Here is a 43,055-nt window from a genome sequence, read left to right on the forward strand (position 1 = left end):
AAATCGTACATTTGCGGACCGAATATAACAAGCACTCTAAACCAAAGATAACAAACACTCTTATGAAAATGGAAGTTCCACAAGTAGATTTGCCTCTGGAGGTGTTGGCATGGACTAAAGTAACCGAAGATATTCTGAACATCTACAAACAATCGTGCCGGCTGCAGGCGTGTATTTTCGCCATCTGTACGGAAGGAACCATGAAAGTCTCCATCAATCTGTTGGAATACGAGGTTCACCCGAATGATCTGATTACATTACTTCCCGGAACAATCATACAGTTCCGTGAGAAAGCGGAAAAGGTTAGTCTTTGTTTTGCCGGATTCTCTGCGAAATGTATCGGACATATCAACTTGCTGACCACTATCGGGAACGCTTATCCCAAGCTGATAGAACAGCCGATCATCCCTCTTTCCGAGAATATCGCTGACTATCTGAAGGAATATTTTGCCTTGTTGTCTCATGCCAGTTGTGACGAGTCTTTCAAGATGGACTCCAAATTGGCGGACTTATCACTCCAGACTATTCTGACAAGCATCCAGCTGATGTACCGGAATTATTCGGGAAACAATCATTCGAACCGTAAGAAGGAGATTTGCCGGAAGTTGATTCAACTGATCACTGAACACTACAAAGACCAGCGTTGTGCACAGTTCTATGCCGATCAACTGGGAATCTCTCTGCAACATCTGAGCACCACCGTAAAACAAGTGACGGGGAAAAGTGTATTGGATACTATTGCTTATATTGTCATTATCGATGCCAAAGCGCAGCTAAAGGGTACGGATATGACTATTCAGGAGATAGCTTATTCGCTGAATTTCCCGAATCCCTCTTTCTTCTGCAAGTTCTTCAGACGGCATGTAGGGATGTCACCGCTGGAATTTAGAAATAGTTGAGTCCGTTACTTCTAAAATCAATGGATCAGTCCGAAATACCGTATTGGCTCCAAATGTACAGATTTGAGCCAACTATCCGCATGGATTCCCCTCCTTCTCGAAGGAGGGGTGCCCGTAGGGCGGGGTGGTAGGTAAAACAAGGTTATCTCTAATCCATTGTGAATGAAAAAATTGCGTATTCACCTACCACCTCCCCCTACGGGTACTCCTCCTTCCCGAAGGAGGAGATTTAAGATACTACCGACTTTTTAGTCGGCCCCATAAATCCATAAAAGAACGTTAAGCAGGCTCTCTTCTTAAATCTTCCTTCTTCCCAAACTCAACGAATTGAGCACTACACTCACACTAGAGAATGCCATGGCGGCACTTGCCAGCATCGGATTCAGCAACAATCCGTTTATAGGGAACAATACTCCGGCAGCGATAGGAATACCGATCAAGTTGTAGATAAATGCCCAGAAAAGGTTCTGATGAATCAGTCGTACAGTCTGCCTGGACAGTTCGAAGGCTTTAGGGAGTAACAGCAAGTCGGACGTCATCAGCGTCACCATAGCGACATCCATAGCAATATCCGTACCCTTTCCCATAGCAATGCTGACGTCAGCCAACGCCAGTGCCTGTGAGTCATTGATACCATCGCCCACCATTGCCACTTTCTTTCCCTGCATTTGCAGCTCACGCACAAATTCGGCTTTATCGTCCGGCAAGGCATCTGCCACAAATCGCTCGATACCCAGACGGGAAGAGACTGCCAGAGCCGTCCGCTGACCGTCACCGGTAAGCATACAGATATCAATGCCCTGACGTTTCAGTTCTTTCACTGCCTCGGCAGAAGTAGCCTTGATCGGGTCGGAAACGGCAATGATAGCCAAAAGTTCATTCTCACGTCCGAAGTATATGATTCCGTTTCCGTCTGATTCGTAGTGTACCAGCATATCAGCCATGACATCGCTTACTGTAGCGCTGAAATCTTTCAGAAGTTTATGGCTGCCCACCCAGTAAGTCTTACCTTGATAAGACACCTTTATACCTTTGCCTGTGATGCTTTCAAAACTGCTCAAAGGAGCGGGAGTTATCTTTTCCTCGTCTTGGAGTACGGCTACAATCGCGCCTGCCAACGGGTGTTCCGATTTCAGCTCGGCAGCAAGAAGTACATCTTTGAAGTGTTCTTCCTGCGGCTGTGCCCACAACCATCCGGTAGCGGTAGGATGTCCTTCGGTCAAAGTACCGGTTTTATCCAGTACCACCACATCTACCTTACGCATCTGCTCCAGAGCGACGGCGTCTTTTATCAGAATATGCTGTCCGGCAGCTTTACCGATTCCCACCATCAGCGCAGTAGGTGTGGCAAGTCCCAGAGCACAGGGACAGGCTATGACCAGAACGGATACAGCAGAAAGAATACCATAAGAAATATACTCACTGCCACCGATAGCTACCCACAGCACAAACGTCAGAATGGCAATTCCCAACACGACAGGAACGAAGATGCCTGTAATACGGTCTACGATACGCTGCACAGGAGCTTTGCTGCCTTGTGCTTCCTGCACCATGTGAATGATGCGTGCCAGCACAGTATCACTTCCCACCTGAGAAGCACGAATGATGAAGGAACCGCGCTGATTGATTGTTCCGGCAAGGACCTTATCGCCCTTTTTCTTCTCTACCGGAATCGGCTCACCGCTAATCATACTTTCATCCACATACGAATCGCCCTCCGAAAGCTGACCATCCACGGGAATCTGTTCGCCGGGACGGACTACCACCATATCGCCTACCTGCAACAGGTCTATTTGTATCTCTTCCTCTACCCCGCCACGCAATACACGTGCCACTTTAGGCTGCATTCCCATCAGTTTGCGAATGGCATCCGAGGTATTTCCTTTGGCGCGTTCCTCCATCATCTTTCCGGTCAGAACGAAGGCAATGATCACTGCGGAAGCTTCGTAATAGACGTGCGGTTCCAGTCCGCGATCTGTCCAGAACTGCGGAAAGAAAGTGTTGAACAAACTGAAAAGGAAGGCTATCGAGGTACTCAACGCAACCAGCGTATCCATATTGCTACGACCGATCTTCGCCTGTTTCCATGCCCCCGTGAAGAAACTTCCTCCGAAGAGCACCATTACCGGAATAGCAAGCAACATTTGTATCTCGTTAGAGTATGGCATATGCATTAATAACATCGAAAAGATAAGCAACGGCACTACAAATATCCACGCGCCGATCACTTTCCGTTTCAGACGAAGGTAGCGCTTATGCTGTTCTTCTTCCCGACGTTCTTCTTTATTCGCTTCTTCTACTATCAGATCATAACCGGCAGCAAGTACCGCTGCACGGATTTCTCCGGGGGTGAGCTTGTCGTCCTCATAAGAAATCGTCAATGTATTTGAAGCAAAGTTGACGGAAGCATCAACGACTCCCGGCAACTTTTTCACTGTCTTTTCTACATTGTTAGCGCATCCCGCACAATGCATATTAAGCACGGGAAACGCTTTTTTTGCTATATTACCCATATAATCCTTTACTCTTTAATTAATTAGTATTTATAAAACAAGCAAATACGGGTATTTGTTCGATTACTTCTTATCGGCCTTCTTATCGGCCTTCTTATCCTCTTTCTTAGATTCTTGTTTGCTATCTTTCTTGCCGTCCTGCTTGGTTTCCTTCACAAACTCGGCCTCATAATTGAACTTCTTGAATCCTGCCTGCAACTTCTTCACATCTGCCTTTTCGGCATCGTAGGTGATGGACACGGTTTTGTTCTTCAGTTCGGTGGAAAGTTCCTTCACGCCTTTCTCGAAGCGCATGTTATTTTTCACTTTCTTCTCGCAGTTCTCGCAGTGCATCTGAGAGACTTTGAATACTACTACACGGATATCCTTTGCCAACACGGCTGCTACGCTCAAAAGAGCCACCACGCAAGTGGCCATCCATCTTTTTATTCTCATTTTTCTTATTCGTTTAATGGTTATTATTCATTTCTTGCCAGATTGAAACGTATTCCGATATAGGCTTTTGCCCCGTGCACAGGTCCCCATATCATCGTTGAGTCGAAGTTTCCTCCCCACGGGTTTGCTGCGTCAATGATCGGATTCTTCTGTTTGAAGTTTGTCAGGTTCTCCCCTCCTATGTAGACAGACCAGCGGCGGAAATAGCGGGTAATCTGGGCACTCAGTTGCTCGAAGCTGCCATAGCGGCGCTCCCAAGATAGCTGACCGTCTGCCAACTCATAAGGGGAAGGCATTCTTCCTCCGCCATTGAGCTGAAGCGTAGCATCAAACTGCCATATTCCGAGTGGAGTCTGGTACGAAGCGGTCAGCAGTCCTTTGTATTTGCTGGTCAACGGTTTCTCCATCCGTTGGCCTTTGTAGGTGGTCTGAGCATCCGTCAGACGGTAAGCTCCCGTCAAGGTAAATCCTTTAAAGAAAGGATAGCTTGCCTCTACTTGGAATACATGCGAATAGGAACGCCCGTCCAGATTGTAAAAGGCTACTTCGTGAGGATTACTGTCCATATCCACTACGACTTGCTTCAGGAAGTCTGTGTAATAATATTCGGCATTGATATTCAGCGTTTTGCCAAATACAGGTACGTAGGTAGATACACTGGCACCATAGTTCCATGCTTCTTCCATGTCCAGTCCTTTCGCTATTTCGACCTTTCGGCTACTGGAAAGCAGGTAGTTATTTTCTGCCAGTACATGATTCGTACGATAACCTTTTCCGGCAGAGAGGCGGAAGTGTACGTACTCATTCGGATTGTATTTAAGATGTGCACGGGGAGTCACAAAGAAACCGTGCTCATTGCTATAGTCACCACGCAGACCTGCCATCAGCATCCACTGATCATTCAGATTCAGCGTGTATTGCGCATAGGCTCCGGGAACCGCTTCTTTGGCAAAAGCCTTGATGAGCGGCAATTCCGTTTGATTCTCCAACCGATAATGCTGGTCATAAGCGTCATAGTTGAAACTCAGCCCCGCCGAGAAACTGTTCTGCTTATTAAACTCTGTTTCAAACATCAAAGAGGCATACACATTTGTCTGGTCTACATTGTATAGTTTTCGTCCGTACATGGCATCCTGATTGTGCCAACTGGCAGAAAGAATCAGTGCCAGATTCGTATTCTTCTTCTTATTAAATATATAAGCATTCTTGGTGAAAAGTTCGTAACGTTCGGTATCGATTCCTACTTTATAAAGATCACCCGTCTGCATATCCGTATGATGTGCCTGCCCGCTAGTGCGACTTTCGGAAAGGGCCTTGAAGCCTGCCTGAAAGACATAATGATCTCCCATATAGGCCCATCGGTTCCACACGTTATACTGCTCTACTTGGGGGATATCCACGAAGCCGTCATCATTGCCGTCGTGCGCTTTGGTTTCGTTTTCATAATGCGCCAGTAAAGAGGTACTCCAACGTTTTGACAACTTTAAGGTGGCGTCCGCATTCGCCTCATACCGGTTGGTACTGCTTGCGAAAAGATTGGCAGATACCCAATCGGCCTCCGGCAACTGCGGCTTTTTGAACTCTACATTAATCTGTCCCGTGATGGCTTCGTAACCATTCTTCACTGATGAGATTCCTTTGGAAACCTGTATGCTTTGCATCCACGGACCGGGAACATATCCCAGACCATAAGGAGATGCCGCACCGCGATAGTTCGGGATATTCTCTGTGAGCATCTGTACATAAGTTCCGGACAATCCGAGCAGTTTGATCTGCTTGGCTCCCGTTGCCGCATCCGAATAGCTCACGTCCACCGAAGGGTTGGTCACGAAACTTTCTCCCAGATTACAGCAGGCAGCCCTGCTCAATTCGGCACTGCTTATCATCTCTTCGTTCATCACGCTGCTGCGCAACTTCATCGTTCCCATTCTGCGGCTGACTACATTTACTTCATTCAGTTCTACACCTTCTCGAAGGGTAATGTCCAGTTCCTGATTCTTCTTGCTGACATGAATCGTGTCATTCTGAAAACCGATAAAACTGATTACCAGCATGTGACTCTTCGAAGGTTTGGAGATAGAAAAGCTGCCATCTTCCTTGGTAGTTACACCCTGCTCCGTATTCACCCAGAATACATTAGCACCCGGAACAGGCTCTCCGGTATTATCTTTGACTATTCCCCGCACCTGCGCTTGTGTCGTAACTGCAAGTAATGAGAACAGTCCCATTATTATATATTTCATTCTTTCTTGGACTTAGTTTTGCGATACAAAATTAATTCATTTCTCTTGCAACTGAGTTGCATTCATTCTCCTTGTTTTCATACCCTGCAAAGGCTGAAAACAAAGTACAATCGGACAAAAAAGATGAAATAACAGCTAAATCAGAAAAACGGAATGTAACGCCAGCTTCTGCCTCGGACAGGGAGATGGCGGAGAAGGAAGACTGGAAAAGTCCACCGTCCGGTCTATAGAAGTGAAAGCAAATAGCTGACAATACTGTTCACAGAAAAGTGTTATCACCGGAACGGAAACTGTCAGTTCGGAAATATGCTTCATCAAATCGGGTTTATAGATAGTTGCCGTACAGCCCTTTTCTCTACAATCTTTCTTTGAATCGCAAGTATGAGACTTCTTACATTTGGGACAGCCATCGGCACAACAGCCCTGCACAGTCTCACAACGGGAACAGCAATAATGAACAATAGATACTCCCGCCCCTGAATAGATAATCAGGAGAGAAAGGATCACTGCTGTTATGTAGGCTAGTCTCTTCATTTCGGGAGACAAAGATAAGGTATTCCGGCAACAATATCAAATTAAATAATTCTCCATTTTTATTCGTACTACTGATATTATCCGTATATTTGACCGCATATTAGTTCTTTTAAATACATCATGTCATGGAATATCATCGTATATCTTTCATCCACAACGATACAGAGTATTCGTTCATTAAAGCTATAAACGGGAACTTAACAGGATACGCTTTAATGTCAGCTTGCCGGATAGAAGTCGTCAATTATATGAAAGAAAATAACTTGAAAGGCAGCTATATACTAACCGGAATGTCAAAGGCTTAATCACATGAAAGCTAAAAGAGAGCAGATATTAATCAGAACTTCCTGGATAAGTACTATTGGTAATGCCATACTTTCCACATCAAAAATCATCGTAGGTTTATGGGCCGGCAGTCTTGCCGTGCTAGGCGACGGTATTGATTCGGCAACGGATGTGATCATCTCCATTGTCATGATTTTCACAGCACGCATTATCAGCCAGCCGCCTTCCAAGAAGTACGTATTCGGCTATGAGAAAGCCGAAGGGATTGCGACTAAAATTCTTTCGCTTGTGATATTCTATGCAGGGGTGCAAATGTTGATATCATCTATCGGAAGTATCTTTTCCGAAGAAGCAAAAGAAATTCCGTCAGCCATTGCTATATACGTCACGATCTTTTCGATTATCGGCAAACTTCTCCTGGCTTTATATCAGTACAAACAAGGGAAAAAGATAGATAGCTCCATGCTGACGGCCAATGCCATCAATATGCGCAATGATGTTATCATTTCCTCCAGTGTGCTGCTGGGACTGATATTCACGTTCATATTCAAACTGCCTATACTCGACTCCATCACAGGACTAATCATCAGCCTCTTTATCATAAAATCTTCGATTGGCATTTTCATCGATTCGAATGTGGAATTGATGGATGGCGTCAAAGATGTCAATGTGTACAATAAGATATTCGAAGCAGTAGAAACAGTTCCCGGTGCGAGCAACCCACACCGGGTAAGATCAAGAATGATCGGGAATCTTTATATGATTACCCTCGATATCGAGGTAAATCCGCAGATAACCATCACACAGGCCCATCAGATAGCCGACGCTGTGGAGAAAAGCATAAAAAGCTCTATAGACAATGTCTATGATATCTTAGTACACGTGGAACCTGCCGGCGAATGTCAGACAGACGAGAAATTTGGTATTGACAAGGGTATGGTGAATTGACGGAAGGCGTTAAGGAGCAAGTATATGCTCCCCCGAAGCTGTTATGATTACTCCACCACAATCACTGACCACCGTCTCGTGCTTTCCATCCGGAGTGACTATGATGGAACCAGTCTGTATGATATGCTTTCCGTCCGTCGTCACACGTATGCGGGCGCTTGTTTCTTCTTTTTCTTTCTTTTCCTTCTTTGCAGATTCCTCCTCTTCCTTATCCTCTATGGCTCTGTTCCGGTCCATACAGCCATTGGTATGATAACTTTTCATCTTAGTCACCCGGTCATCAACGAACCAGATATTAACGACTCCTGCAATACTTGACTCGGAAGTACGAAATTCCAGCATCTCACTCTCTTCGTCAAAACTTCGATAGCTCGGTTTACCCATAATAGCTATTACTTCTTTTGAAGACATCCCACGTTGGATAATACTCAAATTCTCATAAGTAATTCTGCTTGCATAACAACTGCTGAGCAATATCACCAGCAGCAAAGACATAAGGATCTGACTCTTTTTCATAATAGGTATAGTTTAGTAGTTTTTTTGAATACCCCAAATGTAGTATGAGAAAATTCCCTTCGCAAAGACTTCTTCCTACTTGCAAATAGGAATTTCCCTATCTATGAAAAACGACAGGTATAACCTATGACTACTAACATTTCTTCTCTCAACTATCCTATTGGCTTATCTATCATACCGTCCGCCACAGAGAATCAATGACTGCATACCTTACTGATATCAACCGTAAATTCCTCACCGGCAGGCATGAACTTCCCTTTTCGTTTAAGAAATCCGATCAGTTCGTCCACTTCCATATTATCTGCCGAACAAGTATAAAAACGCTGATGTTCGCCAAACTTCTCTACGATTGCAGCCCTCAGAGATGCCTCAGTATAACTATTTCCCTCCATCATGTGAAGGACTTCGTGTGCATGTAACTGTTCCATAATCTATTTTTTCTGCAAAGATAAGTACGGCGTACAGATTAAAACTGTAACATATGATACAGAAGCAAGAAAAAAAGAATCATTAACAATGGCATCCCCTATATACATTGCCGAAGAAAGTAGCTGAATATTTTTCCTTTTTTATTCGCAGTATTCGGTAATTTCATTTATATTTGTCGATAGTGATAGATATGATCAATGTTGAATTTATAGAAAAAACGAGTATGAAAAAACAATATGTCAGTCTGCTTGCGGTTATACTTTCGGTAAGCGGCTTTTTGTTTTCTTGTCATGACAAGATGAACAAAAACACGGGAGCATTACAATTCGATAGTATACAGGTTAACGAGACGGCACACCTCTTTAATGACACCGCCAAACCCGCGTGCAATATTATCATCAACTTCGCCTATCCCGTCAAGTCGTCGGACGAGATGCTGAAAGACAGTCTGAACGCTTACTTCATCTCCGTCTGCTTCGGAGACAAATATATCGGCGAAAAGCCAGAAGCGGTAGTGAAGCAATACGCCAAGAATTACATTGACGAGTATCGCCACGACCAAGAGCCGATGTACGCCGAAGACGAAAAGAATAAAGAAAGCGATGCAGTGGTAGGCGCATGGTACTCCTATTACAAGAGCATCGAAAGCCACGTGCAACTTTATGAGAAAGACCTGCTAGTATATCGCGTTGACTACAACGAATATACCGGAGGCGCACACGGTATGTATATGTCGACTTTCCTGAACATGGATCTCACTCTGATGCGTCCGCTCCGCCTCGATGATATTTTTGTAGGCGACTTCCAGGAAGCCCTGACGGATCTGATCTGGAACCAACTGATGGCTGACAACAAAGTAACTACTCACGAAGCGCTGGAAGACATGGGATATGCTTCGACCGGAGACATCGCCCCGACAGAGAACTTCTATCTGAGTAAAGAAGGTATCACCTTCTACTATAATATATACGACATCACACCGTACTCGATGGGACCTGTCAAAGTTACCATTCCATACTCTATGATGGAACATCTGCTGGGCAGCAACCCAATTCTTGGAGACCTGAAAGATTAAACAGCTATTAAAAGATTGAACACCAATGAATATCCTGTTGTTATTGCCCCGTGTGATGCAGAAGGATATTCATTTCACTTATAAATCAAAATTCACCATTCAAAATACTTAAAGTGGAAATCATACTGAAATATTTTCCGGATCTGACGGAAGAGCAGCGTAAACAGTTTGCCGCTCTATACGACCTCTACATCGACTGGAATGCGAAAATCAACGTTATCTCCCGCAAAGACATCGAAAATCTGTACGAGCATCATGTTCTCCATTCATTAGGCATCGCCAAAGTGATTCAATTCCGTCCCGGAACCAAGGTCATGGATTTGGGTACAGGAGGAGGATTTCCCGGCATTCCGCTCGCCATCCTGTTCCCCGAAACCAAGTTTCATCTGGTAGACAGCATCGGCAAGAAAGTACGTGTGGCGACAGAAGTGGCCAATGCCATCGGACTGAAAAACGTCACTTTCCGTCATGCCCGTGCCGAAGAGGAAAAACAACTGTTCGACTTCGTCGTGAGCCGTGCCGTAATGCCTTTGGCGGATCTGATCAAGATCATCAAAAAGAACATTTCCCCCAAGCAGCAGAATGCTATGCCCAACGGACTGATCTGTCTCAAAGGAGGCGAACTGGAGCATGAAACGATGCCGTTCAAGCATAAAACAGTCATCCACAGCCTGAGCGAAAACTTCGAGGAAGAGTTCTTTGAAACAAAGAAGGTAGTATATTCACAAATATAGGAATCAGGAGTTATCAAAACCATGAAAATAAAGAGATTTGAGTTTAATATGTTTCCCGTAAATTGCTACGTTTTATGGGATGACACAAAAGAGGCGGTTGTCATCGATCCGGGCTGCTTCTACGAAGAGGAAAAACAAGCACTAAAGAAGTTCATCCTCACCAATGAGTTAACAGTGAAACATCTGCTGAATACTCACTTACATCTGGATCACATCTTCGGCAATCCGTTTATGCTGAAAGAGTTCGGTCTGTCGGCAGAAGCCAATAAGGCGGATGAGTTCTGGATCGATGAAGCTCCGAAACAGAGCCGTATGTTCGGCTTCCAATTGCAGGAAGAACCGGTTCCGTTGGGGAAATATCTGCATGACGGAGATATCATCACTTTCGGACACACCAAACTGGAAGCAATCCATGTCCCCGGACATTCGCCCGGTAGCCTGGTGTATTATTGCAAGGAAGAAAACTGCATGTTCTCCGGCGACGTATTGTTTCAAGGCAGCATCGGTCGTGCCGATCTGTCGGGTGGCAACTTCGACGAACTGATCGATCATATTTGCAGCCGTTTATTCGTACTTCCCAACGAGACAGTCGTATACCCCGGACATGGTGCGCCAACGACCATCGGAATGGAGAAGGCAGAGAATCCATTTTTCAGATAAAAAAGAATACAAGTATTAGGTATTAAGTATTAACCGTAGCTTCTGGCATATTTATCCGCATGGATAATACTTAATACCTAATACTTAATACTTAAAAACATCCCCCATAAATTATGAAAACAGATTTGTTAGCTAGCCGTCACATCGGCATCAATGAAGAAGACACAGCCGTGATGCTCCGCAAAATAGGCGTAGACTCACTGGATGAACTGATCAACAAAACCATCCCTGCCAACATCCGACTGAAGGAACCGCTGGCACTGGCCAAGCCGTTGACGGAATACGAATTTGGAAAACACATTGCCGACCTGGCAAGTAAAAACAAACTGTATACGACATACATCGGATTGGGGTGGTATAATACGATTACTCCTGCCGTTATCCAACGGAATGTATTCGAAAATCCCGTATGGTATACTTCTTACACGCCTTATCAGACAGAAGTGTCGCAAGGAAGACTGGAAGCGTTGATGAATTTCCAGACTGCCGTCTGTGACCTCACCGCTATGCCGCTCGCCAACTGCTCACTGCTGGATGAAGCGACTGCCGCCGCCGAAGCCGTAACCATGATGTATGCTCTGCGTTCGCGTGCCCAACAGAAAGCAGGTGCCAACATAGTCTTTGTGGACGAAAACATCTTCCCGCAGACCTTGGCAGTAATGACCACACGTGCCATTCCACAAGGCATCGAATTGCGCACAGGCAAATATAAAGAGTTTGAACCCTCACCGGAAATCTTCGCCTGCATCCTGCAATATCCTAACTCCAGCGGTAATGTGGAAGACTATGCCGACTTCACAAAAAAGGCACATGAAGCAGACTGCAAAGTTGCCGTTGCCGCTGACATTCTGAGTCTTGCCCTGCTGACTCCTCCGGGAGAATGGGGAGCGGATATCGTATTCGGTACAACACAACGTCTGGGTACACCAATGTTTTACGGTGGCCCTTCGGCAGCCTACTTCGCCACACGTGACGAGTACAAGCGGAACATGCCGGGACGCATCATCGGATGGTCCAAAGACAAATACGGCAAACTCTGCTACCGAATGGCTTTGCAGACACGCGAACAGCATATCAAACGCGAAAAAGCCACTTCCAATATTTGCACGGCTCAGGCATTACTCGCTACGATGGCAGGTTTCTACACTGTATATCACGGACAGGAAGGAATCAGAACGATTGCTTCGCGTATTCATAGCATCACTGTCTTCCTCGACAAGCAATTAAAGAAATTCGGATATACGCAAGTCAATGCACAATATTTCGATACGCTACGTTTCGAGTTGCCGGAACACGTTTCGGCGCAGCAGATTCGCACGATCGCACTAAGCAAGGAAGTGAACCTGCGCTATTACGAGAACGGAGACGTAGGTTTCAGCATCGATGAAACGACAGATGTAGCAGCTACGAACGTGTTGCTTTCCATCTTTGCCATTGCCGCCGGGAAAGATTATCAGAAGGTAGAGGACGTGCCGGAAAAGAGCAATATTGACAAAGCACTGAAACGCACCACGCCTTTCCTCACGCACGAGGTGTTCTCCAACTATCATACGGAAACGGAAATGATGCGCTACATCAAACGTCTGGATCGGAAGGATATTTCATTGGCCCAGTCCATGATTTCCCTCGGATCGTGTACGATGAAGCTCAACGCAGCCGCTGAAATGCTTCCTTTAAGCCGTCCGGAGTTTATGAGCATGCATCCGTTGGTGCCGGAAGATCAGGCGGAAGGATATCGTGAATTGATCAGCAATTTGAGCGAGGACTTGAAGGTTATTACCGGATTTGCAGGTGTCAGCCTGCAGCCGAACTCGGGTGCTGCGGGAGAATATGCCGGTCTGCGAGTTATCCGTGCGTATCTTGAAAGTATTGGTCAAGGACATCGCAACAAAATATTGATTCCGGCTTCGGCACACGGTACGAATCCTGCATCTGCCATACAAGCCGGATTTGAAACCGTCACCTGCGCTTGCGACGAGCAAGGAAACGTAGATATGGGCGACCTGCGTGCCAAAGCCGAAGAGAACAAGGAAGCACTGGCTGCACTGATGATCACCTATCCGTCAACGCATGGTATCTTCGAGACGGAAATAAAGGAAATCTGTGAAATCATCCACGCTTGTGGCGCACAAGTATATATGGATGGTGCCAACATGAATGCACAGGTAGGATTAACCAATCCGGGATTTATAGGTGCAGACGTTTGTCACTTGAATTTGCACAAGACGTTTGCTTCACCACATGGCGGCGGCGGTCCGGGTGTAGGCCCTATCTGTGTAGCTGAGCATCTGGTTCCATTCTTGCCGGGACATTCGATCTTCGGCAGTACGCAAAATCAGGTTTCCGCAGCTCCGTTCGGCAGTGCGGGTATCTTGCCTATCACATACGGCTACATCCGGATGATGGGTACCGAAGGCTTGACTCAGGCTACTAAAATAGCCATTCTCAATGCCAACTATCTGGCTGCCTGTCTAAAAGATACTTACGGTATTGTTTATCGGGGAGCTACCGGTTTCGTCGGACATGAAATGATTCTGGAATGCCGCAAGGTACATGAAGAAACGGGTATCTCAGAAAATGACATCGCGAAGCGTCTGATGGACTACGGCTATCATGCACCGACTCTCTCCTTCCCTGTTCACGGCACATTGATGATTGAACCTACTGAAAGCGAAAGCCTGGCGGAGTTGAACAACTTTATAGACGTCATGCTGAATATATGGAAAGAAATCCAGGAAGTGAAAAACGAAGAAGCAGATAAGAATGATAATGTATTAGTCAACGCCCCGCATCCGGAATATGAAATTGTGAATGATAACTGGGAACATTCCTACACACGTGAGAAAGCAGCGTATCCGATAGAAAGCGTGCGTGAGAATAAGTTCTGGGTGAATGTGGCTCGCGTAGACAATACGTTGGGAGACCGGAAATTATTGCCGACCCGCTACGGAACGTTCGAATAAGAAGAAGCTTTCAAAGGAAATCCGTACATGAAAAAATAAGCCCGGAGCTCAGCAAATGTGAGCTCCGGGCTTACCTTTGTTAAGCACCGAGCGTATTCCAATAAGCACCGAGCTAAATGAACATAAGAAGCGACTCCGAAACCTTACGGTTATCATGCTGCTCTTCATTCCATTCCATGTTTGTCGAAAACATAGTCTGGTTCTATCTGACAACAGTCACTGTTCCGGCTTTTACCATTTTCTCCCTTAGTGAGATTTTAGGATCAACATATCCTAAAGCTACACAGCCATATACTTTATGATTCTCCGGTACACCCAAAGAGCTTATAAATTCACGAACTTCGGGATCATCGCAAGTCGTACCCAACTGATTGATCCAGCAAGATCCGATTCCCAGAGAATGGGCAGCCAAAAACATATTCTCAATCGCGCAGGCACAATCCATGCCGGCCCACCATTGAGTGGGTTCGTTGGACACGATCACCAAAGTCGGGGCATGATAATAACAGCAATACGCCTTGCTATGACCACGTTCCTGTAATTTCGGTTCATCGCTTTTAGCAAAAGCGCCTTTAATCCGTTCATTCAATTCTGCCAGTTTATCTGCATTCTGAATAGCGGTAAAATGCCATGTCTCCAAATGCATCCCACTGGGTGCAAAAGTGGCAGCTTCCAGAATAGCCTGTAAGTCTTCTTCCGAAACTTGCCGGTCAGTATAAGCCCGTACACTACGACGTGCTTTGATATTTTCTAAAACTTCATTCGTTTTCATATACTATATTTACTATACTTACAACTCGTTCACCACTTGCATTTATCGTTTTACCAATCCGATCTTTGCATTCAGTTTGAAGTAATACGTACCGTTCTCTCTTTCCAAAAAGCCGTATTTGTCTTTATCCAGAGAACCTTTCTCCAAACGGGTATTCAGGAACAGGAAGTCCTCCATAACCGGTTTCTCTGACTTGTGATAGCAAAGAACTTCCCCACTCCCATCCATCAACAGGATACCTTCAACAGCCGAATCCTGTCCAGTATATATCTTTGCCGGACGCATACCCAAGGCTAATGCCATCAGGAATTGCTTCACTTTAAACTCATAGAAACCATGTTTGTTTACCAATTCATCTTTTATTTTCAACGGGTTCATCTGTTTGATTACTTCCGTCAGTTCACTGATACGGGTGATGTCGTCCAAGTGCATGATGCGCACCATTTCTGTCAGCACACGAGGAAAGTGTAAGTCAATCATTAAAAGATTGCTACGGAATACCCGATCTGCCACGTCCGAGTATTTGAGTACACCACCCAAGCGCTCAATCAGCAACATTCGTTCTGCTACTTCATTAGGGGCTTCCGGCAACGCATTAATCTTATTCACCGTAGGTGTTGCAAATTTGACTCCGCTCTGTTCCAGTTTCAAGTTAGCCGCACGGCCTCCGTCCAACAGCGGATTCATAGCACCCAATCGCGAACGAACGCTGAACCCGCTCAACGGTGCCTCCGGATGCCAGAAGGCAATATAAAAATCGGTACGATCTTCCGTCTTCGCTTCCAGATCGAAAATTGCGACTTCATCCAAAAACTCTTCCACTCCATCCGGAGAAGTGACTTCATCCTCCGAAGAGGACTTGACAGCCTGCAAAATCAAATCTGCCACAATCCCAAAATCTTCCCGGGGAACGGATTTCTCACTATTTTCTCCTTTGATGCGGACCATCTCTTTTTCTATATAGTAGCAGCGTGTTCCGTCATGTTCCTCCCGTTGAATCATTGCAATAGGCCAGTCGATTTCTCCTTTCTTTGCCTTAGCCGTACCCAACGTTACTTTTCCTTCTGTCAGCAGACGGAAGAAAGTATACAGTTCACACCATTCTCTTTTTGTTGCTTCAAATGCCATATATTCTTATTTTTCTTTATTTTACTCTTCATCAAGAATCCTTGCGGTCTCCACTTTCTCCAATCGTGCACGCAGTTTGGGCATCATGGAACGACGAATACACAACGTCATGCTGCAATCCATATCGTACGATTGACTGAGAATTTCCGGTTCTTCCTCCTTTACAATACGCATGATATCGTTCATAAAAGGATATTCAAACATTACGGTCACTTCTTCATCTACCGTTTTTTCTATAATGGTAGCGGCAGATATTGCTTCGGCAGCAGCTGCTTTATAAGCTACAATCAGTCCGCTCGTTCCTAACTTGATTCCACCGAAATAACGGACTACAATAATCAGAATATCAGTCAGTTCATTAGAGTTAATTTGCCCGAGAATGGGCTTTCCCGCCGTTCCCGAAGGTTCACCGTTATCATTGGCTCGAAAATCCTTTCGCGCTGCACCTAACATATAAGCATAGCACACGTGCCGTGCATCATAATACTTCTTCTGATACGTTTCAAGATGCGCTTTTATCTCATCAAGGGTACGCACAGGCAAGGCGATGGCAATAAACTTGCTTCGCTTTTCTGTATAAATACCTTCGGAAGGTTCGACGATAGTTTTATAAGTATCTTCAGCAGTCATGCCGCAAAGATACGGCTTTCTTGACGAAATTCCATCTGCTGTTCGAAAATATTAAAGCTTCTCATTGAAACGAGCGCTTCATTTCATGCAGTCAAACGGTCGATGGGGTGCAATCAAGCAGTCAATTGGAGGTAGTCGGGTGGTCGTTTTAACGGAATCGGGCGGTCATTTATACAAAAACAAGCGGTCAATCTCTCACAAATGTCCTGTTGATTGTGAGAGATTGACCGCTCTATTTTCTATATAGAATATGTCTTAATCCAACTTATGGATAACCAATCCTGAACGAAGTTTCGGTTCAAACCAAGTCGTTTTGGGAGGCATAATGTTGCCAGTATCGGCAATATCCATCAATTGCTTCATGGATACGGGATAAAGAGCCAGAGCTACTTTCATTTCTCCACTGTCAACACGCTTCTTCAATTCTCCCAAACCGCGGATACCGCCTACAAAGTCAATACGCTTATCCGAACGGAGGTCTTTGATTCCTAAAATCTCATCTAAAATCAGATTGGAAGAAATAGTAACGTCAAGCACGCCGATAGGATCATTGTCATTGTATGTACCTGCCTTTGCCGTCAGACTATACCACTTGTCGCCAAGATAGAGGGAGAAATTGTGCAAACCGGACGGTTTATAGATATCTGTACCCTTTTCTTCTACAACAAAATTCTTATCCAATGCAGCAAGAAATTGTTCGGGAGTCAGCCCGTTGAGGTCTTTTACTACACGGTTATAGTCGATGATAGTCAATTGATTGGCAGGGAAACATACAGCCATGAAATAGTTATACTCTTCATCGCCACGATGGTTCGCGTTTTGCTTTGCTTTCTCGGCACCTACCAGAGCAGCAGCAGCGGAACGATGATGCCCGTCGGCAATATATAATGCCGGCATTTTAGCAAATTCTGCAGTAATTGCAGCGATATCTTCGTCCTGGTCAACAATCCAGAAAGTATGTCCGAAGCCATCACCCGGAGCGATAAAGTCGTAAACAGGCTTTTCGGCAGTGTATTTCCGAATGATTGTATCCAATTTCGCATTATCGGGATAGGCAAAGAATACAGGTTCGATATTCGCATTGTTCACACGAACGTGCTTCATACGGTCTTCTTCCTTATCACGACGGGTAAGCTCATGCTTCTTGATGATACCGTTCATATAGTCAGGAACATAAGCGCCTACTACCAGTCCATACTGAGTTTTCCCGTTCATGGTCTGGGCATAGATGTAATAGTTTTCCTTTGCATCCTGCACTAACCAGCCTTTATCCTGAAACAGCCGGAAGTTTTCGGCAGCTTTCTCATAAACACGTTCATCGTGTTCATCCGTACCAACAGGAAAGTCAATCTCGGGCTTAATGATATGATAAAGGGATTTTTCATTTCCAGCTGCTTCTGTACGCGCTTCTTCTGAGTTTAATACATCGTAAGGACGGGAAGCAACCTGTTCAACCAGGTCTTGTGGAGGGCGAACGCCCTTAAAAGGTTTGATAATAGCCATAAGTCATGGTATGTTTTTAAGATTAGTACAACAGATACGCCCTCGCAAAAGCCGAGGGCGAAATCTGATAACATATTTCTGAATATACTACTTAATGTACACCAGCACCTATCATCAAATAAGTGACTGAACAACGATAAGCAGTCTTACTATTCATCTCATTATTTGTTTACTCTGAACTTCTCGCAACCGTCTTTCAAGAAACCAACAATCTGTTGAGCGGCAGCAATACCGGCATTGATATTTGCTTCGGCAGTCTGTGCACCCATCTTCTTCGGAGTAGAGAAATAACGTCCTGCAAACTTCTCAGCAAATTCCACATTAGCAGCAGGCATGATATCTGTCATATACTTGAAGTCGGCACGGTCTTCCATCAATTTGATCAGCTCGGCTTCGTTGATCACTTCCTTACGGGCAGTGTTCACCAGCATAGCGCCTTTTGGCATCTCTTTCAGCAAAGCGTAGTTGATAGAGTTCTTCGTTTCAGCAGTTGCCGGGATATGAAGAGACACTACCTGACAAGTCTTGTACAGTTCTTCTGCAGAGTCAAGTGCCTTCACGCCATCTTTCTCGATCACTTCTTTCGGACAGAAAGCGTCGTAGGCGTACACTTCCATTCCGAAGCCTTTAGCTACACGGGCAACGTTACGACCAACGTTTCCGTATGCATGGATACCCAGTTTCTTGCCCATCAATTCTGTACCGGAAGTACCGTTATAGAAGTTACGAACGGCGTATACCATCATGCCCAAAGCCAGTTCGGCAACAGCATTGGAGTTCTGTCCCGGAGTATTCATCACGCAAACATTGTGAGCGGTAGCGGCAGCCAGGTCTACATTATCGTATCCGGCACCAGCACGAACTACAATCTTCAGTTCTTTAGCAGCATCCAGCACCTCTGCATCAATAATATCACTACGGATAATGATAGCATTAGCATCTTTCACTGCATCCAGCAACTGTGCTTTATCGGTATATTTCTCCAGCAAAGCAAGCTCATATCCGGCTGCTTCGATTTCTTTACGGATACCGTCTACAGCAACTTTGGCAAACGGTTTTTCAGTAGCTACAAGTACTTTCATAATTTATCTGTATCTTTTAAAAAAGATTCACCACAGACTTCACCGGCCTACACACTATATTCAATAAGATTTCAGTGTAAATCCGTGCAATCTGTGGTGACTCTATTTATATTATTAATGAAGTTTTTCAAATTCCTGCATGCAGTCGATCAAAGCTTGTACACTTTCTTTCGGCAGAGCATTGTAGCAAGATGCACGGAAACCACCCACTGAACGATGTCCTTTGATACCTACCATACCTTTTTCTGTAGCGAACTTCATGAAGTCAGCTTCCAGATCCTTGTATTCGGGAGCCATCACGAAACAGATGTTCATGCGTGAACGGTCTTCTTTGGCAGCAGTACCTACGAACAGTTTGTTACGGTCGATTTCAGCGTACAGCATATCAGCCTTTTCGATAGCACGACGTTCCATTTCTTTCACACCACCCTGTGCCTTAATCCAACGCAGGTTCAACAGTGCAGCATAGATAGGCACTACCGGAGGAGTGTTGAACATAGAACCGTTATCGATATGAGTCTGATAGTTTAGCATTGACGGGATGTAACGAGAAACTTTACCTACCGCATCATTCTTCACGATAACGAATGTAACACCGGCAGGAGCCAGATTTTTCTGCGCACCACCATAGATACAGATATATTTGGAAACGTCGATCGGACGAGAGAAAATATCAGAAGACATATCGGCAACCATCGGAACCGGAGAGTTGAGATCTTCTTTTAATTCTGTACCATAAATCGTGTTATTGGTAGTTATGTGGAAATAATCTGCGTCAGCAGGAATTGTGTAATCTTTCGGGATGTAAGTATATGTAGCTTCAGCGGAAGAAGCAACTTCTACGACTTCACCAAACCCCTTAGCTTCTTTCATTGCTTTCTTTGCCCACACACCTGTATTCAGATAAGCAGCCTTTTTTTCAAGGAAGTTGAAAGGTACCATGCAGAACTCCATACTAGCACCACCACCAAGGAACAGTACCGAATAACCTTCGGGGATATTGAGTAATTCCTTGAATAATGCCTCTGCTTCGTCAACCACAGGTTGGAAGTCTTTGGCACGGTGACTGATTTCCATCAGGGAGAGACCAGAGCCGTTGAAATCTAAAATAGCCTTCGCTGTATCCTCTATCACCTCACGCGGAAGAATGGAAGGTCCTGCATTGAAATTATGCTTTTTCATTTGAAGTTTGTTTTTGGTTTAACATTTCGTTAGTTTATGTCTTTTGACCTTGCGAATTTACGAATTTATTTCCGGTGCACAAATCTTTCCTTATAAAAATACTGTTTTAAAGCAGATTTCTCTTTCTTTTTATTGGTTTATACAAGATATATACACCATATTGTTATCCATACATATCAAGCAAGGGATAAAAGGTGAAAATATAACCTGTGGGAAATAATCGGTTATAGAGTGAAAGGAAAACGGTTATAAAATGAATATTTATTAAGAAAGACAGAGAAAAACGAGGATTTCTCACCCTAACAAGCGACGAGACTAAAATTATAAAAATAAGTCAGAAAGAAAGGAGTCTCCAATACCTTCCTAAAAGAAAAGAAATGGAGACTGTCACAGAAATATTTTTCTACTATCATTTTACTCTGTCATCCGGGGAAGATATCTCCCACTTCAGAAAAGTGATATTATTTGTAATGACAAAGCCGATCATTTCGTCATTGCAGCATCCCAATCACCTATTTGGTTCTTGAAATTCCCCTTTCAGCTTTGAGAACACCTGTTGTTTTTCGGCTCCCTTTATTTAGCTTCCTCAATGATAGTCTTCATTCCTTTGATTTTTTCCCCTTGAATAAGATTCAGGAGTTGCTTTACTTTTGCCCGACGAACGGCAACAAAAGCATAATGCTCTTTCACATCAATCGCACCTACATCTTCACGCGTCAGATTACCTTTCTTATAAAGGAATCCGGCAATGTCCATCCGGCTCAGTTTCTCCTTCTTTCCTTTACCTATATATATAGTAGTCCAGACTGATTTGGGAGGACGCGAAGGATTTTCCGGCAGTTCCATCGTTTCTATATCTTCGGGAATATATTCAGGTAGTTTCTCTTCTGTGTGAAGAATCAGATAAGAAGTACCTGTTGCATCCCAACGTGCCGTACGTCCGTTACGATGTGTAAACGCTTCTTCGTTCACAGGCAGATGATAGTGAATGATGTGCTCTATCTCCGGAATATCAAGTCCACGGGCAGCAAGGTCGGTGGAGATCAGTACATGACAGCTTCCGTTACGGAACTTATACAATGCCCGTTCCCGATCCGGCTGTTCCATACCACCATGAAAACGTTCGGCTGATAGTTTCTTATCTTCGAGCAGCTTATGCACACGATCCACCGCATCCCGATGATTGCAGAAAACAATGCTGGAACTGCTTCCCAATGTACAAAGCAAGTTGTAAAGCGTAGCAATCTTATCTTTGGAAGGAGAAAGCACCTTCATCAGCTTCAACCGGTTTTCCTGTTCTTCGGTTGCCTCCGGAAGAAAATCCAGTTTGACTGTCCGGTTCAGTCCCGTAAACTGAGGAATTTCTTCGGCATCAGTAGCCGACAGCAGCATACGTTTCTTTAATCCCGGAAGCTGGGTAATGATCTCTGCCATCTCATCATGAAAGCCGAACTCCAGCGATTTATCAAACTCATCGATAATCAAAGTCTCGATTGTTTCGGGATCAAAGTTCCCTTTGGACAGATGGTCGGTGATACGTCCCGGAGTACCGATAATGATGGCAGGATGATTTCCTGCAATGCTTTTCTTTTCTTCGGCAATGGGATGCCCGCCGTAGCAGCAACACGTTTTCCAGGAAGTTCCCATGCTCCGGAATACGGTATCTATCTGTAAAGCCAACTCACGGGAAGGCACCAGAATCAGCACCTGCACGCTGTCATCATTCGGTTTTAGGATAAGCAACAGAGGCAAAAGATATGCCAACGTCTTACCCGATCCTGTCGGTGACAACAGGATAACATCTTTCCTGCCCGTGCCCTGTTCGAGCGCAGCTTCCTGCATCGGGTTCAAAGATTCAATCTTCAAATTCTGAAGAGCGGACTGTATTATTTCATTTTTCTCTAACATGGGGACAAAGATACAAAAAGGACGAAAAGATTCGGTAAGATAGTGCATAAAGAAAGCGGGAAATCTGAAAAGCACCATTGTCTTTTACAGATTTCCCGCCAGTTTCTTTATGTTACTCTTCCGGTCCTCTCCGACCGGAAATCAACTTCCGAAGATTATCCTCCAAAGTTATCGAACATCAGGTTCTGAGCCGGAACGCCCAGATCGTCGAGCATCTTCTCTACAGCTTTCGACATCGGACCAGGACCACACATATAGTATTCAATATCTTCAGGAGCTTCGTGGTTCTTCAAGTAAGTTTCATAAATTACGTTGTGTACGAAGCCCGGAGTATATTTCACACCGGCAGCATCAGCAGCAGGATCCGGACGGTCGAGTGCCAGATGGAATGTGAAGTTCGGGAAATCCTTTTCAATTTGCAGGAAGTCTTCCAGATAGAATACTTCGTTCAGCGCACGGGCACCATAGAAGTATGACATCTTGCGGTCGGTCGTATGCAATGTTTTCGTCAAGTGCATGATCTGTGCACGCAACGGAGCCATACCGGCACCACCACCGATCCACATCATTTCCTTGTTAGAGTCGAAAATCGGATGGAAGTCTCCATAAGGACCACTCATTATTACCTTGTCACCCGGTTTCAGCGTAAAGATATAAGAAGAAGCGATACCCGGCATTACATCCATAAATCCGGGACCTTGTTCTTTCGGCTTGAACGGAGGGGTAGCGATACGTACAGTCAGCATGATACGGTCACCTTCTGCAGGATAGTTGGCCATAGAGTAAGCACGGATTGTTTCCTCTTCATTCTTACATTTCAAGCCCAGCAAACCGAATTTCTCCCATGCAGGCAGATATTCTTCACCGATCAGGCTCTTATCAATGTCCTTATCATAATCCATTGAGAATTTAGGTATCTTGATCTGTGCGTAAGAACCCGGGATAAAGTCCATGTGTTCGCCTTTAGGCAATGCCACGATAAACTCTTTGATAAATGTAGCCACATTCTTGTTGGAGATCACTTCGCACTCCCACTCTTTCACGCCAAGTACAGACTCGTCAATCTTGATAGCCATGTCACTCTTCACTTTCACCTGACAGCCCAGACGCCAGTGGTCTTGTTGCTGTTTACGACTGAAGTGAGGAACTTCAGAAGGCAGGATTTCGCCACCACCTTCGAGTACCTGACATTTGCACTGTCCGCAAGAACCCTTGCCACCACAAGCGGATGACAGGAATACACCGTTTACGGCCAGCGTATTAAGCAATGTGGAACCGGACTCTACTTCCAGTCCTGTTTCGCCATTGATCGTTAGTTTCACGTTACCTGACGGTACCAGAAATTTCTTGGCAACCAGCAAGATAACAACAAGCAACAGAATAACCACAAGGAATACCCCAATGCTTGATAATATTAAATTCATATCCATTGTCTTATTCCTTTCTTTTTAGATGTTCAAACCAGAGAAACACATAAATGCGATTGCCATCAGACCTACAGTGATAAATGTGATACCCAGACCTTTCAGCGGAGCAGGTACATCAGAGTAAGCCATTTTCTCACGGATAGCAGCCAGACCGACGATAGCCAGCAGCCAGCCGATACCCGAACCGAGTGCGTAAGACAGCGCATCCCATACATCACCGATGTATTTCGGATCGCTTGCACCCAGATTGATGCGTTGTTGCATAAACAAAGAAGCACCCATGATAGCACAGTTAACGGCGATCAACGGCAGAAAGATACCCAGTGAAGCATACAGCGACGGGCTGAAACGTTCTACCACCATCTCCACCAATTGCACGATACCGGCAATAACGGCAATGAAAAGAATAAAACTCAGGAAGCTGAGGTCAACACCTTCAATGATAGCGTTGGCAGCCAGCACCTTGGTTTGCAATAAATAGTTCACCGGAAGCGTAACCAGCAACACGAATGTTACGGCTATACCCAGTCCTACGGCAGTCTTCACATTCTTCGATACAGCCAGATATGAGCACATACCCAAGAAGAACGCGAATATCATGTTGTCCACAAAGATGGAGCGGACGAATAAACTTAATAAATGTTCCATATATTTTAATTAAAAATTAAGAATGAAGAATTTCGAGTTTATGAGTGTTACCTTCATTCATCCTTCTTCACCCTTCATTTATATTAATTACTTTCTTCTTGCAGTTCTTTGTGACGTGCACGCTGATACCAGATGATGCAAGCTACGATAATCAATGCCATCGGCGGCATCAACATCAGACCGTTGTTTACATAACCGATATTCTGGATAGGCTCATAATTCAGGATATTGAAACCAAGCAAAGTTCCCGAACCGAGCAGTTCGCGGAAGAAAGCTACGATTACCAGAATCTTGGCATAACCCAAACCGTTACCAACTCCGTCAAGGAATGATTCCCAAGGACCGTTCTGCATGGCAAATGCTTCCAGACGTCCCATCAGGATACAGTTGGTAATGATCAAACCTACATAAACAGAGAGCTGTACACTTACATCGTATGCAAACGCTTTCAGAATTTCACTAACGATGGTAACCAAAGCAGCAACCACTACCAACTGAACGATGATACGGATACGATTTGGAATCGTCTTACGCAACAGTGAAATAACGACATTGGCAAACGCTGTAATCACAGTAACTGAAAGTCCCATCACAATGGCGGGTTCCAGCTTGGCAGTAACAGCAAGTGCAGAACAGATACCAAGCACCTGTACGGTTACCGGATTATCGATTCCCAACGGAGCAGAGAATACTTCTTTATTCTTCTTTGAAAACAGTTGTCCCATATTCTTTATCCTCCTCCTTATTATTTAGTTAAAAAACTTATGTAATTATTCAGACAAGCCTTCAGCATAGCATCCACACCTACCGAAGTGATCGTACCACCAGAGATACCGTCCACTTGGTAATCAGCTTTTTCTACCTTGCCATTCTTAACAACACCCAGAGCAACGGCACCGTTTTCCAGTGTCTTCTTGCCTGCGAATTCGTGTTGGAACCAGTCAGTAGCGATTTCAGCACCCAACCCCGGTGTCTCACTTGCGTGTGAGAAATAAACACCGTAAACAGTGTCTTTATCCTCGTTCAAAGCAACATATCCCCAGATAGCACCCCAAAGACCGGCACCGTAAACTGGAAATACATATTTAGTCTGGCCATCCACATCGCATACAAATACGTGCAGACGTTGTTGTTCTTTTGCTTCTTTCTCGTAGTTGGTAGCAAACTCACCTGTGTTTTCAGTCAGCGTGCCGTCTACGTTCATCAGCATATCACCTTTTACATATTTCTGATATTCGGCATCAGCGTCTTCTACATTTTTAATGTTCAATGCAGCAAGAATCTGTTTTTTAGTGTCCAACTGCACATTCTTGTCTTGTGTAGCTTTCAGTGAAGAACTAACGAATGCCAGCAGGAATGCAACGATAATAACCATTACCGAAGCATAAATGATAGTATAACTATTACTATTTGTATTCATTTTCATTCGGTATTATTGGTTAGACTTAACAGCGCGTTTCTCGCGACGGCTGATATTACTCTGTACTACACAGTAGTCGATCAGCGGAGCGAAGATGTTCATCAGCAGGATGGCAAGCATCATACCTTCGGGATAACCCGGATTCAGTACGCGGATAATGATAGCCATCACACCGATCAGAAATCCGAAGATGTATTTACCTCTTTCCGTACGTGCGGATGTCACAGGGTCGGTAGCCATGAACACGGCACCGAAGCAGAAACCACCCAGTACGAGGTGTTCGTACCAAGGCATCTGAGCCATTGTGTTGTTTTCCATGCCGATAGCATTGAATACCCAGGCCATGAATGCACCACCAACGAATACAGAAAGCATCGTCTTCCAGCTTGCAACGCCTGTCCACAGCAGGATAACGGCACCGATCAGGATGGCGATCACACTTGTTTCACCGATAGAACCGGGAATAAGACCTGTTATCATATCCATGTTGAATGCAGGAACCGTACCCGTTGTAGCGGCTTGTCCCAGCGGGGTAGCCACAGTCAGACCGTCTACAGCCTGTCCCATACCGAAAATGGTATCGCCCGATACCCAAACGGCGTCACCGGACATCTTGGTAGGATATGCGAAGAACAGGAATGCACGGGTGATCAACGCTACGTTGAACACATTCATACCCGTACCACCGAATACTTCTTTTGCAAAGATAACAGAGAATGCAGTTGCTACGGCAAGAATCCAAAGCGGACAGTCTACCGGAACGATCATCGGGATCAGAATACCGGAAACAAGGAATCCTTCCTGAATTTCCTCCTTCTTCCATTGAGCTACGACGAACTCAATCCCCAGACCAACAACGTATGATACGATAATTTTAGGCAATACAGCCAGAAATCCGTAAATAAACATTTCGATGAAGCTGCCAGTAGCACCCGTGTGGGTGAAATGCTGGTAACCTACGTTGTACATACCGAACAGCAGCGCCGGTACTAACGAAATAACCACAATCGACATAATACGCTTGCTGTCGATCGCGTCGTGTATGTGCGTTCCCGTTTTCGCAGTCTTGCTGGGCACGAACAGGAATGTTTCGAAGCCGTCGAACACCGACTGGAATGCGTGGAATTTACCGCCCTCTTCAAAGTTCGGCTTTATCTTATCGAGATAATTTCTTAACGCTTTCATTAATATATTACTATTTTACGATTTACAATTTACAATTTGCCATGCGGATTATGCCATTTCAGCACGGAGCATGTCGAGTCCGACACGGACGATGCGTTGGAGTTCCATCTTCGAAGAGCAGACGAACTCGCAGAGTGCGAAGTCTTCAGGAGCCACTTCGTAAATCCCCAGCGCTTCCATGCGGTCGATATCACCGGCGATGATCGCTTTAATCAGATATTCGGGCATGATGTCCATCGGGAATACCTTGTCATATTCGCCGGACATGATCATGTGGCGTTCGCCGCCTTTGATACGTGCATCCAGCGTATATTCCTTTTTGCCCATCAACCAGCTGAAATATGAGTGGTTGGCACTGAACTGGTTGAAACGCGGCATGATCCATCCGAACATTTCGTGAACGTCATCACCTTCGGGGATTACAGTCAGCTGGCTGTGGAAAGCGCCCAAGAATCCGTTAGGAGAAACTTGTTTGCCACTCAGCACGTTACCGCTGATGTAGCGCAAATCTTTGTCAGTTGTTACGTTTCCGGCAAATACGTTGGTCAGCAATGCACCTACCTGAAGTTTGCAGTAAGCAGGTTTCAACACTTCGGAACCTGTCACGGCTACTGTGCGGGTAAAATTCACACGGCCTGTATTGAAGAGACGACCGATGAAGATAACGGCTTGCGGATCAATTGTCCACACAGTTTCGCCCTTTGAAACGGGGTCGAGGTGGTTGATCTGAACACCTACGTTACCGGCAGGGTTCGGTCCGTCGAAAGCGGTGATTGTAACGTTCTTAGCCTGTGTCAGTGCAGCGGCTTTCTGTTTCACGCTGATGCTCAGGTAAGTTTTTGCCATTTTGGCGAGGGCATCAAGACCAGTCTGGAAGTTTGCTTCTTCGCCTTTCAGAGCAAATTCGAAGTCGGGAGCCAGCGGATTGGTATCGAATGCGGAAACGAAGATGCCCTTCGGTGTTACCGTCGGGTCTGCAATGATGTCATACGGACGTTGCTTGATAAACGCAAACAGACCTGCTTCAAGAAGCGCGGACTTCACAGCATCTGCATCCATCGAGGATACGTTCTTCTTACCAAATTCTTCGTAGTCCTGCTCTGCGGCAGCTTCCACTACGATGTTCAATACCTTACGGCGAGCACCACGTTCAACGCTCGTCACTACGCCACTCACGGGCGAAACAAATTTCACTTCAGGATGATACTTGTCGATAAACAAGGGTCCACCGGCCATCACATATTCCTGCTCTTTCACAACCACTTTCGGTGTCACTCCAGGAAAATCATCGGGTACGAGTGCGTAAAATCCCGGCTCTTTCACTGTTGTGTACGTCTCAGCAGCTTTACCTTTCAGGTTTATGTCAAGGCCTTTACGTAACTTTATTACATTTGCCATGCTATATAAAATAATGGTTTCATAAAATTTGCCGCAAAAGTAATAAATAATAATGTGATTCGGGAGGAAAAAAGAAAGGAATTACGGAAAAATATCCGTAATTCCTTTTGTGTTCGCACACGTTCTTTAATAAAGTAGGCTGGAAGACCTGCGCGCACAAGTCTATGCAACGTGATTGTCGGTTGGTTATTCTTCGCCGGCAAACATTGGATCCCACGCCGGCAGGCGGATCGGTTTTTGTTTCAAGACTTCGAGTGCTTTCGGGGTCACGTATTTCGTTTCCACAACAAGACGGAAGGTATATTCGTTGAACCATTCGTCGGTCATGATGAGATGTCCCTGATAGCCGGCTCCGGCACCCCAACTATTTTCAACCATCCATTTGGTCGGTTTTCCGTTTTTGTCCAGATCGACTGCCATGAGGGTCATGGCGTGACTGGAGCTGCTGGCAAAGCTTTGAATACGCTGCTTCTTGTCCATGCCGAAGGTGGTGCCCATCAATGAGTCGTAATCATAGTTTTTGACGTCGAGCAGACCACGGTCAGAGTTCAGGAACTTGCCGACGTCGCAGGAGTAATACATCATGGTGCTGTCTTTCAGAGAGGCGATGGCCATCTCCTTGATGTCCTCGATCGGGAGGTTGACGTATGTCCAGTTCTTACCGTCGTAGCGGTGGCGGTCGTAGTCTATTTCATAACATTTGTAGTATTCGCGGCTGGGATCGTTCATGAGCATGACGTAGTTGTCAATCAGCTTTTCGTCACCGTATTTCTTCAGGAAAGAAAGCGGGGTGTAGGTGGCGGTTTCTACAGGCTCGCCTTTGACATTATATTGCGTCCAGGTAAATTCTGTGGGAGGTACGCCCAAGTTCAGGACAAGCATACGGTAAATGGTGCTCAACATTTCCACTTTAGCGTTCTCTATAGCGGTAGGTTTGGCTTTTTTCGAGGCCATGTCACGGAGCTGCAAACCCTGTTCGCGAAGTTTCAGAGCGATCAGACTCGCCATGCGGGCTGTGTTTTCGCTGCTGTTCGTTTCGGGCATCACGTCTTTGGGGACGAGACCGTATTTGCTTACGATGTCCGCTACTCCGGTGAATGTGCCGCCGTCGCTCAACGGATTGCGGAACAGCCATTCCACCATTTTATCGTTCATAGGCTTGTCGCTGGTATCGATGACTCCTTGGAGGAAAAGGTTGGCCTTTTCCAGCTGGTCGAAAAAGAAAGGATAGGTTTGCGAGAATTCGAAAGACCCCAGATTGTATTTATCGATGGCTTTGGCACGCATTACGTTCAGACCGGTGAAGAGCCAGCAGCGTCCGGACGATTTCTGGTCGGTGATCCCCTTGGAGTTCACTTTGACAGAAAAATGTGTATCCATCCCCTTCATGTTGTCCTGGTTCAGGGCAAGCTTGCGGATGTCGTTGTTGCTGATGGCGTTCCGGATAGCCTTGTCGGTAGAAGTACCTTGATAACTCTGTTTGATTTGCTGCATCATGTCAGTGCTGATGCCGCCTTTCGCGTCCTGTGCCTGTGCAGAATAGTAAAGGGCACAGCAAACAAAAACTGATAAAATTCGTTTATTCATTATAGATCGTTTATAAATTAACTTTGCCTGTATGCTAATAGTAATCCGTTGGCAATTTCGTTTTACATATTATTAATTGGCAAAAATACGATTCTTTTTTAGATTTATTATCTATGAGAATGAAAACTAATCGAAATAAAATAGTTTCCTTTGCAGCGGATTTCAAGAAAGAATATGAAAAGATATACAATAGGTATATTGATGATGTTTCTATTCATCAATATTTCGTTAGCTCAAACGGCTGACACGGCAGTAAAAAGCGATGAACTGCAAACGACTACAACTTCTGTTGACGAAGTCGGGGTAGCCCCGGCAGATCCCACCCCCACCCTTTCCAAAAAAGAATTGCGACGCCAGCGTGTAGCCAAACGTAATCTACATTATAATATATTAGGTGGCCCCAGCTATACTCCTGACTTCGGATTACTGATCGGCGGTAGTGCATTGATGACGTTTCGGATGAATCCGAGTGATACTACCCAACAACGTTCGGTGGTGCCGATGGCCATCGCCCTGATGTTCGAAGGAGGACTGAACCTGTTCACCAAACCGCAGCTTTTCTTCAAAGGCGACCGATTCCGCATCTTCGGAGTCTTTGCATATAAGAATACACTGGAAAATTTCTACGGCATCGGATACAGCACCAACAAGGACTATCCGCGTGGCGAAGACACCAGCGAATACCGTTATAGCGGTGTGCAGGTGAATCCGTGGTTTTTATTCCGTCTGGGGAAAAGCAACTTCTTTGCCGGCCCGCAGATCGACTTCAATTATGACAAGATCACTAAACCTGCCGCAGGAATGATAGAGCAACCATCGTATATTGCTGCCGGCGGTACGGATCACGGCTACTCTAACCTCAGTTCCGGAGTCGGTTTCCTGCTGACGTACGACACCCGTGACGTTCCCGCCAATGCTTATCGGGGAACGTATCTGGACTTTCGTGGGATGATGTACAACAAAGCCTTCGGAAGCGATAATAATTTCTACCGTTTGGAAATAGACTACCGCCAATACAAGACCCTAGGCAAACGTAAAGTATTGGCTTGGACAGTGCAAACAAAGAATGTATTCGGCAATGTTCCATTGACTAAATACGCACTCAGCGGCACTCCTTTCGACCTTCGTGGTTATTATATGGGACAGTTTCGCGACAAGTCATCCCACGTGATGATGGCAGAATACCGTCAGATGATAAATACGGACAAAAGCAATTGGGTGAAGAAGATGCTGAATCATGTAGGCTACGTAGCATGGGGAGGATGCGGCTTCATGGGCCCTACTCCGGGCAAAATCGAAGGTGTACTTCCTAATCTGGGACTCGGTTTACGCATTGAAGTTCAGCCCCGTATGAACGTCCGTCTTGACTTCGGCAGAGACATGGTGAACAAGCAGAATTTATTCTATTTCAACATGACGGAGGCATTCTAAACAAGTATTTGCTCATAATTAACAAGAAAGATGATAAAATGCTTCCATAAGAACATCATTAAATAAAATTAATCCTTATATTTGCGTTGCTATAACACAGCAAAAGCAGATAATAGGGTTAATTTATGAAACAAATCAGATACCTCTTCGGAGGATTACTATTTTTGTTTGCCTCCATCGGAAGCGTAACTGCGCAAGAGGTAAGCGATTACTCAAAACTACAACCAAGTGATTATTCCAGCATTACACTTCCACCGCTGGATCTTCTTTTCGAGAACGCAAAAAGCGCTCCGACTTACGAATTAGCTTCAGTAAAAGAACAAATTGAACGGAAACTTCTGGCAAAAGAGAAGCGTGCCTTCTTAGGCTTTTTCAGTTTACGGGGCAGCTACCAATATGGTATGTTCGGTAACGAGTCTACTTATACCGATGTAGCGATTGCACCTTACCTGACCTATGCAACACAGGCACAGAACGGATATACGGTAGGTGCAGGAGTCAATATTCCTTTAGACGGCCTCTTTGACCTGACAGCACGGGTAAAACGTCAAAAACTGAATGTGCGCACTGCCCAGCTTGAAAGGGAGGTAAAATTTGAGGAAATGAAAAAGGAAATTATCCTCTTATACGCAACTGCGACCTCCCAATTAAACATTCTTAAACTTAATGCCGAAGCCCTCATGCTTGCTAATGTACAATATAGTATAGCTGAAAAGGATTTCTCGAATGGAGCTATTGACTCGGGGACTTTATCATCTGAAAAGTCTCGCCAATCTGACGCACAAGAGAAATTCGAAAACAGCAAATTCGAACTAAGCAAGAGTTTAATGATACTTGAGTTAATCACCCACACTCCCATTTTAAGAAACAAATAAACATACATTTATGGAATACATCCTTTATATCAGCAGATTCCTATATCGTATCCGTTGGTGGTTAGTAATTGGAACAGCCATTATAACATTTGCTGTTTACTATTTTGGAAAACGCATGATAGGCAAAACATATAATGTAGAGGCAACCCTCTACACTGGTGCTGCTTCCGGCTACAATCTAGAAGGTGGAAATAACAAAGTGGATTGGGCGACAACTCAGAACGCTATGGATAACCTAATGAACATTATCAAGGCTGAAAGTACACTCAAACGGGTATCTATGCGATTATATGCCCGAAGTCTGATCAAAGGTAATCCAAAAGAAGACAATGAATTCATCAAAGCCAGCAATTACAACAGAATATATGAACACCTAAAGAATAGTCCGAACGGGAAAGAAATACTGTCATTAATAGATAAAAACAGCGAAGATAAAACGGTAGCCAACTTTTTCAATTACTTGAGACCGACTCAAGCAAACTATCTCTATGGAGTATTCTATTATAATTTGCCCTATTACTCTTATAATGATCTCAGAGCAATCAGAGTAGCGCGTAAAGGTGCCAGCGATCTGATTGAAATAAGTTATACGGCAAGTGATCCGGGTATCGCCTATAATACCATTGACATTCTGACCAAAGAATTTGTAAACGAATACAGTGCAATCCGTTATGGTGAAACAGATAAAGTTATCGAATATTTTAAAAGCGAACTTCAACGCATCGGAAAGGAACTTCGGCTTAAAGAAGACTCACTAACGCAATATAACGTAGAAAAACGTGTTATTAATTATTACGATGAGACCAAAGAAATCGCTGCCATCAACAAAGAGTTTGAGTTACGTGAACAAAACGTACTGATTGCATACAACAGCGCCAAAGCAATGTTAAACGAACTGGAAAAGCAAATGGGCAGCAATGCCAAACATGTAATCAACAATCTTCAGTTCTTGGATAAACTAAATGAAGCCGCTTCGCTTACAGGAAAAATCTCAGAAATGGAAACGATTTCAAGTGATCATCAGAATCAAGAAGCCTCATTACAGGAATATAAGAATCGCTTAAATCAAACGCGCAAGGAGCTTTCCGAGCTTTCAAACAAATATGTAGAGAACAAATATACCAAAGAAGGAATAGCTAAAGAGAACATCATAGAACAGTGGCTTGAAGTAACCATGCAATACGAAAAAGCCAAATCAGACTTACAAATTATACAGCAAAGCCGTATAGACCTCAACGAGAAATACAGACAGTTTGCACCAGTAGGTTCCACTATCAAACGTCAAGAGCGTAACATAACTTTTATAGAGCAAAATTACTTGTCTGTATTGAAAAGCTACAATGATGCCCTCATGCGTAGAAAAAATTTGGAAATGACCTCCGCTGCATTAAAAGTGTTGAATGCTCCGGCATATCCGATCAGTGCCATGCCCACTCCTTTGAAAAAAATGGTAATGGCAGCGTGTGCCGGTACCTTCTTATTTATTTTGGGATTCTTCTTAATTCTTGAATTATTAGACCGTACTCTACGCGATTCTATTCGTACACGTCGTTTGATTGGACTTCCGATGTTAGGCGCCTTTCCCAAAGACTCTATTTTAGAGTATCACAATCATGTTGAAGAATCAAAAAGTATAGCTACAAAACAGTTAAGCAATAGTATCCTTCGTTTCTGTCAGCAAAAGAAAGAAGGATTGCCCTACATTATCAATTTTATTAGTACAGAAGGCGGGGAAGGCAAAAGTTATGTGATCGAAGCCCTAAAAAAATACTGGAACAGTATCGGACTTAAAACAAAAGTAATAACATGGAAGTCAGACTTCAGAATTGATTCACGAGAATACAACCTGGCCAAAAGCATTACCGATCTATACACATCAGAGGAAGAAGATATTCTCATCGTTGAATATCCCAATCTGCGGGAAGCTAGCATATCGCTGGAATTACTACAAGAAGCTAATCTAAATATACTCGTAGCCCGTGCTGACCGTGGTTGGAAAGAGACCGATAAGCTCTTGTCAGAAAAGCTAAGTCAACAAGTAGGTAAAACTCCACTTTATGTTTACTTGACACACGCATCCCGCAATGTGGTTGAAGACTACACTGGTATGCTTCCACCATATACACTTTGGAGGAAAATAGTATACCGACTGTCACAATTAGCATTGACAGAAAGTATATTTACGTTCACAAAAAGAAAGAAGCAGCCGGCAACATCAGGAGATGAAGATGACGAATGATAAAGGAAAATACAGTCAATACTTAACAGTAGCCGGTAACTATTTTGCCAATAAAGGATGGGTACATTTACTATTGGCAGGAGGATTGTATATATTATACAAAATGTTCTTTCGTACTTCCCTTCCTTTCTTTCTGACGATTAGTTCATTACCTTTAATGACAGTTATTTTCTTATTAATTATCAAATATTCAAAGCAAAGTTTCTATACACTTTTCATTCTCCAATTCCTGCTGGCAGCAGCTTATGCAGTGACAGACATACCATTGGGAGTAGCAACATTAATGTGTACATTGTTTGCCGTTGTTTTGCTCTTTGCGTACGGAATGCATGAAAAAATTGACTGGTCGGAAAGTCGTAATGGTATGCTTATGCTTTTTCTGATATGGGGAGTTTATTGCATATTAGAGATAGCTAATCCGAACAATGTTCAGGCAGCATGGAATATCTCCATCACCCATTATCTCATATATCCTATTGTATGTGCTGTCATCGTACCGTTAGCAATCCGTAACATCAAGGGGATTCAGTGGCTTCTAATTATATGGTCTCTTTTCATCCTCTTGGCAGCAGCCAAAGGATATTGGCAAAAAAACTGTGGTTTTAATGAACGTGAGCAGTATTTTTTATACGTTTTGGGAGGAGCAAGAACTCATATTATTTGGTCCGGTATTCGTTATTTCTCATTCTTCAGTGATGCAGCGAACTTCGGCGTACACATGGCTATGGGTGTTTCACTTTTTGGAATTTCACTTTTTTATATAAAAGGTGTATGGCTGAAAATCTATTTTATAATTGTCATTATTGCCGCCATTTACGGAATGGGAATTTCTGGAACACGGGCTGCGATAGCTCTGCCTATCGGTGCTTTAGGGAGTTTCATTATTCTTTCACGCAATCGCAAAGCATGTATTACAGGTATTTCAGTTCTTGCCTTGTTATTCTTGTTTTTTGTATGTACCAATATAGGAGATGACAATCAATATATCCGCAAGATGCGTTCTGCATTTCGTCCTAGCCAAGACGCTTCCTATCAATTACGTGTAGACAATCGAAAGAGAATGAGAGAATTGATGATTCACAAGCCTTTTGGATATGGGATAGGGTTATCCAAAGGCGACCGTTTCTATCCCAAAGAACGTATGCCCTATCCACCGGATTCCTGGTTAGTCTCAGTATGGGTAGAAACCGGAATCATCGGTCTAGTTCTCTACCTGGCTGTTCACGGAGTCCTTTTTGCATGGTGCGGATGGATACTGATGTTCAAGATCATGAACAAACGCCTGCGAGGCTTACTTACTGCCTGGCTCTGTACCGCTGCCGGATTCTATCTGGCAGCCTATGCCAACGACGTGATGCAATATCCCAACTCCATCCCCATATACACAGCCTTTGCCCTCTGCTTCGCAGGACCGTACATTGACAAGCGGATGCAGCAAAGTAAAGAAACAGAACTGAAAAACGAACAATAGATTATGATGAACGAACCTCAAGTCTCCTTTATCACAGTTTGCTACAACGGCTTTAAAGACACTTGCGAATTAATAGAATCGCTGCAAACACATGTACATTCCGTGAGCTATGAAATCATCGTCGTAGACAATGCTTCGCGCGAAGACGAAGCGACTAAAATCAAGGAGCTATATTCCGATATAGTCACCCTGCGGAGCGAGTCTAACCTAGGCTTCTCCGGTGGAAATAATCTGGGGATCAGAGTAGCCAAAGGAGCCTATATCTTTCTGATAAACAATGACACTTATGTTGAATCAGACGGATTCCACTACCTGACAGAGCGACTGGAAAGTCAGAAAAACATCGGAGCCGTCTCTCCGAAGATACGCTTTGCCTTTCCTCCGCAAAACATACAGTTTGCCGGATTCACCTCCCTGTCGGCAATCACTATACGCAACGAAATGACAGGTTTCGGCTGTCCGGACGACGGCACGTTCGACACCCCGCACACGACCCCCTACCTGCATGGGGCGGCACTCATGGTAAAACGTGAAGTCATTGAGAAAGTAGGAGAAATGCCGGAAATATTCTTCCTGTATTATGAAGAAATGGACTGGTGTACACAGATGACAAATGCCGGTTACGAACTATGGTATGAGCCTCGTTGCACCATCTTCCACAAAGAAAGCCAGAGCACCGGACAGTTCAGCAAGCTACGTACTTTCTACATGACGCGCAACCGTTTGCTCTACACCCGCCGCAACCGGAAAGGTGCTCAGCGGCTGCTCTCCATTCTTTATCAATCTACCATAGCTGCCGGAAAAAACAGCCTTCAGTTTGCCCTGAAAGGTCGTTTCGATTTATTTGCCACAGTATGGAAAGGTGTTGTCAGAAGCTTTTCTATCACCTCTCCTATCCGATAACCCTTAAAAATGAAAGACCATGTATACCTTTATTGATTGGATTCTCTTTATTCTCCTGGCACTTTGTGTCGGTTATCTGCTGTTCTACGCCATTGCTTCCAAATTCTATCGTCCGCGAAAACTTTCCGAAGCACGTATCCTGCGTCGTTTTCTTGTACTCTTCCCTGCATACAAGGAAGACAGGGTGATCGTCTCCACTATCCGTAATTTCCTCGAACAGGAATACCCCAAAGAAATGTACGACGTTCTTGTCATCTCCGATCAGATGCAGCCGGACACGAATGCTGCCCTACAAACACTCCCCATCTGTTTGCAAGTAGCCGACTATACCAATAGTTCCAAAGCCAAAGCCCTTACGCTGGCAATGAACGTCACTGCCAACGAATCTTATGACGTAGTAGTGATCATGGATGCCGACAATGTAACGACTCCCAATTTCCTCGCAGAAATCAACCGTGCTTTTGAGTCCGGCCTGCATGCCGTACAAGCCCACCGCACAGGAAAAAACATGAATACAGACATCGCTGTTCTGGATGCGATCAGCGAAGATATAAACAACGGATTCTTCCGTAGCGGGCACAACGCGATAGGATTGTCAGCCGGATTAGCCGGTTCCGGAATGGCATTCGACGTTCATTGGTTCCGCCGAAATGTAGGACATCTGCAAACATCGGGCGAAGACAAGGAGCTGGAAGCCCTGTTGCTAAAACAACGCATTCATATCGAGTATCTGGAACAACTGTCCGTATACGATGAAAAGACACAGAAAAAAGAAGGTATCAAAAATCAGCGTAAACGATGGATTGCAGCACAATACGGTGCATTGCGGGCTTCCTTGCCCGATTTCCCGAAAGCACTGATTCAGGGAAATATCGACTACTGCGACAAGATTCTTCAATGGATGCTGCCTCCCCGTCTGATACAACTGGTGGGAGTTTTCGGTTTCACTTTACTCTTTACCGCAATCGGCTTACTAATGAGTCTGCAAAGCGGAGAAAACGAGTGGTATACGGCCATCAAATGGTGGATACTATCAGCCGCCCAAGTTGCCGCCATGATCATACCTGTGCCGGGAAAGTTGCTGAACCGGAAATTAGGAAAAGCAATCCTGCAAATTCCGGCACTGGCACTGGCAATGATAGCCAATATGTTCCGACTGAAAGGAGCAAACAAAAAGTTTATTCATACTGAGCACGGAGAAGAATAAGGCCTTCGTCAAGCCCACTCCTCCTCCGCATCAAAGCACGGACAAGCCTTCACCCATTCCTCCGGCTCGATCTCCCCGTTCCCGTTCAGATCAGGGCTCAGATCACGATGCCCGCACACCCGGCAACCGGGATAATCACGCAGCAACGTAAGCACAAGCACATGCATCGAGTGTATCTGCCATTCGGTACGGGTATCGGCAGGCCGCCCGTGACAGTCAAGTCCGCCCTCATAGCAAATGCCGATACTTGTCCGGTTGAATCCTTTCGCATGAGCTCCTATCCGTTCAATGGGGCGGGTAGTCTTGATGTCGCCATTTTTCCGGATATAAAAGTGGTAGCCGATCCCGTTAAATCCCCGCCGGCGGTGGCACACTTCAAGGTCTGTTTCCGTGAAATCCCTGTCCGCCCTAGAGGCGGAACAGTGGATCACAATCAGGTCAATCTTCCTCATCGACCTGCCCTTTCATTCGTTTTCCTTTTCTCTTCCTACGGAAGAAAAACAGGATTTCCAATGCAATCTCCAAAATCTTGTCAATCATAACTTTTCATTTTTACAGGTTATTCATTTACAGGTATCACACATTAATGATGCTGATGTACTTACCGGACTAAACGGTAGGATCGGGAGCTTCCTCCTCCCCTCCATCGCCACCGGAACCGGAACCGCTGCCACCGCCACTACCGGAGCCTCCGCCATCACCGTTGCCTCCCGAAGCCGGCGCATTCTTGGAGACAAGTTCGAAGACCATGTTATTGTCCCCGCCACGTGTGGTTGCCGTACTGTCGTTGGCAAGCCGCAGAGCATTATCGACCTTGAAACGAAGGTTGACACGAGTGATATTCCTCACCGTACAGTCCTTTTCCAGTTCCACACCGGGACAAGTAAGCGTGGTATAGAAAATCCCCAAGCCATCAACTTTTACCTTATTCCCCGCTACGAGCACCTTCTTCATCGAACGGACAAAGGATTGCATCACGTGCTCCACATCCTCCACCGAAAGCGAACCGATCGACTCGATCTCACGCGCCAGCGACTCGATAGAATAAAGTTTCGATTCCCCCGGCTTGGGTTTGAGCACATACACCATCGGCGATTTGTCATCACCAATCTTTTTTTTGCGCTGATAGCGCACCACAGACACTGTTGCCATACTGAATTTGTATTAAAGAAAAGAAGGACATTCTCCCTTTCTGTTGGTGAAACAAAGATACGGCAGTGCATCGGCGATTTCCCGGATTACAACGGACTGCACCGGACTATGACGGGATAAAACGGATAAAGACGGATTAAGACAGCATAAAGCAGAATAAAGTGAATTAGAAACAGATTGAAAGCATACTAAAAGCGAATACAAAGTAACCATAAAGCAGATAAAAGCTGAAAAAGCTCCCAACCAACCCCGAATAAACACCCCCCAAAAAGACAAGCAGACAACGTGAATAACAACTAAATAATACAAGCATAAAAGCAACACTTTCATGAGCAACAAATTTGCTAAATCCAGTAAAAAACAGTAACTTTATACCCATTACAAACCCTACAATTAAATCAAAAATGAAAGCAAATACAGATACCCTGCAAAAACAGGAAGAAGAAAAATCCTTCCAATACCGCAGCTACGGAAAAGGAGAACTCGCCATGCTATATATCCCCAACGTCCAGCAACAAAGCGCAGTAGACCGCTTCAACGAATGGATCGAAGCCGCACCCGGACTAAAAGAACGCCTGCTATCCACCGGCATGAATCCCCGAAGCAGACACTACACACCCGCACAAGTACGACTGATCGTAGAGGTGCTGCAAGAACCTTGAAGATAAGTATTAAGTATTGGTGCCAATCAGCAGTTAAAACAAAATAAGAATAGTTCCGGACAAGATACCCGATTAACGTATAAAGCTGTCCGAAAAGTAGATAAATACTATCAACCTATCATTCAGCACACGGAGAAGAATCTCTTCTTTGACTAATATAAAGAGCTGATTCTTCGGCAGACTTAGGATGACAGAGCAAAACGATAGCAGACGTTCTCTTTTCGGACAGCCCCATTCAATATCATTTTCCGGCTCACTCGGATGAGCACGTTGCTTTTCAGCCGTGTCTCTTAATGAAATTTCTGATCTTCTTCGATAAGTTCCTGGCTAAATTTCTCCGGTGCCAAAGGGGTAAAGAGTTCTATAAGATTTTCTTCGGGATCGCGCAGGTACAGGGTACGCATCCCCCAATCGGGCATATCCGTAGGCTCACTGATAAATGTCACGCCTTTTGCTTTCAGTGCGACAAAGGTTTCGTCCACGTTATCCACACTGAATGAGATCATTAATTTTTCACGCATCCCAACAGGCTGCTGCTTATCTGCATTACCTGCCGAGGGCGCCATCCAGTCGGATACAAAAAGGGCGAGACCTTCTATTCCGTCGGCTACTTTAAAACTGGCGTATCCGCTATTCTCATCTCCCCAGGCCGGCTCTAATCCGAGTTGTTCGGTGTAGAATTTGAAGCATCCGGCGAAGTCCTTTACTAATAATCTTACGTTACTAAATCTCATTGTTTACAGATTAATGGTTTATTATTTGTTTCTTAGAATCGAAATGCAAATATAATCATTCTATCGGATGACGTTTCATGAATCCGTATTTACCTCAAAACTGTGCGAAAATAAAGTAAACCGGTATCAAAATGAATCACCATTCAACCAGTGATCCGCACCGTTACTCATCCCCCGTGACCTGTTACCCACCACCCTCCTCACCAGCTACGATTATTACCTATTACTTATTACCTATTACCTATTCAAACAGCTCCTTCTCCGGCAACCAGCACGAGCTGTCATTGACAGTGTTTCTGACCCGTTGTTCCGGTGGGACGGACGGGTCTTGGGACTCTTCGCAGGGGAGGTAACGTCCGCTGACGGGATCGTAGACAAAAGTAGCCACACCACCCGTTCCGAGATGTTTGAACTTCACTTTTTCGACATAGACACGTGTCACTCCGACCTCCTTGTCACGCTCCACTACCAAGCCGTAATCCGCCTTGTTGAAGAAATCGGCAGACCCGTTTACGTCGTACATATCCGGACGCGGAGTATGGTTCGTCACCGGATTGCGGTTCATCTTTCGGGGGTGCGCCACAAGAATCACCAGACAGTTATATTGCGTGGCAAACTCCGTAAACAGATTCAGGAAATTGGAAAGATACTGCGTTTCCGATTGCCCCGGTGCGGGGGTATGCTCAAAACGGTTGACCGGGTCGAAGACGAAGATGCGGCATCCCCGACGCAGGACAAGCTCACGGGCTTTGGCAAGCACCCGTTCCGGAGTGGCGCTGCCTTTGAGGGCGATGTGACAGACGTTTTCGGCAAGAAACTCTTCCGAACGGAGCAGAAGTCCTTCCGTCATGCCGCAACCGTTTTGAAAACGGCGTCCGGTCAGTTTCTCGATCAACTTGCGGAGATGGTAGACGATAGGATTATTCTCCGGACTGAAAAACGCTATCTTCCACTGATGGCGCATACAGAGGCGCAACACCAGTTCGTCCAGCCATTCCGATTTTCCGGCCCCCGGTATGCCCGTAACGATGACCAGCCGCCTACGTTCGTACGTACAAATCTTATCCATCTCCTCCCAGCCCGTCTCCGCTCCGGGACCGAAGCCGTTGTCGAACAATGCCCGCAGGTCTTCGTGCAGATCGGCGGCGGTGAAGATGCCTTCAAGAGGGATTTCTTCCGCCTGCTCGATGGCGATGCGAAGGCTGTCGATCCCATATTTGACAAGATGTTCATTGGCATCCTTGCACCCCGGTCCGTAGACGGCCACACGGCAGCGTTCGGCACCCAGACGGTTGACCAGTTCGTCACGCAGTTTAAGCCCGGCAGAGTCGGTGTCAACGGCTATGATGATGTCTTTCAGATTCTCGAAGTGCGACTCCATGAAGCGGTCGAGCCACGAAAGGTTCGCGTTAGCTCCGGCAGGTACGGAGATCACGCTTTTGAATCCGGTGGCAAGGGAGGACGCGGCATCCAGTTCGCCTTCGTGGATGATGCAGGTGTCCTGTCCCAGCACGGAATCGATATTGTAGGGAATCAGTTCGGCTCCCTGCACCATTTTGAAATTTTTGGCACCGCTGCGGAACTTGGTGTTGACGAGTTTCCCGTCCTCAAAATAGTTGAAACAGACGCACCGCTCTTTCGTGCCGGATTGCGACATGAACTCTTCCTGCTCCGTGATGCGCAGACCGGCGATGACGGACTGCGGAATGCAACGCGTCTCTACCAGCCAACGCTCCGTAGCTTCGGAAAGCGTCGTCTTCGAAGCGTCGAACACCGGACGGTGGAAATGCTGGGGAACGGCAGATGCCGCACGACGTTTACGGGCAGCCTGTCGCTCGGCTTTCGCACGCTCTTCGGCATCGTCGGGGACGTAGAAGTCGGCTCCGCAATGGTAGCAATGGCAATGCCCCGTGTCGATATTGACCCGCAGCGAACGGTCACGCTTGTTGTGCCTCGTCGGGAGGCATTGCTCGCAAATGGTTTTAACGACACCGCTGGTATGTCTGCGGACATCGACATGATAATTAGCAAAATTTCTCATATTTCTGTATTTCTATTCCTCCCTTTCGAAAAGGAGATTTTAAGTTGTATTAATAATTCAAGTTTCGCAGGTTACCTTTGCGTTATCAAAACTATCTTAATTCCCCTCCTTCAGGAAGCTACCCTTTATACACAAGTCTTAGCTGATTAACTCATACAGTTCAAACTGTGTATTAAATCTATCCAGTCCATTCTTAAAGGTTATATATCCTGGAATGGACTGGCTCTTGTATGCAC

The 43,055-nt window shown here is 45.1% G+C and carries 37 protein-coding genes and 1 pseudogene; 14 read left to right on the forward strand and 24 right to left on the reverse strand.

The features are described from left to right. The first annotated feature begins 62 nt into the window (after positions 1-62). Complete coding sequence (locus NBH01_RS16890; protein ID WP_008765858.1) at positions 63-899, forward strand: helix-turn-helix domain-containing protein; 837 nt, start codon at positions 63-65, stop codon at positions 897-899. 296 nt (positions 900-1,195) lie between these two features. On the opposite strand, the gene NBH01_RS16895 is transcribed toward NBH01_RS16890, so the two are convergent. The 4 genes from NBH01_RS16895 to NBH01_RS16910 form a co-directional block, all read right to left on the reverse strand. Next, positions 1,196-3,412 (reverse strand): heavy metal translocating P-type ATPase, encoded by a 2,217-nt coding sequence (locus tag NBH01_RS16895; protein WP_008765859.1) that lies wholly within the window; start codon positions 3,410-3,412, stop codon positions 1,196-1,198. Between the two features lie 63 nt (positions 3,413-3,475). Further along, entirely contained in the window at positions 3,476-3,847 is a 372-nt protein-coding gene (locus NBH01_RS16900) for a heavy-metal-associated domain-containing protein (protein ID WP_225680563.1), read from the reverse strand. Between the two features lie 23 nt (positions 3,848-3,870). Next, entirely contained in the window at positions 3,871-6,090 is a 2,220-nt protein-coding gene (locus NBH01_RS16905; RefSeq protein WP_055300592.1) for a TonB-dependent receptor, read from the reverse strand. Between the two features lie 135 nt (positions 6,091-6,225). Further along, positions 6,226-6,624 (reverse strand): hypothetical protein, encoded by a 399-nt coding sequence (locus NBH01_RS16910; RefSeq protein ID WP_011107631.1) that lies wholly within the window; start codon positions 6,622-6,624, stop codon positions 6,226-6,228. Between the two features lie 125 nt (positions 6,625-6,749). Between NBH01_RS16910 and NBH01_RS16915 the strand changes: the two genes are divergently transcribed. Then, positions 6,750-6,929, forward strand: coding sequence for a hypothetical protein (locus NBH01_RS16915; protein ID WP_008765862.1), 180 nt, complete (start codon positions 6,750-6,752; stop codon positions 6,927-6,929). A 4-nt stretch (positions 6,930-6,933) separates the two neighbouring features. Further along, positions 6,934-7,857 (forward strand): cation diffusion facilitator family transporter, encoded by a 924-nt coding sequence (locus NBH01_RS16920; protein ID WP_103877782.1) that lies wholly within the window; start codon positions 6,934-6,936, stop codon positions 7,855-7,857. Between the two features lie 9 nt (positions 7,858-7,866). Here the strand turns inward: NBH01_RS16920 and NBH01_RS16925 are convergent, their stop codons facing one another. Both NBH01_RS16925 and NBH01_RS16930 read right to left on the reverse strand, forming a co-directional pair. After that, positions 7,867-8,373, reverse strand: a complete 507-nt coding sequence (locus NBH01_RS16925) for a hypothetical protein (RefSeq protein WP_022471110.1) — start codon at positions 8,371-8,373, stop codon at positions 7,867-7,869. Between the two features lie 194 nt (positions 8,374-8,567). Then, entirely contained in the window at positions 8,568-8,801 is a 234-nt protein-coding gene (locus NBH01_RS16930) for a YecH family metal-binding protein (protein ID WP_008763492.1), read from the reverse strand. 224 nt (positions 8,802-9,025) lie between these two features. Here NBH01_RS16930 and NBH01_RS16935 point away from each other — a divergent pair, with 224 nt between their 5' ends. The 4 genes from NBH01_RS16935 to gcvP all read left to right on the forward strand — a co-directional run bounded on the left by NBH01_RS16935 (position 9,026) and on the right by gcvP (position 14,234). Beyond that, a complete protein-coding gene (locus NBH01_RS16935) occupies positions 9,026-9,877 on the forward strand; it encodes a DUF3298 and DUF4163 domain-containing protein (protein WP_016267722.1) in 852 nt (283 codons plus the stop codon). Between the two features lie 113 nt (positions 9,878-9,990). Further along, the gene (rsmG, locus tag NBH01_RS16940; protein WP_008765865.1) at positions 9,991-10,611 is read left to right on the forward strand and encodes a 16S rRNA (guanine(527)-N(7))-methyltransferase RsmG; all 621 of its coding nucleotides are present in this window, start codon (positions 9,991-9,993) and stop codon (positions 10,609-10,611) included. A gap of 21 nt (positions 10,612-10,632) precedes the next feature. Further along, positions 10,633-11,271, forward strand: coding sequence for an MBL fold metallo-hydrolase (locus NBH01_RS16945; protein ID WP_008763490.1), 639 nt, complete (start codon positions 10,633-10,635; stop codon positions 11,269-11,271). A gap of 113 nt (positions 11,272-11,384) precedes the next feature. Continuing rightward, a complete protein-coding gene (gene gcvP, locus NBH01_RS16950) occupies positions 11,385-14,234 on the forward strand; it encodes an aminomethyl-transferring glycine dehydrogenase (protein ID WP_250700200.1) in 2,850 nt (949 codons plus the stop codon). Between the two features lie 202 nt (positions 14,235-14,436). On the opposite strand, the gene NBH01_RS16955 is transcribed toward gcvP, so the two are convergent. The 14 genes and pseudogenes from NBH01_RS16955 to NBH01_RS17020 all read right to left on the reverse strand — a co-directional run bounded on the left by NBH01_RS16955 (position 14,437) and on the right by NBH01_RS17020 (position 30,104). Further along, positions 14,437-15,006, reverse strand: a complete 570-nt coding sequence (locus tag NBH01_RS16955; protein ID WP_061473813.1) for a nitroreductase family protein — start codon at positions 15,004-15,006, stop codon at positions 14,437-14,439. A gap of 42 nt (positions 15,007-15,048) precedes the next feature. After that, positions 15,049-16,134: an HpaII family restriction endonuclease gene (locus NBH01_RS16960; protein WP_061473814.1), complete on the reverse strand. Its 1,086-nt coding sequence runs from the start codon at positions 16,132-16,134 to the stop codon at positions 15,049-15,051. 21 nt (positions 16,135-16,155) lie between these two features. Next, positions 16,156-16,764, reverse strand: a complete 609-nt coding sequence (locus NBH01_RS16965; RefSeq protein WP_008765869.1) for an IMPACT family protein — start codon at positions 16,762-16,764, stop codon at positions 16,156-16,158. 255 nt (positions 16,765-17,019) lie between these two features. Further along, positions 17,020-18,267: a DUF1015 domain-containing protein gene (locus NBH01_RS16970; protein WP_008763485.1), complete on the reverse strand. Its 1,248-nt coding sequence runs from the start codon at positions 18,265-18,267 to the stop codon at positions 17,020-17,022. A 161-nt stretch (positions 18,268-18,428) separates the two neighbouring features. Further along, positions 18,429-19,349, reverse strand: a complete 921-nt coding sequence (locus tag NBH01_RS16975; RefSeq protein ID WP_048696251.1) for an NAD(P)-dependent oxidoreductase — start codon at positions 19,347-19,349, stop codon at positions 18,429-18,431. 114 nt (positions 19,350-19,463) lie between these two features. Continuing rightward, positions 19,464-20,531 (reverse strand): 3-phosphoserine/phosphohydroxythreonine transaminase, encoded by a 1,068-nt coding sequence (gene serC / locus NBH01_RS16980; protein ID WP_008763483.1) that lies wholly within the window; start codon positions 20,529-20,531, stop codon positions 19,464-19,466. A 573-nt stretch (positions 20,532-21,104) separates the two neighbouring features. After that, positions 21,105-22,439 carry a DEAD/DEAH box helicase gene (locus NBH01_RS16985; RefSeq protein WP_048696257.1) on the reverse strand — a complete coding sequence of 445 codons (1,335 nt, stop codon included), beginning with the start codon at positions 22,437-22,439 and terminating at the stop codon, positions 21,105-21,107. Between the two features lie 155 nt (positions 22,440-22,594). Then, on the reverse strand, positions 22,595-23,869 hold the full coding sequence (gene nqrF / locus NBH01_RS16990; protein WP_008763481.1) for an NADH:ubiquinone reductase (Na(+)-transporting) subunit F: 1,275 nt from the start codon (positions 23,867-23,869) through the stop codon (positions 22,595-22,597). An 18-nt stretch (positions 23,870-23,887) separates the two neighbouring features. Then, a complete protein-coding gene (gene nqrE / locus NBH01_RS16995) occupies positions 23,888-24,514 on the reverse strand; it encodes an NADH:ubiquinone reductase (Na(+)-transporting) subunit E (RefSeq protein WP_008763480.1) in 627 nt (208 codons plus the stop codon). An 83-nt stretch (positions 24,515-24,597) separates the two neighbouring features. Continuing rightward, on the reverse strand, positions 24,598-25,239 hold the full coding sequence (locus NBH01_RS17000; RefSeq protein WP_008763479.1) for an NADH:ubiquinone reductase (Na(+)-transporting) subunit D: 642 nt from the start codon (positions 25,237-25,239) through the stop codon (positions 24,598-24,600). A 20-nt stretch (positions 25,240-25,259) separates the two neighbouring features. After that, positions 25,260-25,934 carry a Na(+)-translocating NADH-quinone reductase subunit C gene (locus NBH01_RS17005; protein WP_221655894.1) on the reverse strand — a complete coding sequence of 225 codons (675 nt, stop codon included), beginning with the start codon at positions 25,932-25,934 and terminating at the stop codon, positions 25,260-25,262. A 12-nt stretch (positions 25,935-25,946) separates the two neighbouring features. Next, entirely contained in the window at positions 25,947-27,119 is a 1,173-nt protein-coding gene (locus NBH01_RS17010; RefSeq protein WP_143920211.1) for an NADH:ubiquinone reductase (Na(+)-transporting) subunit B, read from the reverse strand. A gap of 48 nt (positions 27,120-27,167) precedes the next feature. After that, positions 27,168-28,638 (reverse strand): annotated as a pseudogene (locus tag NBH01_RS17015) (Na(+)-translocating NADH-quinone reductase subunit A). Positions 28,639-28,703: 65 nt separating this feature from the next. Further along, positions 28,704-30,104, reverse strand: a complete 1,401-nt coding sequence (locus NBH01_RS17020) for a C1 family peptidase (protein WP_151209307.1) — start codon at positions 30,102-30,104, stop codon at positions 28,704-28,706. 201 nt (positions 30,105-30,305) lie between these two features. Here NBH01_RS17020 and NBH01_RS17025 point away from each other — a divergent pair, with 201 nt between their 5' ends. The 6 genes from NBH01_RS17025 (at position 30,306) to NBH01_RS17050 (ending at position 38,230) form a co-directional block, all read left to right on the forward strand. Further along, the gene (locus NBH01_RS17025; protein ID WP_081030064.1) at positions 30,306-31,535 is read left to right on the forward strand and encodes a BamA/TamA family outer membrane protein; all 1,230 of its coding nucleotides are present in this window, start codon (positions 30,306-30,308) and stop codon (positions 31,533-31,535) included. A 125-nt stretch (positions 31,536-31,660) separates the two neighbouring features. Further along, positions 31,661-32,410: a TolC family protein gene (locus NBH01_RS17030; protein WP_225679345.1), complete on the forward strand. Its 750-nt coding sequence runs from the start codon at positions 31,661-31,663 to the stop codon at positions 32,408-32,410. A 10-nt stretch (positions 32,411-32,420) separates the two neighbouring features. Continuing rightward, complete coding sequence (locus tag NBH01_RS17035) at positions 32,421-34,649, forward strand: GumC family protein (protein ID WP_061473816.1); 2,229 nt, start codon at positions 32,421-32,423, stop codon at positions 34,647-34,649. Continuing rightward, positions 34,633-36,120 (forward strand): O-antigen ligase family protein, encoded by a 1,488-nt coding sequence (locus NBH01_RS17040; RefSeq protein ID WP_161800175.1) that lies wholly within the window; start codon positions 34,633-34,635, stop codon positions 36,118-36,120. Before NBH01_RS17035 ends, NBH01_RS17040 begins: the two co-directional genes overlap by 17 nt. A 3-nt stretch (positions 36,121-36,123) precedes the next feature. Continuing rightward, positions 36,124-37,023 (forward strand): glycosyltransferase family 2 protein, encoded by a 900-nt coding sequence (locus NBH01_RS17045; RefSeq protein WP_032850742.1) that lies wholly within the window; start codon positions 36,124-36,126, stop codon positions 37,021-37,023. A gap of 19 nt (positions 37,024-37,042) precedes the next feature. Further along, positions 37,043-38,230 carry a glycosyltransferase family 2 protein gene (locus NBH01_RS17050; protein WP_118336937.1) on the forward strand — a complete coding sequence of 396 codons (1,188 nt, stop codon included), beginning with the start codon at positions 37,043-37,045 and terminating at the stop codon, positions 38,228-38,230. Between the two features lie 8 nt (positions 38,231-38,238). Here NBH01_RS17050 and NBH01_RS17055 read toward each other — a convergent pair whose 3' ends face one another. Next, complete coding sequence (locus NBH01_RS17055; RefSeq protein WP_118336938.1) at positions 38,239-38,682, reverse strand: N-acetylmuramoyl-L-alanine amidase; 444 nt, start codon at positions 38,680-38,682, stop codon at positions 38,239-38,241. A 157-nt stretch (positions 38,683-38,839) separates the two neighbouring features. After that, positions 38,840-39,382, reverse strand: a complete 543-nt coding sequence (locus NBH01_RS17060; RefSeq protein ID WP_008763469.1) for an HU family DNA-binding protein — start codon at positions 39,380-39,382, stop codon at positions 38,840-38,842. Positions 39,383-39,786: 404 nt separating this feature from the next. Here NBH01_RS17060 and NBH01_RS17065 point away from each other — a divergent pair, with 404 nt between their 5' ends. Further along, the gene (locus tag NBH01_RS17065; protein WP_008765886.1) at positions 39,787-40,044 is read left to right on the forward strand and encodes a DUF4248 domain-containing protein; all 258 of its coding nucleotides are present in this window, start codon (positions 39,787-39,789) and stop codon (positions 40,042-40,044) included. A gap of 290 nt (positions 40,045-40,334) precedes the next feature. Here the strand turns inward: NBH01_RS17065 and NBH01_RS17070 are convergent, their stop codons facing one another. Beyond that, complete coding sequence (locus NBH01_RS17070; RefSeq protein WP_008763467.1) at positions 40,335-40,778, reverse strand: VOC family protein; 444 nt, start codon at positions 40,776-40,778, stop codon at positions 40,335-40,337. A 241-nt stretch (positions 40,779-41,019) separates the two neighbouring features. After that, complete coding sequence (locus tag NBH01_RS17075; RefSeq protein ID WP_011107640.1) at positions 41,020-42,819, reverse strand: bifunctional DNA primase/helicase; 1,800 nt, start codon at positions 42,817-42,819, stop codon at positions 41,020-41,022. Positions 42,820-43,055: the final 236 nt, after the last annotated feature.

The sequence above is a fragment of the Bacteroides sp. B1-V-101 genome (assembly GCF_023656585.1).
Taxonomy (GTDB): domain Bacteria; phylum Bacteroidota; class Bacteroidia; order Bacteroidales; family Bacteroidaceae; genus Bacteroides; species Bacteroides thetaiotaomicron.

Bases quoted from the DNA above. Each gene is read 5' to 3' on its own strand.
- NBH01_RS16900 (WP_225680563.1), bottom strand. From the start codon at position 3,847: ATGAGAATAAAAAGATGGATGGCCACTTGCGTGGTGGCTCTTTTGAGC.
- nqrF (WP_008763481.1), bottom strand. From the start codon at position 23,869: ATGGATATGAATTTAATATTATCAAGCATTGGGGTATTCCTTGTGGTT.
- NBH01_RS16960 (WP_061473814.1), bottom strand. From the start codon at position 16,134: ATGGCATTTGAAGCAACAAAAAGAGAATGGTGTGAACTGTATACTTTC.
- NBH01_RS17030 (WP_225679345.1), top strand. From the start codon at position 31,661: ATGAAACAAATCAGATACCTCTTCGGAGGATTACTATTTTTGTTTGCC.
- nqrE (WP_008763480.1), bottom strand. From the start codon at position 24,514: ATGGAACATTTATTAAGTTTATTCGTCCGCTCCATCTTTGTGGACAAC.
- NBH01_RS16945 (WP_008763490.1), top strand. From the start codon at position 10,633: ATGAAAATAAAGAGATTTGAGTTTAATATGTTTCCCGTAAATTGCTAC.
- NBH01_RS16985 (WP_048696257.1), bottom strand. From the start codon at position 22,439: ATGTTAGAGAAAAATGAAATAATACAGTCCGCTCTTCAGAATTTGAAG.
- NBH01_RS16915 (WP_008765862.1), top strand. From the start codon at position 6,750: ATGGAATATCATCGTATATCTTTCATCCACAACGATACAGAGTATTCG.
- NBH01_RS16925 (WP_022471110.1), bottom strand. From the start codon at position 8,373: ATGAAAAAGAGTCAGATCCTTATGTCTTTGCTGCTGGTGATATTGCTC.
- NBH01_RS17075 (WP_011107640.1), bottom strand. From the start codon at position 42,819: ATGAGAAATTTTGCTAATTATCATGTCGATGTCCGCAGACATACCAGC.
- NBH01_RS16905 (WP_055300592.1), bottom strand. From the start codon at position 6,090: ATGAAATATATAATAATGGGACTGTTCTCATTACTTGCAGTTACGACA.
- NBH01_RS17070 (WP_008763467.1), bottom strand. From the start codon at position 40,778: ATGAGATTTAGTAACGTAAGATTATTAGTAAAGGACTTCGCCGGATGC.
- NBH01_RS17035 (WP_061473816.1), top strand. From the start codon at position 32,421: ATGGAATACATCCTTTATATCAGCAGATTCCTATATCGTATCCGTTGG.
- NBH01_RS16920 (WP_103877782.1), top strand. From the start codon at position 6,934: ATGAAAGCTAAAAGAGAGCAGATATTAATCAGAACTTCCTGGATAAGT.
- NBH01_RS17020 (WP_151209307.1), bottom strand. From the start codon at position 30,104: ATGAATAAACGAATTTTATCAGTTTTTGTTTGCTGTGCCCTTTACTAT.
- NBH01_RS17050 (WP_118336937.1), top strand. From the start codon at position 37,043: ATGTATACCTTTATTGATTGGATTCTCTTTATTCTCCTGGCACTTTGT.
- serC (WP_008763483.1), bottom strand. From the start codon at position 20,531: ATGAAAAAGCATAATTTCAATGCAGGACCTTCCATTCTTCCGCGTGAG.
- NBH01_RS16935 (WP_016267722.1), top strand. From the start codon at position 9,026: ATGAAAAAACAATATGTCAGTCTGCTTGCGGTTATACTTTCGGTAAGC.
- NBH01_RS17055 (WP_118336938.1), bottom strand. From the start codon at position 38,682: ATGAGGAAGATTGACCTGATTGTGATCCACTGTTCCGCCTCTAGGGCG.
- NBH01_RS17000 (WP_008763479.1), bottom strand. From the start codon at position 25,239: ATGGGACAACTGTTTTCAAAGAAGAATAAAGAAGTATTCTCTGCTCCG.
- NBH01_RS17005 (WP_221655894.1), bottom strand. From the start codon at position 25,934: ATGAATACAAATAGTAATAGTTATACTATCATTTATGCTTCGGTAATG.
- NBH01_RS16890 (WP_008765858.1), top strand. From the start codon at position 63: ATGAAAATGGAAGTTCCACAAGTAGATTTGCCTCTGGAGGTGTTGGCA.
- gcvP (WP_250700200.1), top strand. From the start codon at position 11,385: ATGAAAACAGATTTGTTAGCTAGCCGTCACATCGGCATCAATGAAGAA.
- NBH01_RS17045 (WP_032850742.1), top strand. From the start codon at position 36,124: ATGATGAACGAACCTCAAGTCTCCTTTATCACAGTTTGCTACAACGGC.
- NBH01_RS17040 (WP_161800175.1), top strand. From the start codon at position 34,633: ATGAAGATGACGAATGATAAAGGAAAATACAGTCAATACTTAACAGTA.
- NBH01_RS17065 (WP_008765886.1), top strand. From the start codon at position 39,787: ATGAAAGCAAATACAGATACCCTGCAAAAACAGGAAGAAGAAAAATCC.
- NBH01_RS16970 (WP_008763485.1), bottom strand. From the start codon at position 18,267: ATGGCTATTATCAAACCTTTTAAGGGCGTTCGCCCTCCACAAGACCTG.
- NBH01_RS16895 (WP_008765859.1), bottom strand. From the start codon at position 3,412: ATGGGTAATATAGCAAAAAAAGCGTTTCCCGTGCTTAATATGCATTGT.
- NBH01_RS16930 (WP_008763492.1), bottom strand. From the start codon at position 8,801: ATGGAACAGTTACATGCACACGAAGTCCTTCACATGATGGAGGGAAAT.
- NBH01_RS16955 (WP_061473813.1), bottom strand. From the start codon at position 15,006: ATGAAAACGAATGAAGTTTTAGAAAATATCAAAGCACGTCGTAGTGTA.
- NBH01_RS17025 (WP_081030064.1), top strand. From the start codon at position 30,306: ATGATGTTTCTATTCATCAATATTTCGTTAGCTCAAACGGCTGACACG.
- NBH01_RS16975 (WP_048696251.1), bottom strand. From the start codon at position 19,349: ATGAAAGTACTTGTAGCTACTGAAAAACCGTTTGCCAAAGTTGCTGTA.
- NBH01_RS16910 (WP_011107631.1), bottom strand. From the start codon at position 6,624: ATGAAGAGACTAGCCTACATAACAGCAGTGATCCTTTCTCTCCTGATT.
- NBH01_RS16965 (WP_008765869.1), bottom strand. From the start codon at position 16,764: ATGACTGCTGAAGATACTTATAAAACTATCGTCGAACCTTCCGAAGGT.
- NBH01_RS17060 (WP_008763469.1), bottom strand. From the start codon at position 39,382: ATGGCAACAGTGTCTGTGGTGCGCTATCAGCGCAAAAAAAAGATTGGT.
- NBH01_RS17010 (WP_143920211.1), bottom strand. From the start codon at position 27,119: ATGAAAGCGTTAAGAAATTATCTCGATAAGATAAAGCCGAACTTTGAA.